We start from the raw sequence: 57,137 nt of genomic DNA, 5'->3' as shown, positions 1-57,137 counted from the left end.
CCGAACCTCCCTGGGCAATGTCCAGCCATCGTCAGGTGCCACGTCTGCAGCGGACTGGCGTGGCTCAGAAGCGATCGGCGCCGGCGCGCTGCGCTTGGCCAGGTCCGGCTTGGGGGCGCTCGGGACTGAGGGCGTGATGACCTGCGCCGCCGGCATTGCAACAGGCCATTCAAGCGCTCGGCCAAGCCATGAGGCACCGAGACAAAGCACAACCAATAGCACGAACACGCCCATCAGACGCCGCCGGGTCTTGCGTCGTCCATGACGCAGCAAAGCCCGCGACAGCGCGGTCAGTAGCTCATGGGTTTCCTCACTGTCATGGGTTTCAAGAGAGAATTCAAAACCCTGAACATCGCGGCAGACCACACCGTCATTGCTCAGATAAAACGAGTGCTGATGGCGAAGGTCCAGGGTGCAAATCGTGCGCGTCACGATACCTTCTGCCTGATCTGCCTGATCTGCCTGATAGACAACAAGCTGATCGCCTTGGATGTCCACCGAAAACAGGGCGCGCAAAGATGCCGAGGCCATGGGGTTTCCTCTTTTAAAGTAAAGAATTAATAGTGTTTTCTGGAATCAAATTTGATGTAGAGTTACATCAAAATTGAAGCAAGGAGTCATCATGAGAACGACCGTCACCATCGACGATGCGTTGTACCAACGTGCTCTGGAAGTCGCCGATCCGGCGATGGACAAGGCCGACCTGTTCCGTGAAGCCGTTCAGACGTTTGTGCGCATTCAAGCGGCTAAACGATTGATGGCCTTAGGGGCCACCCTGCCAACGATGGAAGACATCGCCCGCCGACACGAGAAGGCACTGTGAAAGGCGTCCTGGTAGACACCTCAGTTTGGGTTGAGCACTTTCGCAACAACAGTCCAGAACTGGTGAACTTGCTCAGCCAGGACCGGGTACTCATACACCCCATGGTGATCGGAGAACTGGCGTGTGGTACGCCGCCTGATCGTTCGAACACCTTGACCGACCTTGGCGACCTACGAGGTGCACAACAACCCACGGTGAGTGAAGTCATCGCCTTTCTGAACACCCACAAGCTCTATGGCCTGGGCTGTGGGCTGGTGGATATGACGCTCCTGGCCTCCGCGTTATTGAGCGGCACAGCGCTTTGGACGTTAGACAAGCGCCTGGATCGTTTGGCTAGCCGCATGGCCGTGTCATACCAGCCTCCTACTCACTAGGCTCATCAACCACAGGTGGCTGCGCGGCATACACCGCCGTCATGACAGGAAGGTCAGAGGCCTCCCGGCGTTTAGGCGTGATGACATGTCGCGCAAATACCAGACCGATGCTTTCCAACTCGGCCTGCAAGCCATCGATGGCCTGGGTCACCATCAACCCAGGTCGTGGCAGCCCCAGCTTGCTGGCATGGACTTCTGCCCGCGCCTGAGCCTGAACACCAGCGCCTTCCACAAACACCTTGGCCGTGTCGGCACTGTGCAGGGCATACCACAAAGTACGGTTAACCCCCTTGAGCCAGCGAAAGCGTGCCGGCGCCAAGCGCAGATCGCGGCCATACAGTGCCACCAGCGCGGTGCGCATCGATCTATGGCTTTGTAGCCACTCACTGACGCCCGGTGCTTTTGCAACGCGATCAAACCCCGCGTCGGCCAAGCCGTACAGCGGCGTCAACGAGAAGGTCTTGCGCCGCAACAACCCCTTGACCATGCAGGAACGGTTCAGGTCATCGAGCAACCGGGTCGCTGCCTTGCGGTCATTGAGGAAAACCTGCAGACCGAATACAGCCAGCAAGGCCCGTTCATAGGGCGTCAAGTCTAGAAGTCCATCATGGACATCTCCGACTTGCTCCTCGAACACCGCACGAGCAGCCTCCCGATCCAGCACTTTGCGCTGCACCAGGTTGTAACGTTCGGCAAACTCCTCGGGCTTGAGCGCCCAGGCATTGCTGGGAGAGGTATCGTTCATCAGGCCATCGGGACCAGACGCAGCCAACACCGGGATGACCGAGGGTGCGAAACGACTCACCAGGCCAGGAAGCGTGTGAATGTTCACCAGGCGTTTGCTGCGAAACGGCAGTACCGGATGCTGCGCCAGCCCCCAACTGCTCACAATCACCAGCGGTAACAGGAACAACAGCAGAATCCCACTGGTAGCGTTCATCACCTCAAGCCACTCATCCAGCGTCACGGCCTTGGCGTGGTTGGCCACGTCGGCCAGCAGGTTGATCTTGCCACCGGCCCAGGCATGGATGAAGGGAAAATCCACCATTTTCCATAACCAATAAAGCGTCCAGGTGGTCCAGTACACGAAGATATCGAAGAACATCCAGCACAACAGGACGGCTGCACAAAGCGCCAATAACATCTGCGCTTGCTCGCCCTCCCATGCACCTTGGGATTGTCGATTTTGCATTGCGATGCCCCACAAATAGTCGCACCGCCCGGAGTGGGCGGTGTGAGAGAAAGGTAAAGCGCGTCGGGAACAGCTGCGGAGGGGTTATGGCTTCACGCCAGGCGTGGGATCTGCACGTTCAGATCACGTTCAAGCGCTTCGAGGTGGTCATGCACATAGCGGTTGAACGGTTGCGGGGTGCTGTACTGCTTCTGCTTGTGCTCCATAGCCCCCAGGGTGTCATACCAAAGCTGCGCCAAGGGTGTTCCGATTTCGATCCGTGGAAGATCCGGGTGTTTGGTATAGAGGCGTAATATGCCCTTGCCTTCGACCTCGCGGTTGGTCCAATCGTCCATAGTCAGAGCCACCACATCTACCTGCTCCTTACGAATGCGGTGCACATACAGAATGGTACCGTTCTTCGTGTCGATGCCCAGGTACTTGCCGTCACCCTCGTGATAAATCTCATTGGTAGGGTCTGGATTGAAGAACTGCGGCGATTTTATGACCCGTGTGACTCGCTTGAGCAAACGACGGCGACTCAGTACGCCATAGATGAATATTCCCACGGGAATCAATATCGCGGCCCAGATAAGCATTGAAAACTCAATTGTTTCTACTTTTTCGGCACCTGTATAGCTAAGTGCCATAAAAAAAGTGACCACACCTATGAACAATAGGAATGGAAAAGCCAAAAGCATGTAGGCAAGCTTGATCAGCCAGATCAATGTTTCTCTACCAGTTCTAAGACGTTGAGCCATGAGTTCACACTCCAAGAAGCACATTCGTAATGTTGGACGCAAAGAGCCTTACTGAATTCCATCCCCACCGTTACCGTCAGGTTTCTTCGGTTGCATTTTGACCCCAGGAACACGCTGAGCGCCGCCACCAGCCGCACCAAACATGCCTTTCATATTATCGACCATGCCGCCCATCAGGTTGGCGCCTTCTCGACCGCCCAGGAACGAGATCACGTAGTCGGCCAGGGACGCCTGCAGGCCAAAGAGTCGAGTCACACCAAAGGTCGCAATGCGAGCATAGATCATCAGCCATCCAATCATCTTGAACAATCCCACGATCGAGTCCGCGTTGGCATTGGCCAGCGCCGAGGCGAATAACAGATTCAGGATCGTTCCACCACCGATTACGGCCACCGACGCAAAAAAGAACCCCAGTACCATCAACGAAGGCCGCAGCATCATGTCGATCAGAAAGATATAACCGTAGGTACTGCGACTCCCCTTGTCCTCTTCGGCCCCCAGGTGCGTGGCAGCCCACATTGAGCCCGCCGCACAGCCCACCAGCACACTGACGACCCAGTTGAATATGCCCACCATCCAGAACAGAAAGGGCACAGCAGGCAGAAATACGGCTAGCGAAAAACCGATGGCCAGCAGGGCGAACATGACGAAATAGAACATCGGGGCCAGCGCACCCAGCACATCTTTCACCACCGCCCCTACATCCACCGCAAATATTTTGGCCCCCCAGCCCAACGGCGAGTTGCTAGCTGTAACGACCTGCAATCGAAATGGCCCGGACCTGCAATCATCGCGTTTTTCGACCGGGATTAATTGCGTCTATCCGGCACCGCGAACCAGCATTGACTGCAAACGAACCTGCATCCACCCACTTCGACCTGCAATCGAGAGCGGCCGACCAGGATTAAATGCGACTGAAAACCGATGATTTTAGCGGGGTTTACGCGGATGCACTCGGCTTAGTGCACTTTCTGTTTCATTGCTCCGCACCCTGTACTGCGATCACACGATTCAGTCCGGTAGCCCGGTAGCGCTGCTGTTGGAAGCTCCAACCTCTTACCTCCGTAAGGTGCCATCGTCAAGTTTGTCTCTTTAGACTCTAGAATTTGTGAACGTACTGTATCAAAAATTAAAAACCGCCCTATTGAGACGCAAAAAGCGTCTCGGCCATACGTCTCACAAGGGTGTACTTAAATGAGACAGCAACGGCGAGTGGTCACTCGTAAATAATTCCGGTTCATGACGATCGATTGCAGGTCTAACCAGATGAGTGCAGGTTCATTCGCAAATAATCCCGGTTTGCTGGCTCGGATAGACGCAATCAATCCTGGTCGAAAAACGCGATGATTGCAGGTCGGCGCCATTTCGATTGCAGGCCGCTACAGATATAGATCTTCAGCAGGACTTCAGGGTGGTAAGCAGGCCGGCCTGTGTCAGCAGGAATAGCACCGTCGAAACCCAAATTGATCAGGTCAAGTTCGTCGACGAAGACGTCGACTATGCGCACTGGATTGGTATCGCTGACGTAGTCATCGAGGCTTTCAGGGAGCAGCGTGCGTTGGCCGCGATGTTCGCGTTGGATGAAGCGCTTCATCAAAAGTCCTTTGTTTGCCGTGCGGAAGGACATCAATGTGTAGATTCAGGGAGCCTGTAACAGGCACTGCTGTCTCGCATCACATCCGTCTTCGCATCAATACATTGGGCAGCTCGACTCCGCGAGATACTGAATGCCGACGCGCCACTATTTCAAAGCCATTACGTATAAAGAAGGATTCCGCCGTTTTGCTTACGTGTGATGTTAGCTCAATGTATTTAAGGTCCGTGGCTTCCTGAACAACTCGATCCATTAGGGAGGCGCTGATTTATTCGATTTTTCGTCCCTGCAACGCTCTGGAGGCCTTGATTTATCTGGGGGCAACAGCTGGGTTTTAGAATAAATCAGCGTCTCCTTAGCCGTTGACCGATGCCTTGGCGTGCATGGAAACCAGAAACAAAAAAATGATCGATGTACCCGGAAGCTTGGACGTCAGCGTAACCAACGATGTGATCATCTAATACCGCTACAAACGGATTTATGGAAGGTCTGAAAAAGCCTTTTCTTCAAAAGTCGAAGCCAGTAAATACAGGCGCTCCAGCCCGGTTCCTCTCCAAAAAAATGGGCTTTTTCAGAGGATACTTATGTCTCGAATGCGGATATTCCATGCCGTCCAATCGGGATCCTTTGGTGCCCAAGCCTCTATTTGCACGGGGGTGTAGTCACGAGATGCAACCTCACGGATAGCTGAAGAGAAAACTTGAAACAGAGCTGCTTCGTCGCCTTCACAAAAATGTCGAATAAGCATCCGGCTGCTCTCCTGATGGATGAACACCCCATCTTAGCGAAAGCGCTAGCCTTCTCGCGAACGGTTCAGCGTTTTTACACACTCTGGGTTAGAAGCGGACATTCATGTCGAGCGCTAAGCTGCCGTTGCTCTGCCCGGAAAGGACGTCACCCGTTGCGCCAGACTAATGCGGTTGATTGCGAGTTCGCCGCTTACCTCAGGGCCGCGATAGACCATGGAAGTTTCATGGTGCACGTAATCACCATAGCGCTGCGCACTCAGCCAATTGAACGAGCCGATACACAGCAATTCCTCATCGGCCATAACGATCTTGCTGTGCACCTTGTTGACCACGTACACCTGAACATCCCGCGTCTTAAGCGCTGCAATCGCGTCTTTGAATTCGGCGATTCTTTCGGGATCGCCCTCAGGCTTGGCGCACTTGATACCAGTGTTGAATCGCAGGTCGGTATACACCACTACCTTTACGCCGCGCTGCACCGTATTGGCCATGATGTCCATCGCGCCGCTTTCCTGCATCCATCGCAATCTTACCCAGGGCGTTACGATCTGAACCTGCTGGCGAGCCGTTTCCAGCGTCTGCATCAGAAACCGATCATGCTCTTCTACTTCATGCAGGTGGCTCAATCCAGTACGCGCCGTTTGTAAATCCTCCCTGGGTTGGTACTGGAAAATCAGCTCGTTCGTCGGATCCGCCAATAGAAACTGAGTCAAACGCCCACGAGGCTTGCTTACTGGCGCCTGGCTGAACAGGTCCATGTCGCCAAACACCAGGAAACTGTCCTTGGCCCGAGAAACGGCAACGTTCAGCATGCTGTCCTTGCGGTCGATAAATTCGCCATCGGCATGTTTGGAATAGACCGCGGAGAAAATCACCACCGGCCGCTCGGCGCCCTGGAAGGAATGAACCGTGCCGACAGTTATCTCGCCATCGCCTTTACCGGTCTTGATGCCGAGTGCTGCGCAGGCATGAGCGATCGCCTGCGTCTGTACGCCGAACGGCGTGATCACGCCGAGGATTTCCCACAAGTCCTTCTTGTAGCGTTTTACCAGCCCGGCTCCATTCGCTTGAATCCACGCAGCGATCGTCTGCGCTTCCAGGAGGTTATGACGGCTACCGCCATTGCTCTGCTGGCACATTCCATCAATATGCAGGTAGCCCAGCCCCGGCAAGCCACCTTCCGGTTTTCGTCCTCGTCGCGGCTGCAGCTTGCCCTTGTAGCAAAGGGCATTGCAGTAATCGATTATCGAGTCATAGCAGCGACGGTGCTCATACAGATACATGCCTCGGGCGAGCTCCTCATCGTAGTGATACCGACTGGTCGCCTGGGCGATGGCCATGACGCTGCCGTTGGCCGCGCTACGGCCGCTATCGCAGAAGGCGACATAGTCGTCATCGACCTTGTCGCGCGATAGCAAACCAGCGCTCATCAGGTTGCCGATATCGACCGCAGCCGGAATTGACCAGATGGGTTCGATCTGCTGAGTGTCGCCGATGACCAACGCGTGCTTGGCGAGTGCGAACGACGGCGCGGCGACTTCGGGAAGGACTTGGCCGGCTTCGTCGACGATTAAAAGATCGACGAAGTTCAGCGCGTAATCGTCGACGAAACCGCTACCGTCGTGCCGCTTGCATTCCAGCTCTTTGGGCAGCCTGTAGAAGGTGGCAACCACGCAGGGCGTAAGCTTCATCCACCGCCGCCAGTTCTTTTCCAGCGTTTTGCGACCGTTTTTGCCGCGGCTTTTGAGAATCTCTGGCAGGCTTTCGGCGACTTCCATCAGCCAACGACCCTCCCAGTAATGGGTAGTCAGCAGGAAGATTTCGAAACGCAGGGAAGTGTCCGCCCAGCTGTCGCAGTCGTTGAGAGTAATCTGGGCAGCAGCCCTGTCAGTAGGGGTCGGCAGAACGGCAATGACGGCCTGCCAATTCAATACATGACGTTGCTCGGTTTGCAGCAATTGCCGGACCTGCTGCAATTGGGCCTCGATTAAGTCCTTGGCCTTGCTGGCTTGACCCACGGAGGCCGTCAACTGGGTTTCGATTTCGCCAACACTGGCGGCGTTTTGCAATTCGGTGCTGGCCTCATCGAGGTGTAATTTCGCCAAGCGCAGACGTTTGCCAGCGACCGGGCCAAACCAGCTGAACAGCGTGTAGATCAGCGGTTCATGAGCTAGGTAGTGTTTGAAAACCTTCAGACGTGCTTGCGCGTTCGCAAGCTGTTTGGCCTGGTTGAGATGCTGTGCGTCAAGATGCGCGATGCGCGCCTGTGGATCATCGCCCAACAGTGCCTGAATGGCTTCGCGGGCGTCGACCAGTTTGGCCCAGGCCTGCTCGATATCGATGAGTTGCTGCTGCCGCGAGCGGATCGCGGCCTGGAGCTGCTTGACCGCGCCTTGGACGCTCAGGCTCAGGTCATCGGGGAAGGCGATGGTGGCTCGGGCCAGGTAGGCCTGTTGCGCCTTGTCCAGATAGGCCTGTGACTCAAGCTCGGTGAAAAAGCTTTTAGTCTGGTAGGCGCGGGCCATTTCCGCTTCGGCCGAAGACTTGGGAAAGTAAGCGGCGAAGCTTTTGATATCGGGCAGCCAGCGCCCGGCAAAGTGACCGCTCCCCTCTGAAAAGTCCTTGCCGAAAGCTTCGATGATGTTGGTCACAGCTTGGTTGTTAGCGGAACTGGCCACGATTACCGGCGGGTCGCCACCGGCTACCGCGGCCTTGGCCCAGAGCGAGGCTACGACCGAAAGCAACAAGGTGGTTTTACCAGTACCCGGCGGCCCGTTGACGGCCAGCACATCTCCCAGATCAGCAACGAGGAGATGAGCCAAGCTATCACGTTGGGCGGGCGCCAAGGCATATTCGTCCCCAGCATGACCAAGTCGCGCGGCAAACTGGCTGTTGGCGGGCAAGCAAACTTCGTCAGGGCTAGAATCGCGCTGAGCGAAGCGGTCGAACAACGGCGCGTCGGGCTTGTTGTCGCGCAAGTGGTCGTAGAGGCAGACGATATTGCGGCTGAAGCCGTCAGCTTTGTCTTCCTTGAACAAATAGCAAAAGTTGACTAGGTCGAAGCCATCCTCTGCCCCCTCCCAGCCGCTGGTAACCTTGCGGAACATTTTCATGCAGAACTGCAGATAGGTATTCCACTTGTCGCGGTGCTGGTCTGCGGTCAGATCTTCACCTCCGGCGGATCGATCGAACTGTGACACATCTTCGGCGGACAAAAACGAGTCCAAATCGACTTGGGCACCGATGGCGAAATTGTCGCGGTCCAGCGGTTCGAGAATGTCGCGGGGCATTAGGGTTTGCGATGTCGGATAAAGGCGACCATCGCGGGCGACTAACACTCGACATACAACCGGGGTGATGAACGCCGGCAGACCGTTACGGGCTTTGCGGTGCTCCAGGCGTGACTTGTAAACCAAGGGCCGTAGGGTGATTTCTACGCAGGTTAATTCGGCGGGTTCTTCGGAAAATAACAGGCCCACTTGCTCTGCCGGCGCACACCCTGCGAATAAGGCCTCAAGGGGTAAAGCGGTGAGCTTTTGGGCTTGGCTGGTGGACAAGGCACCGTTGCCATTTTCAGCATCGGCCAGGGAATTGCGCCAGTAATTTGCGAGTTTGGAAGAGTAGTCGTTCATCGTCCTGATTCAATGCGGACCGTGACTCACTGTGACGGTTGATAGATGGGTGATTGTGCAAGAGGGTAGCGTGTTGGGTGTGGGATGGCCAATGAGACATGCTGCGGAACGAGATACTTCAACGCTTTAACTTCGGTGTCATGGGACGTACTGATAAAAATCTCCCGGAGAATCGGAAATCTACTGCGTAGCCCTTTGTTTTCATAGACCTCTTAGAAGGCCACTTTGGGTCGGTCGCGGCCTTTCCAATCGCGACCGCCCGGACCTCGTATGGCTTTCCATGGCTGGCAAAGCATTGTTCTAGGAAAATGCTACAGCGCCTGCGGCTTGGTGGCTGCTGCCGTCCAGCGCGACAAGTCACCCTGTCCACCACCAGCTCCAGGGAAGACTGATCACATGGCCACGGCCAGCCGATCTGCCGGGTACTGGTTCATGAACGCTGCACTATGCTCCGGCCGCGCAGTCAACCAGTCCGCATACAAGCCCTTGGGCAAAATCACTACCATGCGCTTTTCGTCCTGGGGCTTGTGATACGCCTTCATGAAGTCGTGATCATCCGCATTCACGGTCAGCATGGTGTAGCTGTGCAGGATCTGGTCGGTGGACGGATCGCGCCACTGCTCCCATAGGCCCGCAATGCCGAGCAGCTCGCCGTCTGCACGGGCTATACGCGTGGCAATTGCCTTGCCTGATCGCCAGTCCGGCTCGTAGATGGCCACCGCTGGGATAATGCAGTGTTGCGCCTGGCGCCATGCATGTCGGTACGACGGTTTCTCGGCCACCGTCTCTGATCGAGCATTGTACGTGCGCTTGGCAAATTTGCTGTCCTTGCTCCAGGACGGAATCAACCCAAAGGAGCCAGTCAGCACCTCCATGGATGCGGGAGATTCATTGTCCTCGACGCGTCCGTCAGCGCTACGTAGGAATGGGCCGAGGTGGCCAGGCCACAAATCAAGTCTGCCCTGGTCGAACGGTGCTACGCCGAACGCTTCGGCTATCTGGTGCGGTGACGGTGCTTCGTAATGGCTGCACATAGAGACTCGCAGGCAGGTGTGGGTGTCATCATTTGAGATGCCCACCTGCCCCGCCGTTCCATGTGGTTTGATTGGCTGTGTACTGCAAGCTTCGCCTGGGCTTTCGGTTTTTTATGCGTAGGCTTTTTGGATGGTGCTTTGTACAGAGCCATATACACATAATCGCATAATCGCATAATCGTTTTTACGGCTTACCGTATTTCTGTAAAAGCAGCTCTCTTACTTCATCAGCAATCCTGGTGCCACGCTCGGCACACTGCATCTTAATTGCCCGGTGCAAGCTCTCTGGTATGTCAATGGTCAAGCGCTTGTTGGCTTCTTTATCGAGGGCCTGGACTTCGCGACTCTGTACCCATTCCTCTGCCCCAGCGGCTGACTTTGCGGTGGGCTTAGCTCCAATCGTGACTTTCTTCGTGCTCATTTTCCGAACTCCAACAACTCGGCTACCAGGGTTTGAATCTCAGCCGTAGCTGGACCTTCTGCTGCAATCTCAAAAATGGCTTTTCCCTGGGCTGCTGCCTCGGCATAGATAACCCGTTGTGTGATGGTAGATGACAGCACAGGCACCGGGTAAGCAGCCAAGGCGTCACCCACGTCACGACCAATCGCCGTATTTGCGATTTTACGATTTACCACAAAAGCGTATTTGAGTTTTTCTTTATAGACGGTTGCCTCCTGGACGAGCTTCACAACCTCATCGGCAGCCCAAATGTCGTAGGGTGAGGGTTGCACTGGGATCAGCACCACGTCGCTGGCCATGATCGCGCTGCGTGCAAGGTCAGTAACGCGCGGGGGGCCGTCGATAATGATGTGATCGTAGCCTTTGCCTACCTGGGAAATTTCCTTGTGGATCGATGGCCTTGGTAGACCCACCACAGAAAAAAGCGGTTCGCCTTCGCGAGCTGCTGACCAGTCCAACGAACTTCCCTGCGGATCAGCATCGATCAACAGGACTCGCGCACCTCCTTGAGCAAGGGCCGCAGCAATGTTTACTGACAGGGTGGTTTTACCAACACCGCCTTTCTGATTCAAAACCCCAATAATCATAAATCTCTCCTGTAATTGGTGCTTTTGTGCTTTTGTGCTTTTTCTTATTTAAGATTTTACGATTGGTAACATTTACGATTATACAGAAATACTCTCCCCGCACAACTGATGATGTGCTGTTCTCCCAAGGGTACAAAATCCAGCCTATTCCGGCACCAGGAGGCCCCCAAAGGGTCAAAGGGATTGCCGGGGGAGGGCAGCAGCGGCCAGAACCGGACGATTAATCGGATTTCATCAAACGGATAGGTCTGCTACGCCGAACGGTTGTGTAGCATGGAGCGCTGCAACAGGAGATCCAAGGCATGGGCGTATGAACAACCGCAATGAGAAATCTTCGGACTTCCTTCATTACTTCAAGTCTCGCAAGGAATATGCTGCTGCCCGAATGGCCAATTTACCGGCCAAAACCGGACACTCAATCATCGCGTTTCAGATGTTTGGCTATGCCCGCTGCTCGACCGACAAACAAGACCTCGCTGTTTAGCCGGAAACGCCCCCTTAAGTCGGTTCGCTGTTCCATTGCTCCCCGGCCCCCAAGAAGCTGCTCAAGCCCAACTGAAACAGGCTCTGAGAATGTATTTCTACAGCCTATGGCGAATGGAGACCCACACCATGGCGATGAAATTTGGCCGCGCCCACTGCGAAGAACTCAAAAAATTGTTGTCGCCCTACCAAGCACGCGATCTTTATACCAACGAAGACGGCGAGCACTATGCACAAGAGTTGACCTTTCTCTGCGAGGATCAGCGCTGCCGCGCACTACTCACCCCCGTCGGTATATACATGGCGCGCAAATCAAAACGGGCGCTGCACTTTCGCACTAAAGATACACATGCATCAGATTGTGATTTTCTACAGCCTGGCGCATCCAGTGCCCCGAGCCGCTCGCCAGCGGGGCAAGAGGACGACTTCAAACCCAGCGACTTCCCAACTGAGCTAGATTTATCTCCTTGTCCCCGTAAAGGCTCTGCGGGGGGAGGCGAAACCACGACCAGCGGGACTGATGACGAGACAGGCAGCAGCGTGGCCACCTCGACAAGCGGTGGCAGCAGGCGAAAGACGAGTACCCGCACGCGCTATTTGGATTTGGTGGTGGATTGCTACCTGTCCGAAGATAACGCCAGCAAGAACCAACTCTTGACCATTGCAGACAAGACCAAAACCTTTACCCGCTTTTTCAAGAATATCCAGTATTTCCAAGACGAAACCGGACTGATCTATCACGGCCTGATCGATGATCTACGACTATACGCAGGCAAAGGCGTGGGCCTGCGCTTTACCGAATTGGTGTGGGTGAACAAGAAGCGATACCGTATCTGGGCGTATGTTCCACAGAAGCGTATCGACCAGTCCCGACGCCGAAAGGCTTTTCTGACAGAAATTGATGAGTTGGAGAAAGCGATCAAGGCCGGAGAACAGGTACATGCGTTCTTTGTCGGCACCTACCCGCTCAGAAGCACCGTGGAGAATAGAGACGGCAGCCAATTTGAGGTATACCGAGCTGAGCTATTAAGTATCGATCATCTATCTCTGGTATTTGCCGAACCCAACCGACGCTAGCTAGACCCCCACCCCGCTTAAACCACAGAATACGATGGTTATAAAAAACTGTCCCTTTAGGGAAGGTCTGAAAAAGCCTTTTCTTCAAAAGTCGAAGCCAGTAAATACAGGCGCTCCAGCCCGGTTCCTCTCCAAAAAAATGGGCTTTTTCAGAGGATACTTAGGGGGCTCCTCAGAAAACGGATTTTACAGTACGTTAAGCTGATTTCAGTCGTCGTAATGGCCGGAATCTTCCACCACGGGGTTTGAGGAGCAACGGAACAGAAAAACAACCTAAACCCCGCCACTGGCGCTCGGTATGGTTCAAAAGGGTGGTTCTTTCCAAGATGGCTCTATAGGCTTGCTGTTATACCCATAGAGCCATAGCAGATAAGCCATGACCTATCTGGGTATACCAAAATGGGCCATGTGATGACGACTCTCAATGTTGCGCGGGTGTACCTGCGTGTCAGTACCGAAGACCAGGACTTGCAGCGCCAAGAAGCGATCATTGGCAATGCGCGAGCATCGGGCTACTACGTGGCTGCGGTCTATCGCGAAAAAGCCTCGGGCGCTCGATCCGACCGTCCCGAGCTGTTGCGCATGATTGAGGACCTGCAACCAGGTGAAGTCGTCATCGCTGAGAAGATCGACCGAATCAGCCGTCTTCCCTTGGTCGAAGCAGAAAGGCTTGTGGACGCGATCAAGGCTAAGGGCGCACGCTTGGCGGTGCCCGGCATCGTCGATTTATCGGAATTGGCCGAGGCATCCAGTGGCGTCGCCAAGGTGGTGTTGCAAGGCGTACAAGACATGCTGTTGCGTGTGGCACTGCAAATAGCGCGTGACGACTTCGAGGACCGTCGAGAGCGACAGCGGCAAGGCATCGACTTGGCCAAGAGCGCTGGTCTATATAGAGGACGCAAGCCGAATGCTAAAGTGCATGAACAGATCATTGCCTTTAAAAGCGGCGGGTGTAGCATTGCAGAGACTGCGCGGCTGGCGGGCGTCAGTGTCAGCCAGGTAAAACGTGTTTGGTCGCAGTACCTGGCGGCTAAGGCAGATGTCTGAGGCGCTGCCTTGGTCCAGTACCCGTCTGTGACCTTGCTGAAGTATTTTCAGTCACTTGATTTGCAGTGCAACGATGGATGGCTCAGATTTGGCGTACATATGATGCGAAAATGACGTACACATGGCGTACACATAATGTAAACGCTATGTAACAGTGATGTAAAACCCTCCCAACTGGAGAAAGCCACATGGCCAACCTCTCACCCATCGTTTCAGAATTCGAAACCGATGAACAGGCCGCAAGCTACGACCGCTGGTTTCGCGCCAAGGTCGCCGCCAGTCTGGCCGATCCGCGTCCGGCCATCCCTCACGATGAGGTCATGGCGGAAATAGAAGCGCTGATCGATCAGGTTGAAACCCAACGTGAGAAACGCTGATGCTGCCGGTGGTCTGGCTCAGTCCCGCACTGGATGATCTGCGCGAAATCGCAACCTACATCGCATGGGAAAACCCGAGCGCAGCGCGCCGGTTGAAAAGCCTCCTGCAGGAGGCTATCGAGCCGGTAGCCGAACATCCCTATTTATATCGTTCTGGGCGAGCGCCAGGCACTCGCGAGCTGGTGGCTCACCCAAACTACGTCCTGGTCTATCGTGTCACCCTCAAGCGCATCGAGGTCGTGAACGTGATCCACGCCAGACAGGAATACCCCTCTCCCTGATTGGGGGCGTATTTGCGGGTATTAAGCGGCTGCTTGCTGAGCGTCCGTAGGACGATACTCTTTCGGACAGCGTATTGAGCGGATTACCGTGAGCGCAGGAGAGTCCTGCGGCTCCTTAAGTCGGTTGGCTGTTCCATTGCGCCCCGGACCCCAAAGTAGAAGCTTGGGTCAGCTAAATTCCGGCAGCAGGGTCAATTCTGCATCAGCGGCAACACATTAGACCACTACAGAAGCCATTTCGCTGGCACAAAAAAGCTGACGAGATACTGGGTTCCGTAGCTCGTGCAGCAAAAGCATTGGGTAAATAATTTTATGCGTTACTTGTGAAACACCACACTAGGCTGCACGCGGGTTCACAGACACCTGTAAACCCCGCCGCTTGTAGGTGGCAGTTACGCATGCTTCGATTGGGCCTTCGCTATTGTTTACCCCCGACGGTGGAGTTGGCGGCAATGACGTTGGCGACAGGTCTCACACCCTCTTTAGAATCGCCACCTCGGGCGATTTGCATCAAGCCTTGCTCGTTCCGAATGCCTAGAAACACCGAGCCGCCTCCATCCAGATTGAGGGTGGAGACTTGGGCGTTTTTGGTAGCGCCTGTACGCGTGCCCGATGGATCAGCACCGACACAGGTAATGGTCTGCCAGTCCTCCATCTTCACACCCTTTGATCGCTGGCCATTCGCCGTCAAGGTGTGAAATACCGCATCGGTCGGAGCGTTCGACTCGTGGTGGAGCACGCTTAAGGCGGCTCGCTCGTTGGCGTCGCTGGCATGGGTAAGTGCGCCGGCAAGCTTGTTTAAGGGATTGTCTTTCCCCTCGAGTCGGTACTGGAACCGATCGGCATTGCCGAGCTTTGTCTGCTGTCCGCTCAACGCGAGCATTGGACCACTCGTGACGGCGACCTGGCCATTTGCAAATCGGAGTTGGCCATTGTCGTGCTCCCAGGCTGGCGCGACCGGTACATGGTCAGTTCGCGTCGCGGTGGGGCCCACGGGTCTACCTAAATCGCTCTTCCCCGCACTCACGCCATCGGGATTCCCGTCGATCCTCAGTTTTTCTTTATGCACGAAGTAGCCACCGTTGATGACAGCCGATGACGGGGGAGCATGTTGGAAAAGCTCTTTCGGCAACTGAGCATCTTCGCCGTTCTCCGTCCCGATCAACATGCCGGACTTTGCGCCGCCGAGGACAGCTAGCCTGGTGTAGGTTGCACCGTCCTGCAATTTTTTCAAAATATCGGCGAGCGCTGTGCCCTCGGGAGGCGTGCCCTTAAACCCACCGTGGATCTTCGTCTGAATCATTCCGGGGACGGGCTGCTTCACGCTCACCGTGTTCGCTCGTACTTGGTAGCCTCTGAAGGCACTTTGTATGATGGTGGCGGCGTCATCTCTAGGATCCTCAGTGGCGGGCTTTTGCGAAGCACTGCGCGACTTAGGTCCGGAGATCGCGGGATTATCTGATGCAGTTGTCGACAATGATGTGTTGATAACCGGCGCTTTGAAGTCGACGTGTTCAGAACAAGTAATGTACAGAGTTGACGGTCCAATGATCTTGGTCATTTGAAAGTACCTATCGAATTGACTGGTGGGTAACTATTGATGCATAGAGATTTTGATTTTCCGTAACTTCTCACTGATTTTCCTACAATTCAGTAGCGTGGCGGCGGGCTGAATGACTGCTGAAAACCGCCGACCTCCGGCAACTGGCTAGGAACATTGAAATGCTCGACGGCTATTTTGCGGCACTGATCTGTGGTCCGGAGATGGTGCCTCCCAGCGAGTACCTGCCACAAATCTTGGGCGAGAATTTCAGTTTTGAAAGCAACGCCCAGGCTACCGACATGATGGGGCTCATCATGCGCCACTGGAATACGATTGCATCGGTATTGCTTCACACGCTGGAGGAGCCTGACGTGTATTTGCCAGTGCTGTTGGAGGATGACGATGGCATTACTTACGGCAACGATTGGGCTCTGGGCTTTATGCGCGGAGTTCAGGCCCGACCTGGAAGTTGGCGTGACCTGATCGACAGCGACGAACATAGCGGGCCGATGCTCCCCATCATGCTCTTGGCCTATGAGAATGACCCCGATCCAGCGCTGCGATCACCGTCGGTTACTAACGAAAAGCGTGAAGAAGTGATTGAGATGATGATCGCCAGTCTGACGATAATCTATCGCTTCTTCGAGCCTCATCGATGGTCGCTGGCACTGACACCACCCGATGTACCACTACGCAGAGAAGGACCGAAAATTGGACGCAACGCCCCCTGCCCATGCAGCAGTGGACGCAAATTCAAGCATTGCTGCGGATCCAACTCCCCAACGATGCACTGACCATCAAGAAATTGCGCTTAATTGACTTCCCTGTTCCATTGCTCCCTGCTAAGAGCGCACGCCGGACCGGTCGAGAGTGGATCATCGCTCCCCGCCGAACTGGATGACGGACCGCGCCAACAAGATGGAACTTTCTCTTGCCCAGTTGCCACACACTTTTTATTTTGCAGGGTAAGTTATCCTGCAAGCCAGTAAGCGGAGAGAATCAGCATATGGTGGGTATCAACAGAGCGGGGGCATATGGCACTTATTATGGTGGGCAAACCGAGTCTGAGCCAGCGCGCGCTCGCGACTCCAGCAGCGCGAGCCCCTCGAACAGTCCGCAGGTACCGCATCCTTCGACGGTGCCAGCCGGACGTGAGAGGCTTTTACAACGGTCCACGGCGTTGTCGAGCCGAACTAGGGAGCCGCTGATTTATTCGATTTTTCGTCCCTGCAACGCTCTGGAGGCCTTGATTTATCAGGGGGGCAACAGCTGTGCTTTAGAATAAATCAGCGTCTCCCTAGAGAGCGGCTCGAGCAGAGCTTCCCGACAGCGGAGGAAGCCAGAGCACGCAACAGGCAGCAGGCTAATAGCATCGTTCAGACGTTGGTCGAGTCGGGCGCTGATCTTAATAATTTTAGAAATATGCTCAGAAATGCAATGAATGGAGATGCGATGATTTTGTCTCGAGTCGAACATGGTATCTTGATTCAACATTTTCCTGACATGTATACGACTGGAATCAGCAGTGACTCGGTGCTCGCTAACGAACTCCGCGAGGCGCTTCGTCAAGCGGTTCGTGCAAGTCGTTAAAGTTAGGTGTAGCGGCTTGCAATCGAAAACAGCCGTGCTCGCAATCAGCGTAATTTGCGGCTCAGATTAACTGCAACTGACGGAGCCGTCGGGCTCAGATTAATTCCGAGCGAGGTTGCATTCAGCCGCATCGACTTGCATTCCATCGTTTCCGGCTCACATTAGCTGCAACTGTACCTGGCAACACTTGGTGTTCACATTGCCTGACACCCTGTGGCCGCTGTTCTTTCATAACCGTCACTGGCTCGATGCCTTGTGTCGCCTGGCCGTCGACAACCTGCTCTATGCGGGCCGACGCCGGGGCGTGGAGGTGGGTGTTTTCTGCGCCATCCACACCTACGGCCGGCGACTTAACTGGCACCCACACATCCATGTCTCGGTCACCTTGGGTGGGATCGATGACGCAGGTGTCTGGAAAGATCTGTCGTTTCATCCATCAGCCCTGCGTCGGCGCTGGATGTGGAATGTACGCCAGTACCTGCTCAGTCAGTGGGAGCACACCACCGTCCCCCCCGAAAACGCTCATCTGCAGAGCGAAAATGACTGGCGTCACCTTGTGCTCAACGCCGGTGGTCAGCACTGGCACATCCACTTGTCGAAGAAGACGAAAAAGGGGCGAATAGAGAAAACGGAAAAAAACGTACGCTAGCGTGAGTTTTGTCAGGTTGAGGTCAAGAAGTTGACGGCGATCCGTCAGGAAATACTGAAAACCGCCCTAGTCTGACGGGGTGCCGGTGAGCGGCCTGACGCCGGGTTGAGGTGTACTTCATTCGGACACAGCCCAAGCGGGACGAGGGCCTGCCTACTGCCGACATTGCTTACCGTACGATTTTTCCCGAATTCTGAGGGCTCCCCAGATAGGCTGATGGCTGCTTTGGACTTGATCAATGGCAAGTGGGGACGCGGAACGCTGCGTACAGGATCAGTGCCGGTCGTTCCAGATTGGGGCATGCGCCGTGAGCAGATGAGTCAGAGCTACACGACGCGGCTTGATCAGCTGTGGGTTGTAAAGGCTAAGTAAACACATGGTCAATCTTGAGGTGTACTCCAACCGGAAAAAGTATAGGCGGACATGAGGGGCTGACTCCGGTCAGCAGTGTTTGTCGTACGATTTTTCCGAAATCTATGGCCTCCCCAAGTAATATAGACTCTACGCCGCGCAAACAAGGGAGACATCGCTCATATGGCACAGGCAAAACTTATACGGCAGATAGGCCTTACGGCGACGGAGTCTCCGAGTCAGATGCTGGCCTCTGCACGCATTATGGCCCGTGCATTAGCCAGTACGTTTCCGATTGAGCATCAGTTAGCTTTGGCACGGGCTTTCGGTGTTCTTCTAATAGAGAGTTGGTGGGATGAACTGACCAGCATTGACATCGTTTCTCCAGACCTTAGAGCGCCGCTACAGCCTTTCACTGTGGAGGTGCTCCCTCAAGCGGCTGCTGCACTGGCGGAGACTATTGGTCGTATTGCCGCGAGCTTTGATGCTGAGACCGCCGCCTATCAAATAGGGCTTACCTATACAGGGATGCTTCCTTTAGAACACCGCGGGACCTATGGTGTTTTTTACACCCCCCCTGTTCTGACTGCACGATTGATCGACCAAGTGACAACAGCGGGCATGGACTGGGCAACGTGCCGAGTGCTCGATCCGGCCTGCGGGGGGGGCGCTTTTCTCGTGCCCATCGCCCAGCGAATTATCAATGAGGCGAAGACCTGTAGTCCAAAGCTGCTGATGCAAAGCATAGGTAACCGTCTACGCGGTTACGAGATTGATCCTTTCGGTGCGTGGCTTACGCAGGTTACGTTGGACGCGGTGGTACTCCCCGTGAGCCGCATCGCAGGCAGACGGCTTCCGGTGATGGTCACCGTCTGTGATTCGTTGCGTCGAAGCCCTGTGAGAGATCGTTTTGACCTGGTAATAGGGAATCCTCCCTATGGCCGAGCAAAACTTGATACAGAAACACGCGATCGTTATAAACGTTCGCTCTATGGCCACGCCAACCTTTACGGACTGTTTACGGATTTAGCGTTGCGTCATACCAAACTGGGTGGGGTTATCGCCTACGTTACGCCGACCTCCTTTCTTGCTGGTGTCTATTTTAAAAACCTACGGGCTTTGCTTGGGCGATCGGCACCACCGTTATCCATCGATTTTGTCACCGTGCGCAAAGGCATGTTCGATGATGTGCTGCAGGAAACGGCATTGGCCACTTACCGGCGCGGTGCTGCTGGTGCACCGGTGGTGGTGGCAGAAATTTCACCGGCAACAAACGGCCTGGCGATCCACCAGGCCGGTGTGATTGAGTTTCCTGCTGATCCTTCGTTGCCATGGATTTTGCCCCGTACTGCCCAACAAGGCGCATTGGTAAAGCGTTTGACGCAAATGCCGCACCGCCTGGCCGATTGGGGCTATACGGTGAGCACCGGTCCGCTTGTATGGAATCGATACAAGAGCCAGCTGGCACACCGCCCAAGCAGCAAGCGGTTACCGCTTATTTGGGCCGAAGCCATTACTGCGGATGGCCATTTCATATTTCGTGCGGAAAAGCGAAACCACGCGCCTTATTTTGAACTGCAAGCCAGTGATGGGTGGATGGTTACGACCAAACCATGCGTGCTCTTGCAGCGGACCACCGCCAAAGAGCAGAGTCGGCGACTAATCGCAGCAGCGTTACCCGCCGAGTTCTTGAAGACGCACGGAGGTGTCGTTATTGAAAACCATATCAATATGATCCGCCCGATCAGCGAGGTGCCGGAGGTCAGTGCGGAGGTATTGGCGGTCTTTATCAACAGTGGGGCTGCAGATCGCGCATTTCGCTGCGTCAGCGGCTCGGTTGCCGTTTCGGCCTACGAGCTGGAATCGCTACCGTTGCCTGCACCAGACGACCTGGGAGAACTGACTCGGTTGGTAAATGCAGGGGCTGATCGTTACGCAATCGAAGCCGCTTGCACTAAATTGTTCGAAGGGGATAGGTAGTGCTGCCACCGTATGTAGCAAGGGACTTAGTCGCCGAACGTCTACCGCTAATTTTCCCAGAAGGAACGCCCAATAGAACGTATTGCACGCGCGAACTGGCAGCCAGTACTGTGTTCACGATGCTCTACATCGGAGCAGTGGAGGGAACTGGCGTTCTATTGGGGCCGGTGCACGTTTATCGTATGACTGATCAGCAGGCAGCGGACGGCAGTGACGACGCGCGTCACAACTACAGGTCGAATTTGCGAAAGCGCAATTTTACCATTCCTGGCAAGCGATGGTACGCCGACAACACACGCGAACCCATTCGGGATGAGACCTTGCGCGAGGGGCTGATCGCCGTTGGTGCAGTTATCGAGGACAAAACCGTTTCCACGACTGCGGGCGCTCCGCGTTATGCGCTCAGAAATGGGCTCGCTGCGCTGTTTTCCCCATTATTGAAGGGGGACGAATTGGCATCCGCCATCTTGCGTTGGCAGGAGGAGCACCTGAACTGGGCAGCCTGCGGCTGCAAATTGTGGGATTTTGAAATCGGTTATCATAGCCGAAATCGAGTCGATCCCTCCTCAGCACAGGCTTACACATGGCGTCAGAGACCAAAAAACGTAAACGGGCGAGCCGGGCAAAAGCCAAGGCAAAGCAGACCCGTCTCCAACGCGCCGGGCATACCACCTTCGTTCCCGATACCGACTTTTTCTTCGATATCGATCCTTTGGGTGATGTCGATCTTTGTAGTTGCTGCCAGACAACGTATCTGAACGACATGTTTCCCGACGCTTCTTGCGTAAGCGTTTCGATGAGAGAAGGGCCAGGCGGATTCGTCATCACCGCCGTCATTCACCACGATGAGGAGCCGCCCTGCTGACGTGGCCTCTGCACCGCCTGCTTACAAACCTCGACCGCTCAAAAACCTCTTCACGGCCAACGGCTGCTGGGCAGATTTGCTGGAGGCCGGCGGTCTGCGCCAAATCGAAGTGGAGTCGATCAGCAAAATGCTCGCCTGCGGCACCTCGATACTGGGCGTCAAACACTACACCTGCGGCAACGACAGCTGCCCGCACGTCAAATACCTGTGCAACACCTGCCATTGCCGGGCCTGTCCTTCCTGCGGCAAAAAGGCCACCGACCAGTGGATCGCCGTGCAAAACAACCGTCTGCCCGACTGCCCCTGGCAGCATCTGGTGTTCACGCTGCCCGACACGCTGTGGTCCCTGTTCTTCTACAACCGCTGGCTGCTTGATGCGCTGTTTCGTCTGGCGGCCGATAACCTGATCTACACCGCCAAGCGGCGCGGTTTGCGCGTCGGGATTTTCGGGGCGCTGCACACCTATGGACGGCGGCTCAACTGGCATCCCCACGTCCACCTGTCGGTGACCGCGGGCGGCCTGGATGAGCAGGGCGTCTGGAAAAATCTGTCGTTCCACAAAGAGGCCCTGCGGCGGCGCTGGATGTGGCTGGTGCGCGATTACCTGCTGGGACAGCCGCTTTCGCAACTGACGATGCCGCCGCCGCTGGCCCACATCCACTGTGAAAGCGACTGGCACCGTCTGATACTGACCGCTGGCGGCCAGCACTGGCACATCCACTTGTCGAAGAAGACGGAAAACGGCCGAAAGACCGTCAATTACCTGGGCCGCTACCTGAAAAAACCGCCGATCTCGGGCAGTCGTCTGGCGCATTACACCAACGGGGCCACGTTGAGCTTCACCTACCTGGATCACCGCACACAGACCTATCAGCAGGAAACGCTGAGCCAGGCCGACATGCTGCGCCGGGTGGTGCAGCACATCCCGGAAAAGCATTTCCGGATGATCCGGTATTTTGGTTTTCTGGCCAATCGGGTGTGTGGGAAATACCTGCCGAAGGTGTATGAAGCATTGAAGATGGCGACGCCAGGACCGACACCGAAGCTGTATTTTGTGCAGATGGCCAAAGCCTTTCTAAACGTCGATCCGTTCCGTTGCGTGCTGTGTGGCGCGCGGATGGTATACACGGCGGCAATCAGCGGGCTGACGGTACAGGGACTGGTCCTCAACGCTCAGGCGATCGCGCAGATGAGGTACGTGAAGCCCTGACAGGGGGAAGGTGCGTCCGCACCTAGGCTTCGCGGTGAAATAACCTGCATTAACGCTGATTTATAGGGATTTTCACTGCATAAGTAACGCATCAGCGTCTTCCTACACATCGCTATGAAGGCATGACGCCTCCTTCCAAGCGTCAGCTTGATGCATAGGCATTTTGAAATTCCTATGCATGAACAGGGCAGCCTGCGGCTGCAAATCGCCCGTTCTTGCGATCGCGTAGCAGCAGAAACATGGATTTGAGCTTTGTCATGAGGCCCATTATTGATCATCATGAAGCCTGCTTACCCACCGTTGCTGCTTCAGATGAGTCCAGCCTACACACCTCGACCACTCAAAAACCTCTTCACCGCCAATCAATGCTGGGCACACCTCCTCGAGGAGGGCGGCTTGCGCGACATCGAAGTCGAGTCCGTCACCAAAATGCTGGCCTGCGGCACCTCGATCCTGGGCGTCAAACACTACACCTGCGGCAACGACAGCTGCCCGCACGCCAAATACCTGTGCAACACCTGCAGCTGCCGCGCCTGTCCATCCTGCGGCAAAAAAGCTACCGATCAGTGGATCGCCAATCAACAGCACCGCTTACCCGAGTGTACCTGGCAACACCTGGTGTTCACATTGCCTGACACCCTGTGGCCACTGTTCTTTCATAACCGTCACTGGCTCGATGCCTTGTGTCGCCTGGCCGTCGACAACCTGCTCTATGCGGGCCGACGCCGGGGCGTGGAGGTGGGTGTTTTCTGCGCCATCCACACCTACGGCCGGCGACTTAACTGGCACCCCCACATCCATGTCTCGGTCACCTTGGGTGGGATCGATGACGCAGGTGTCTGGAAAGATCTGTCGTTTCATCCATCAGCCTTGCGTCGGCGCTGGATGTGGAATGTACGCCAGTACCTGCTCAGTCAGTGGGAGCACACCACCGTCCCACCTGAAAACGCTCATCTGCAGAGCGAAAATGACTGGCGTCACCTTGTGCTCAACGCCGGTGGTCAGCACTGGCACATCCACTTGTCGAAGAAGACGAAAAACGGCCGAAAGACCGTCAATTACCTGGGCCGCTACCTGAAAAAACCGCCCATCTCGGGCAGTCGTCTGGCGCACTACACCTCCGGTGCCACGTTGAGCTTCACCTACCTGGATCACCGCACCAAGACCTATCAGCAGGAAACGCTGAGCCAGACCGACATGCTGCGCCGGGTGGTGCAGCACATCCCCGAAAAGCACTTTCGGATGATCCGGTATTTTGGATTTCTGGCCAACCGCGTCTGTGGCCGACAGCTACCCCGGGTGTATGAGGCGCTACGCATGGAAAGGCGTGGCAAAGCGCCAAAACTGTATTTTGCGCAGATGAGCAAAGCGTTCTTGCAGCGGGATCCGTTCAGCTGCGTGCTGTGCGGAGCGCGGATGGTGTACACCGCAGCCATCGCCGGCCTGACGGTGCAGGGCTTGATCAACAACGCTCAAAGCATCGCGCAATTGAGGTACGTGCCGGCCTGATACGGGAGAGGTGCGTCCAAAATCTGGAAAAGGTACAGAAAAGTCGCTTTCAATCCATTTTTCGGCGTGGGTGATGGGTTAAAAAAGCTTTTTGCCGACATCGACGCCACGTTGGCATCACGCAGAGGGTGCCTTTTTAGGAGGATTACCCTGTATAGGAATTATTGAAATTCCTATACATGAACGACAGATTTTTCCAGACGCCCTGCTCATCCAGGCCGCCCGCGGTCACCGACAGGTGCACGTGGGGATGCCAGTTGAGCCGCCGGCCATAGGTGTGCAGCGCCCCGAAAATCCCGACGCGCAAACCGCGCCGCTTGGCGGCGTAGATCAGGTTATCGGCCGCCAGCCGAAACAGCGCATCGAGCAGCCAGCGGTTGTAGAAGAACAGGGGCCATAGCGTGTCGGGCAGCGTGAACACCAGATGCTGCCAGGGGCAGTCGGGCAGACGGTTGTTTTGCACGGCGATCCACTGGTCGGTGGCCTTTTTGCCGCAGGAAGGACAGGCCCGGCAATGGCAGGTGTTGCACAGGTATTTGACGTGCGGGCATTGCTCATTGGCGCAGGTGTAGTGTTTGACGCCCAGTATCGAGGTGCCGCAGGCGAGCATTTTGCTGATCGACTCCACTTCGATTTGGCGCAGACCGCCGGCTTCCAGCAAATCTGCCCAGCAGCCGTTGGCCGTGAAGAGGTTTTTGAGCGGTCGAGGTGTGTAAGCAGGTGGTGCAGAGGCCACGTCAGCAGGGCGGCTCCTCATCGTGGTGAATGACGGCGGTGATGGCCAATCTGCCTGGCCCTTCTCTCATCGAAACGCTTACGCAAGAAGCGTCGGGAAACATGTCGTTCTAAGGAAGGTCTGAAAAAGCCTTTTCTTCAAAAGTCGAAGCCAGTAAATACAGGCGCTCCAGCCCGGTTCCTCTCCAAAAAAATGGGCTTTTTCAGAGGATACCTAAGGAGGCGCTGATTTATTCGATTTTTCGTCCCTGCAACGCTCTGGAGGCCTTGATTTATCTGGGGGCAACAGCTGGGTTTTAGAATAAATCAGCGTCTCCCTAACATCTGTGTTGACTACCATTAGGGAGAAAGGTAAGTTTGGTTTTGACTGCTTATGCAGTCTTAAAAATTTTTAAGATTAAGGATAAATCATTATGAAGTCTGTTGATCCGAAAAAAAGCAATAAACCAGCTCAAACCCTTTCAGTAGCCGCAATGCAATATATTGCAGCCCGCAAAGCTGGGAAAAATGACGGTGGCGGCCATTGCCAAGGTGGCGGTGGCTGGTAAGCAGTCTTGTGTCGATCGCCTAAGGGCGATCGACCTCTATTTATTAGGTGTGGTCATGAATGAGCAATACGATGCTATTGCAGCTACGCTCCCGCATTCTATGGAAATACCAAACTTAGAAAATGAGCCAAGCTTGGAATATGCAGTACAATACATAGAAAATATAGATTTCTCCTTAATTTTTAATAAACTTTGCAGTGGTGATCCTTTACTATGTAGGCGCTGGTCTCCAATAGAGGCGGAGATCGGCATCCAGTATTATAAAAATTTCTTGTATATAAATAAAAAATACTTGCATAAACATCCTGTTTTGCCCCCTCTTTTAGAGGTAGATGAGATATGGCATCATCATATACTTGACACTAGGTCCTATATGAAAGACTGCCAAAATATATTTGGATACTATTTCCATCATTATCCATATTTCGGGGCACGTGGTAATGATGACAAGAAGAACTTAGGTAAAGCATTTGAGCTCGTACAGGAGCTATACAAGGAAGAGTTTGGATATTATATGACACAATTATGGGAGGCGTAATGTTGCCGTATACAAGAAACCTAAAAAAAAATTTGTGGAACTTCACCATCAGCAGGTTATTCCCTTTTTTTGGTATATCTATTGCTGCAGCATTATTGGCTCATAAAAATATTGATGACCTTCCAGTTTTCGCCTATGTCCTAGCGATTTTTTCTGTAGTATCAACCGTCTTTTCTATGCCCTTAGCCGCTATAGGCAATATATTTCACAATAAAAAAAAATCTCTTAGCGCTCAGGAGATATTTGAAGATGGGTTTAAAATAGCTTTAGTTTTTTCTATATCCTCTTTGGTTATAGCTGCAATTATTATTTTTTTCTTATCCAATACTTATTCTAACGGCGTTAGCGGACACAAACTAAATCTAATGTCTGTTTGTTACGTACTAGCCGTACCCTTACTAGTGATAAACACTTTTCTTCATATCTTTCATGAGTCATCGGACGGATCATCATCTTGCGCTAAGATAAAAAGGAAATGCACTTTATTGGGATGTCTAATATTGCTAATCTCTTATTTTTTCATTCCAAAAGAATTTTTTCTATATTTTGCGATAGGATACTTTCCTATTGTAGAAACATTTATATTGATTTCGTTGGTTCTTCTTTCTAAAGAGCTAGGTTATATATTCTTTATAAAAAAAGGATCAAAGATATTTCATGATATATTAGTTCTTGGATTCCCTATAGCTGCTGGATTGGCAGGTCAAAAAGTTTACTATTACCTTCTTAACGAGAAGTTGTTATCTATAAAAGCATCTCTTGCAGGTGATTTATCTATATGTATGTCAGTGATAGGTTGTTTGCTCATACCAATAACCGCTTTTTCTCAGATGCACAGTGTGTACGCTAGTAAAAACAAATCTGTTGAGGAGAAAATTTACACTCAAGGAATTGTTACATGTACTATATTGGTGGCAGTTATTTCTGTAGCGCTATTCATTTTTGGAAAGCCACTTTTTTATATATTCGGCGACGGTTCTTTAGAGTTTAGTAAGAACACATTCTTTGTAGTGACTCTCTCTATTGCTAGCTCCGCATACTTCATGCTGACGACAAGTCATTTAAGATCTATGAATGATACATTAACTCCACAAATCATAATAAACGTTGTAATGCTCGCCGTTCTAATACCACTTATTTACTTCGGGGTCTCGAATGATGCATCTGTATATGTTTTCATCACTATGCAAGCCACTACCGTTTTGATAGTCACAGCGTTATTGCAATTTAGAGTTTTTACTTTGAATAAAAGATTCAAAAGCAGTCTTTCCGTCCATGCATAGGAATTTCAAAATGCCTATGCATCAGGCTGACGCTATGACGGAGGCGTCATGCCTTCATAGCGATGCGTAGTAAGACGCTGAGGCGTTACATATGCAGTGAAAATCCCTATCAAATTGCCAGGCATGCCGGAGAGGTCTGCGAACGCCTCATCGATGCTGTAAACCTCAACGGCAGGGACCATGGATTCTATGATGGCCATCACGTGCTGGCTTAAGTCGCCATTTATGTGGAATGGAAAATTATTCTCCCAGTCTTCCGTTCCTTGACGAGATTACTACGTCCACACTACCGGAACGCGTCTTGAAGCAGGCACCCTCCGCCGATACCTGAGCCGCTCCGTGCACAGCCTGATAGGTGTCGTGACAAATGCGGTGGGTGTGACTCAGATTGATCAATCGCTACATGATAAGAGAACCTACCTTTTTACGCTGATCGCAGCTTTGCCATTGAGGCGCTGTCGACTATTTAAATATTTGGAAAGCATAATGGAACTCGATGGACACTGATGACCACTCATGCGCGGCACATGTAAAAGTAAAAGCGAATAGATAAGTCGGTGGTGGTGATCTGTCGGTTAAAAGCATGGCAAGCAACTCGCTCACCCACTGTAAAAATAAAATCAACTTAGATCCACGATGGAGAAAGTAAAATGAAAGCTCGCTCAAAGAAATCAGTAGGCATTGTTGCTTTGGCACTTTTAATGGGCAAGGTGTATGCCGCTCCTACTCCTGCCGCGTGCCCGGATGTCAGCGTCATCAAACAACATCAGGAAGGGCAAGGTTTTGTGTATACGGCACCAGCCCCAAACAACCAACAATGGAGAGGCGAAAACCCGCGAGGCGATGCAAAGGACATAAATAGTATTGCTTTCAAAACTGCAAATATACGTAACCGAAGCGCGATCACAGGTAATGCATTTGTGGCGTGCGACTATGAGGGTAATAGCAGCGCAGGAATCAGGATGAGTCTTGAAACGCTCAAGGTAGCAACACCTGTGGGGAAAGCTTGGAACGGACTCAGTTGCAGTGAAAGCAACCCATCCCTCTGCACGTTTGAGTATTGATGTTTTTATAATATACATTTTACAAATAGCTATTCAGCTTAATGCAGGTAGCTTTTAGTAAAACTACAAAAACAGATCACAGCGCCCACGACTATCGGCTTTTTCCCCTCGATTTGACTGGGCGTTCTGCAGGGCCTGAACGTAAGACGTCCCCAGCCCCACTGGTCAACGTCGTCAGAATCAGCGTAGCCCAGAAGCATTCCACCTAACTTACTAAAGCCCAAAATTACTACTAAACGATTGGATACCGTGACGGCGCAACACGTCTTTGATCTGAAAGTAAGGCGCACCCATTTTCACATACGGTTTAGCATCGTAGCTGCGGGCAATAACACAGCCATCGTTGTTGCTAAGAACAGGGCAGCCTGCGGCTGCAAATCGCCCGTTCTTGCGATCGCGTAGCAGCAGAAACATGGATTTGAGCTTTGTCATGAGGCCCATTATTGATCATCATGAAGCCTGCTTACCCACCGTTGCTGCTTCAGATGAGTCCAGCCTACACACCTCGACCACTCAAAAACCTCTTCACCGCCAATCAATGCTGGGCACACCTCCTCGAGGAGGGCGGCTTGCGCGACATCGAAGTCGAGTCCGTCACCAAAATGCTGGCCTGCGGCACCTCGATCCTGGGCGTCAAACACTACACCTGCGGCAACGACAGCTGCCCGCACGCCAAATACCTGTGCAACACCTGCAGCTGCCGCGCCTGTCCATCCTGCGGCAAAAAAGCTACCGATCAGTGGATCGCCAATCAACAGCACCGCTTACCCGAGTGTACCTGGCAACACCTGGTGTTCACATTGCCTGACACCCTGTGGCCGCTGTTCTTTCATAACCGTCACTGGCTCGATGCCTTGTGTCGCCTGGCCGTCGACAACCTGCTCTATGCGGGCCGACGCCGGGGCGTGGAGGTGGGTGTTTTCTGCGCCATCCACACCTACGGCCGGCGACTTAACTGGCACCCCCACATCCATGTCTCGGTCACCTTGGGTGGGATCGATGACGCAGGTGTCTGGAAAGATCTGTCGTTTCATCCATCAGCCTTGCGTCGGCGCTGGATGTGGAATGTACGCCAGTACCTGCTCAGTCAGTGGGAGCACACCACCGTCCCACCTGAAAACGCTCATCTGCAGAGCGAAAATGACTGGCGTCACCTTGTGCTCAACGCCGGTGGTCAGCACTGGCACATCCACTTGTCGAAGAAGACGAAAAACGGCCGAAAGACCGTCAATTACCTGGGCCGCTACCTGAAAAAACCGCCCATCTCGGGCAGTCGTCTGGCGCACTACACCTCCGGTGCCACGTTGAGCTTCACCTACCTGGATCACCGCACCAAGACCTATCAGCAGGAAACGCTGAGCCAGACCGACATGCTGCGCCGGGTGGTGCAGCACATCCCCGAAAAGCACTTTCGGATGATCCGGTATTTTGGATTTCTGGCCAACCGCGTCTGTGGCCGACAGCTACCCCGGGTGTATGAGGCGCTACGCATGGAAAGGCGTGGCAAAGCGCCAAAACTGTATTTTGCGCAGATGAGCAAAGCGTTCTTGCAGCGGGATCCGTTCAGCTGCGTGCTGTGCGGAGCACGGATGGTTTATACCGCAGCCATCGCCGGCCTGACCGTGCAGGGCTTGATCAACAACGCTCAAAGCATCGCGCAATTGAGGTACGTGCCGGCCTGATACGGGAGAGGTGCGTCCAAAATCTGGAAAAGGTACAGAAAAGTCGCTTTCAATCCATTTTTCGGCGTGGGTGATGGGTGAAAAAAGCTTTTTGCCGACATCGACGCCACGTTGGCATCACGCCGAGGGGACCTTTTTCGGCGGATTACCTTGTATAGGAATTATTGAAATTCCTATACATCAAGCCGACCAACTGCGCAAAACGCATGCCTTCATTGAAGGCAAAGAGCGATTGACCATGCACATAATTATTTGAACAGCCTGCGCGCACACGCGCCCGGTTGAGGACTGGGGCGGCTTGCCGTTCCAGGCCGATTTATCCGGGTCTTAGCGCCCGTAGGGTGGCCGCAGGCCAGGGCAGGGCAGCTTCATCGCCCTGGGCCGCTTAGACAGGCTGTTTCACTGACGTATAGGCGCAGACATACGCGCCGTGCCGAAGGCACGACTTGCGCGTGCATTACTGCTTTATGAGGTGGGTTCCCACCGCGTAAATCCCTGTTTTTCCTGAAAGGGATAACTGAAGGGGGGATAAAATTTCATTTATTTCAAACACTCCAGTGCGCCACCTCCGGCGTGGCCAAAAAGAGCCGTTGGCACAGCTAAAAAACGGCACAACCAGCACCGGCGTGCGGTCCTTGTGATGCCTGCCCATAGGGTCACCAACCGCCCTTAAAACGCAGGCGTGACAATGCCTCCGCGTGAGCGGATGCGGTTTTCGGACAAAGTGGGGCCTGTTAGGCTTTTTTGCTCCTCGACGCTAGGAGCCTATCCAGCGCACTGGACACGGTGTTGCTCACTGGCGGCGATGTGCTGGGGCTCGCTGCACCTTGTGTTCCGGCTACGCCCGCCTCCCGATTTTCCTTGGCCTGCCAGCGCTGACGCGACGTTTCACGGCGCTGGAGTTCCAGAGAGTGCTTTTCCATGTCCGCCAAGCGCTGTTGCCCTATGTCGCGCAGCTGAGCATCGCGGCGCTTCCTGGCCGACTTCTGCACACGTTCATGAACATAGGCCAGGCCAAGGTCTTTCCAGAAAAGCTTGGTGAAGCGGATCAGGACGCGGGTACGCACCAGGTGCAGACCGTTATCGTCCTTCTCGTCCAGGCGAACGCGCTCGATACGGCGGTACACATACCCCGCATCATCCAGGGTTTTCATCAAGCGACACAGCGCCGGTGCAGAGATACCCGCATCCTCGGCAATGCCACACTGAGTGTTCAGCACATAACGGCCATTGGCAGGGTCGATGTAGCCCAGCACGCTGGTGGCCAGGTCCAGACGCACCAGCAGCTGCTCGGCCACGCGCTCGATGGCCAGAAACTTCTCCCGCCGGGTACGCCGGTCGCCATGAACGCCATCCAGGCGGCGCAGGTATTGGCCCCGATAGCGGTCCATGTTGCTCAGACGCTCATAGGCCGAGCGGATCAGGGGATTTTTAAGCTGTTGTTCAGAGAGATGACGGGGAGCCGCGTAACGGGCAGGCATTACCCGACCGGGGCGACGTAAAGCGGAGTGAGGGTCAGAAGGGGGGAGCCTGACAGCCTTGAGGTGCCTCATGCTTCACCGCCTTGGCCATGAAGGCCGTGCGCTACGGTAAAACGTGTCAGGTCTTGGTGATGCTGGGGGTACAGGTCTGCCTTTAGAAGGGGCACAGCCTGCTGAAGAATCTTTTCCATAAGTCCACCGTTCAGCGGTGAACTGAAGGCTTCACTTTTGACGGCTTGCACAAAGCCGCAGTGAACGCCATAATCAGCTCACGTTATGTGTGTTGAACAGGTATTCCGCCATTCAAACGGCCTGTTCAAGATTTTCCAAAAAGCCCCGCCGGCAAGCGGGGCTTTTTGGTTTCTGCGATTCGTGAATCTACATCGTCGCTTTCCTGCAAATAAAACTGTGCCGGATAGTAGCATGGGGGCCTCGCGTTTCGCCTTACAAAATCCGTTGCTTTCAAAGAGCTAGGCCACTCGTCAGCACGGAGTGGGGCGCAGCTGGCCCAGGACGCGCAGGATTTCGTTTTCAAAGGCCACTTTTGATTCGAGGTCGGCCAGCCTCTTATGGCCCTCTGCAACGCACCTCAGCAAGCCGGGTAGGTGACCGTACTGGGGCGGCTCATTGCCGTTCGTGACCAGGTAGCCTTTGTGGTACTGCGCGGCGATGTAACCCTGGGTCTCCAACGAGCGCAGCGCTTCACGCACAGGCATACGGCTGACCTGGAAGGCATTGGCGATGGCTTGCTGCGCAAGCCGTTCACCTGGTTCAAGTCGTCCGTCCATAATGGCTCCGCGAAGCGCTTCTTCTATGGTCTCGCGAGGCAGCGCTATAGGCTGTGCAATACCGATGGCAATGGTTTCGAGCACGTGCTGCGCGTGCAGTTTCTGCGTTCTGCGGTTACTCATTTACGTCTCCTTTTTGCGCATGCGAACAGAACCCTGCGCCAGTGCGCCGGACTCGGCGCTGCACAGGGTTGAGGTGTGATTTCTTAGGTGCCACCTCCTGGCCAAGAGGTGGCTTATCAAGCGGCTCAGTCCATGCTCATGCCGTCTTCTTCATCTGGAGATGACAGCTCCGGTGTGCCTGCTGCGGCGGCCTGCCCCTTGGGCGTGGTCTCGGCCACCTCCCGTTCAGGCGCGGTCGGCTGCGCTGACCATTCGCGGCGGTTGACCGTTTTGTCCGTCACAGTGCCGTCCTCTTCGATGACCTGCACCACGACAGGCTGAGTGCCCAGGTCTTGCAACCGTACCTGGTCGCCTTGCTTCAGATTCGAATCCTTCATGGCATCTTCCAGCCCTACGCCCCACACCGTGCGGGGTCTACCCCCTCGGGCTTGAGCGTCACAAAGTAGCTCATCTGGTTGTCGTCCTTGTGCTGATAGGGTGCTTCCCCGTGCTCGATCAGCGTGCCCTCGATGACTTTGCCCCTGACCGGGGCTGTCTGGCCTGTTGCTGGTTGAGGTGCAGGGAACAAACGGTCTTCCACCTCATTGACTATTTGCGCAGCCATCGCCGTGAGGTGGTCCAGGTCATCGACCAACTTAGGCGAGTTTTCGACTTGCTTGTAAGCGGCGACGATGCTGGCTTTGAACGCTTCGCGGTAGCTGTCGTTTTCCATGTACGCCGTCAGCAGGGCAGCCGCTTCCGGGGTCTTGTCATTCGTCGCAATGATCCAGACGGCATGGTCTTCACCTCGTAAGCCCATGACCGTATCCGAGGCCCTGACATCTGCTTCGGACATCGGGAAATCCCGACGCCATTGCGCTTCAAGCCTGACCAGCTCGCTGGGGCTCTGCAGGGCCGGGTCGTTGGCCTGAGCAGGCTTCGCGGCTTCTGGGCTCACCGGTTCAGGCGCAGCGTCTGAAGGCGTTGCTGCGGAATCCGCCGCCGGTTGCGCACGCTGCGCCTGCCATTGCGCAAACGCTTGGTCGCCTTTGGGCTCGCCACGTTCTGGAATGCCCAGGGTGATCGCCACCAGTTCGACGAACGCAATGCGTTCCGGTTCCGGCACGGTGTCCAACTGGGTGGCCAGCGCCTGGCTAACCTGCTCGGCGGTTTTTCCTTCTCCATACAGCGCTTCGATGGGCACCGTAACGCCCATCCGATCCGCCTGGTCCCGCACGTCCCGTGTGGCGTCATCAACGTGCCGAGGCAAGTCGGTGGCTGGACCAATGCTCTGCCCACCGCGTTCGATGTCCAGCTCTGCACGGCGATCCGCCAAGCTTCGGTTCATGGCCTTGTCGGTGAAATGAACGTCCAGGCCGTTCTTGGCCACGGCCTCGATCACCAGTTTTTTGAATTCGGCAGTGCCGGTGATCGTCAGTGTGCTGCCGAACCGCTCCCGGGCCAGCTGGAGGGCCACCGACACACCGGATTCGGTAATCCCCGTGCGACGCATAGAGATTGTTTTGCCCGTGTCCACAAACAGGGTCTTGTCGGTCTGCTTGTCCAGGTAATGCACGTTCTGACTGAACTTGGCTTTGCGCGTGTAAAGGTCCTTGGCACTTAGATCGCGCGCGCGCTGACTGGCGGCGGCGGGATCAACCTGTTTGGCAAAGCGATCCATGACCCGCTTCACACGGTCACGCACGCCTTCAGGGCCAGGCCCTCTGGCACCGCTGATGCTGAAGCCTGGGTCTTCTTTTTCATCGTCTAAAAGATTGCGTATGGCTGCACTGCCCATGAGATTCACCTCGATGTTGGGTTTCGGGTTGCGGAACTGTTCACGTGCTTTGAGCCGTTCGAAGGTCAGCACGGAAACCAGCTGCGCCTTGTCCTGGCGGGTTAATCGTTGATCGGAGAACACAGCGCGCCTGAGCGCGAAATACTGCTGATCGATGCGGCGTATGGCCTGGCGATGAGCCGGGGCAATTCGGTTGTGCTGGGCTTCACGCGTGAAGTACGCAGCCACCGTCGAGGCCTGCCTATTAACGGTCAGGGCCTTGATCGAGGCGTGCTTGAACACCAGCGCCTTGTCTGCGGGCCGTTTGAGCGGATCGAACAGCATCCGGGCGCGCTGCTCGATGTCAGCCACCGTGGCGACCCGGTGGGGGTTCTTGGCGTAGGGCGGGACGACAGAGCCAGGCCGCCATTGGCGGGGAGGGCGAGGCTTGCCTGGAGTCCTGGGCCTACGCCCGGCAGTGGATCGTCCAGGCGTTGCTGTCGCAGTCGCTGCCTTGGGCATCGACGTGACGGAAGGTGCTCTGTAGAACACCAGCGCGTTGTCAGAAGGCTTCTTGAGCGGATCAAAAAGGCGTCGGCCTCGCTCCTCGATGTCAGCGATGGTGGCGACACGGTGAGGGTTCTTGGCATACGGCGGGATTATTCGTCCAGCTCGTACTCGGGCGTTTCGGGGCTTTCCAGCTCCGGCCCGGCGTCGGCCTGTAGCGCCTGCTGGCGTTGCTGTTCCCGTTGCCTCCTGAGAAACGGCGGCAGGCCCGCTTCCTCCTCTTCCTCGCTCAGCTGTGGACCCGTTCCGTCTTCCTCGTCCTCCTCCTGGTAGAGGTGGTCGCAATCCAGAATCTCCTCCTGGTTGCGACTGTCCCAGGTGAACGTGTGCATCACTGGGCAGTAACAGCGCACCGTCACGGCTTCGGGCCGATCCGGCTTGCCGGTGATCTGCCACATCGCTGACGGACAGGTCTTGCAAGCCATCGGCAGGCTCGGCAGTGCGTCGCCCCGTAGTTTCAGCAGGACTTCGCTGGTGATCTCTCTGTCGTTGCCCGGTGTGTACGTTGTCATTGTGTTCTCCATGGACTTGGTAGAATTTCTGCTCGCGCTCAGCAAGCAACTGCTGACGCTCTTCTGGGCTGGCAGCCACATAACGCTTGCGAAACGCCGGTGTCGCCTTCTCCACATACTTGATTTCCATCGCCCGTTGCGGCCATTCAGTTAACCGCTGGGCAATGATCGCTTTATCAAGCGGCTCCTTTTTCAAGTCGCGCCTGACGATAAAGTCATCGTGAAAGATGGTTTCTTTCAGGTTGGTAAACTTCGCATCACCCGGCAACTTGACGGCCACGTACTCATTGTCTTTGCCCTGGTTGCGGATGCGCGTTTCACCGTAGGTGGCCGCCAACTCGTAGAACGCCTCACGGCTGGTCACGTTCTTTTCAATCACCTGCTTAACCAGCGTTTGCTTGAACTCCCGATTCTTACCGTAGAAGTCATCGCCCTTGTACCTGGACAGCACGCTTGCGGCATCAGCAATGTCTACACGGACATGCTCTCTGGGTGACGCAAGGTTGTACTTCTGGTTTAAGTATTCCTGGAACGCCTCAAAATACTTCTCATGATTCTTATAGAAGCCCACGGGGTTGGCTTCATTACCACTGAGCAAGTTAATGCGCGGCACGATCACATGAATATGCGGTTTGCGCTCAATAGGCTTGCCCGTCTTCTTATCATCGACCCATTTAATCTTGGGCAAATGCGCCTCAGCGTAAAAATTGAATTCTTCCGCTTTATACGCATACATGAGAAACTGTTTGAATTCGGCTGTAACGGCTTTAAGTAAGGATTCAGAAACAACGTCTTCACGGAAACTAAGTGTGAACGTCAGGTAACGGTCCTGGCCTCGATCAGGAATACTCTCATAAATAGATCGGGTTAAATCAAGGTCGCCGGATATCACCAGGCGATGATCCAGTTCATCGCGAGTGAACTCACGCCCTGACTTATTGCCTTCTTCGAGATATTCCTGTGCGCCAGTGTTGTAGCCACCGGGCCTAATCAGCATCGGAGACCCCTGCTAACAGCAGGGCCTCAATAGCTGTCAACTTATTCAGCCAGAGGGTGTACTTCTTTTCAGAAATGATGCCACGGCGGTGTGCAGCATTCACCTGGTGGGCCAACTGGTTAATGTTGTTGCTGGTTTTGTTATAGAAAAACAGCAGCCGGTGATAGTCCTGTGGCTTGGCCGCTTTAACATTGAAGGTGAGTTTCGCATTGATAAAAACGTCACGCAGGAACTCGGAAGTCGTCATGCCTGCGTCCTTGGTCTTCCTGAGTATCTCGGCGTGATCATCCTCACCCACACGCAGGGTCAGGACACGGGTCTTTGGGGGCTGCTCAGCCATGGGGCCTCCGACGATGAATGACGTGACTGATTTACTGACTGATGACTAACAACAAGCGAAGCGCTAACGCTCTGCGGGGTTTCAAAGGGGTTTCCCCTTTGGCACGGCGATGTATTCGGGGGGGCGCTTCATCCCCCCGTATACATCGGTAACGTGCCTGTTTAGCGAATTCGGATTTCGAGTGCGGTTCCAGAAGACAAGTGCACACTGCATTTGCACTGCACTCGCACTGCAAAATAACTGCACCTACACTGCATTACACTGCACTTTCACTGCTTTATAACTGCACGCACACTGCACCTCACTGCATTTGCACTGCATCTTCACTGCACCTACACTGCACTTTCACTGCATCCCCACAGCAAACCCTGATGAAAAGGAACATTTATGGCCAAATCAACCATTGCTGACACCCTAAACAGAATGGCCAACGCACAGAACGGTCGCAGTGTGGCCAGCCGCCTGCGTGACATTTTCCCTGACATCGAAAGAGCGCTTGAGGCAGGGGTGAGCCGCACAGCCATTCTGAAAGCGCTAGAAGATGATGGATTGGCAATCACCATGAAAACATTCGAAAGCGCTCTGTACAGAATCCGCCGTAGCACTAAGATAAGTGAGGCAAATACAGGCATCGCTGGAAGTTCAGAATCACGTAGTGCGAGTCAGAAACTAACAACATCTCAACAGCCTGAAGGTAAGCCTCACCCTTTCGCAGGGCTCGGCGGTAACGGCAGAGACAGCAATGCAGTGCACCACTCTGTACCTGACAAAGACCGAATATACGGACGAAAATAGTCAGAAAAGGGGTGAACTCACCCCTTTTTACTCATCAGCTCTAACACCTGCTTTTTAACATTACTGGGCAACCTATCAATAGCCTGACTCTGTTTTTTTGATTCTCCATACCAATAGTTGGCGTTTTCCTGACTGTCCTGCGCAAAATTATACAACATCACCCCCCCAACAGAGGCCGTCATCACAGTTAAAGCAAGGGCAACAGAAAGACAAACATTCGTTATTAACAGCTTGGTATCTCGCAAACTCGCTGACAGTTCGTTTATTTTGCCTTCCGCCTTTGCAGCCACTGATTGCAGCGCCTTAGTAGACCCCGTTAATACAGCAGAGGTATCAGCAACCACAATTTCCTTGATACGTTGATGCGCATTTTCAATTTCAAGTTTGGTTAAGGCACTCAACATGCCTTTGGTCTCGTCTCGTAAAGACCCTACAGTCCTTTCCGAATCTTCAACAGCGAGCACAATTTTCTCAATGACCGTATTCATCGCGCGTGGAACATCACGAACCACCTCTTCCAGTGAATCACTCACACTGTCGAGCATCATCTTATTGGCAAGCACTACGGAAAAGATGGGATCTTGTTCGGACAGGCGAATCCCATGTTCGGAGAATACTTCATTACGAATTTTCTGATTCAGCTCTTTATCATTCATTCGAGTTTCCATCCTCACGGGAAAAAACCACATCCAATTGACGATATACATCATTAAACACATTGAATATTCTTGACTTAGGGAGGCGCTGATTTATTCGATTTTTCGTCCCTGCAACGCTCTGGAGGCCTTGATTTATCTGGGGGCAACAGCTGGGTTTTAGAATAAATCAGCGTCTCCTTAGGCATCAAGCCAAAGTCAGTGGAGACTTTAACTTCACGGTAAGTCATGTGCCGCTCAGTCATCAGTCGAATATCAGTAATAAAGTCATCACCATTTCTTTGAACGATTGTGACAACCCCTTGAATGATCGGCAAGGCCTCTTGAAACCATTCATTCTGCTCCAGGGTTTTGCCATCAAAAGTAGGCTTACCCCAAAACTCGTTTACCCAAACAACAATTTTTGCATTGGATTGGGTGCTTCGCACCAGGTCAATCAAGGAAATTAGTCCGGCTGCCGTGTCGTCTTTCGATTGGCCACCGGTGACGACACAGTGTATGAATACCTGTTTACCGTATTCCTGCATTGTTTCAAGAACACAATTGGATTTTATGAACTGCGCGAACGGTAAAAACGTCGAGGCTCCGTTATCGACAACCGACACCCTGTCGCTCAGCAGAATGGACTCAAAGAGCGGATCAAAAAGGCGCTGCATCACGATCCCGTCTTCAGCAATTTTGATCAGTTGAACGTTTAACGCAGCAATTTGGTAAAAGGTGCTGTTTACCGGGTCAGTATCCCCGCACGCTGGCTCATGGCCGCGTTCAATCATGTACTGCGCGAGAATGGATGACGCGAAGGACTTACCCACGCCGCCTTTCCCTTGAAGAATCCAGTGGGTTGTATTTTCCATCGGCATAAGGTTGTTCATAGTGTTTCCTATGGTCGAGTTGAGGCGATCAATCGCCTGAATAGAATGGTTTGTGGCGTAGAGTTTCAACACCAAGGGCGCGGCCCTTGTCATCCCGCAACGGCCGCGTTGACCTCGGGAGCGCGGGGTGGTGAAGCTACCCCACACTCCCAAGGTGAGCCTTTTCTGGGCGGGGTAGCGTCAAGTGTGCGCTGCGCCCGTGCTTCCGTTCGCCGCGACGATAGAGCGCGTCACGACGAGCCGGGAGCGCGGCACCTGACGTCTTCAAGTCCGAGGATGGGTATGGAACTGGATGCTGCTGAGAAAGGCGATCAGCCCTGATGACTGTTCGCGTCGATGTCATCGGTGTTGAGCCGGGCCATCTCCCGTAGCGCAAGTGGAAGTGTGTGCAACTCCCAGTCCGCTTCAAGCGGTGGTACCAGATGACGCTGTTCTGCGATACACAGGCATTGCAGCAGTGTGGCCAAGGACACGCCCAGGCTTGCCCCTGCAAGACTGTCATGGAACTCGAACACTGCCGCCAGATCTGGCGGCAATAGGTGTGTCATTCGGGTATTGGACATTGAATCCCCCTCTTTGTAGCGATATCGCGAGCCAGTGCCAACAGCGTTTCATTACGCCAGGCTCGCTCAGGTGGTACATGGATCAGCGCTTCGAACCGATCAGGGTCAAAAACGATCTGTGTTTCATACACTTTCGGGGCCTTGGCTGGCTCGTTGAAGCGGGTGAAGTCTTGAACCCTCAGTTTCAGGGTTTCGATCAAGCTGCCATCGTCAGGATCGACCGCTACTCGGTGATGCAGGCACTGCAGTTCGAGCTTGAAGAACTGCTTTTTTTTGTCACTGGTTAATTGACCCTCTTCTGTCAGCATGGCCGCCGGGACCTTTGTACGAATCCCTTGCGTTAACTCTGCGTTGTTACCCACGTACTGACCGTACAGGCTTTGCGCGGGCCCAAAATACGCAATCATCCAGGGCAGGTTTCGCAAGTGCGCCCCGGTGTAGAGGTAGCCTTCCGAGTCCAACCACTGATCAAGCATCCGACCCGCGAACTTGTCCGAGAATGAAAAACCGAAGTCTGTGCGCAGGATCAGCACAATCCGATCAAACTCAGTGATGGCCAGGTCGATGAGTTCCTGCGAAACCGGCCCTGGCGCACGGCGACTGCTTTTGCTGCGGGCAGATGCCTTGATCTTGTAGGGGCAGAATTCAAGGTCGAGCCGGTTGAAGGCAAATCCCTTGATCTGCTCTCCAAGGTGACTACCGTACCGCCGGGCACCCTCAACGTTTTTTTTGTAAACACCCTTTAGCTGAATGGCGTTATCGCAGTAGGGGCAGACGGCATAGTGCCGATCTTCGCTCCGGTGTTGCCCCGGTCTGAACCACGGCGCGCGCCGTCCCAGCAGCTCTTCTACGTTGTCCCTGTTGACCTTATGGGCCGGAACACGTCCTGGCGTAACCTTAAAATGTGCAACCATCGTATCTCTCCACGCGTGCCCACCAATGCTCTGACAACGGTGCCATGACAGCTTGTTGTTGAGCAAACCGAAGCGCCTCCATCACTGAACCGTAGGTTAGATTCAGTTTCTGGCCGGTGGTACTTTCCAGCTCGAACACCAGCGAACATGCACTGGCTTCGCCCTGCACCTCGGTAACACCCACCAAACGGGCAATGGGTAGATAGTCTTGCTGATTGAAGCTTTCTGTCTGGTCCATTTGAATACCTTGCAAGTAGGCCTGGCACGAAGGCGTGCCGAGCGTTAGTCATGGTCAGGGAGATTGCTAGACCAGCATCCAGCTGAACCGGTAGGGGTCCATGAACGGCACGTCGTCATCAAAGCTGTCGAAATCCACAGCGGGCTGCGGTGCTCGCTGTTGCGGCGCAGGGCGCGAGTCGCGTTGCTGCGGCTGGTTGTGGTTTTGCTGAGGTGCGGATTGCTGCGGCGCCAATTGCTGGGGGCGCGACTGCTGCGGACGAGGGGCAGACTGGTTGTAGTTGCCGCCACCCTGGCCCTGTTGAGCGTCGCCCTGTGGACGGCCACCGAGCAGCTGCATGGTGCCCTGCATGTCCACGACGATTTCCGTTGTGTAACGCTTGACCCCGTCCTTTTCCCATTCACGGGTTTGCAGCTTGCCCTCGATGTAGACCTGCGCACCCTTGCGCAGGTATTCGCCGGCGATTTCAGCGACCTTGCCAAACAGCGACACGCGGTGCCATTCGGTCTTTTCGACCTTCTGACCGGTCTGCTTGTCAGTCCACTGCTCGCTGGTGGCCAAGCTCAGGTTGGTTACCGCAGTGCCGTTGGGCAGGTAACGACAGTCAGGGTCTTGTCCGCAGGTGCCTACCAGGATCACTTTATTGATGCCACGCGCCATGATGCGCTCCTTCTTCAATGAGTTCGTTAAAGGGTGTGAAGGGATGTTGAGAGACCTACGGACTTACCAAAAGGCGTCCATAGCGACACGTTCGAAGCCAGCCAGTTGCGCTTCATGCTCCTCATGGAAACGCTCGTAGCGCTCCATGTGCTCTGCGCAGAATCGCTCCAAGGCCTCAGGCTGAAGGCGCGGCGAATAGATCAGCGCCGGTTCGGCGTCATCGTCCACAAACTGCTCGGTACCATCGGGAAACATCAGTCGCCCCACACCGCCTAGCAAGATTTCGACGGCCGTGGTGTAAGGGGCGTTTTTGCATCCGTCGGGGTCAAAAACCAGAGTCTTGTTCAGAAGCCCGCAGCTCCGGAGCATGGACTGCGAAGCCGGGGCCAACATCAATGCCGTTGAACCGTCTGCCGACAACTCGAACTCGGCAAAACAGGTGTCGCAATCCACCGGTCGCCAGGTCATATCCCACGCCCTGACGTTGACGATATCGACGGTTGCGGGGGTTTCGCAGTTGGGGCACTGCGCAGTCATCGTTTCCTCAGGTGGCCACTGAGCAACGCGCTCGGCAAAGGTCTGTGCAAGCCAATCAGCGTCCGCCGTCAGCACGGTCACGTCGAATGGGTCTTTCATTAACGCCTTGATGATCTTGGCCACCCAACTCGGATGTTTCGCCATTTGTGCCTGAGCGTCTGCAAGTGCCTTGCGGCTCAATGCCACGGCTTCAGGATCGTTGCCTGGAATCGCTGCTGTTACTGCTACAGCCTGGGCCTGAAGCGCTTCAAGGGCGGCATAGGCTCCCTTGGGAAGTTTTGCGTCTGGCATAGCTAATGCCTCCATTGAAGAGGGGGTCATGCGCGCTTTGGTTTGCGGCTGAACACGAATTCCAGCTTGGCTTCGTTGTTGAGCTTCAGGGCTGCTTCAAAGGACTTGCCGGTTTTCTTGCTATGAAACCCCTTCAGCACGCCGGTCTTGCCATTCGTCAGCAGCGCCTCGATCTGGCCAGGCGACAGCATCTTGCCGCTGACTTCGGGATGGAACTTGAAGGCGCAGGCGCGACACCCGATCACTCGCGGGGTGACGGCCAGTTCACCGCCGCACATGGGGCACTGAGCGTTCAGGCTGTCCAATATCGGCTTACCATCGCCTTGCACGTTGCCCAGGTCGATGTTCTGCACCTGGTCTGCGATGAAACCTTCCAGTTCGTCCAGGAACTCCTCCACGGTCAGTTCACCGGCCTCGATCATCTGTTGCTGTTCATGCCAGAGCGCGGTCATGTCCGGCGTCGTCGCAATCGCTGGCAATGCGGCGATGAACTCCAGCCCCAACGGGGTGGGGATCAGTTTTTTCTTCTCTACCGCGTAAAAACCACGCTCCTGAAGCTTGGCCAGCATAGCGGCGCGGGTCGCCGGGGTGCCGATGCCGCCGTTCTCGCCTTTCTTGCCCTGGTCGCGGTCGATCAGCAGCTGCTTGATGCGCGGGTCTTGCACGTACTTGGCGACCCTCTGCAGGTCTTTGAGCAACGTGGCTTCGGTGTAGAGCGGCAAGGGTTTGGTCTTTTCCTTGGCGACCGTAATGCCGTCGCATACCCCGGCGTCACCGACTTTCAGACCCGCCAGCGCATCGAAGGGGCTCGCAACCTCGGCGGCGTCCGATGCGTCTTCGTCTTGCTCGTTTTCTTCAGTGACCTGCGCCGACCAGCCGGGCTGCGTCACTTTGGTGGAGCGCGCAACGAAGGTGTGGCCGCTCACGCCAAAACGCACTTCGGCACTGAGGTAACGTTTTTCGGGCAAGAACTGCGCGACGTAACGTTTGACGATGGCCATGTACACGGCGCGTTCATCGTCACTCAGCTGGGCAATGTCGATCTTCACTGCCGTTGGGATGATCGCGGTGTGCGCCGAGACCTTGCTGTCGTCGAAAGCCCGGCTTTTGCGTTCCGAATTTACTTCGGTGAACATCCCGGCTAGATCCGGCAGTGCCTGGCTAAGCAGGTTCAAGGTCTCCGGAGCCTCGGCAAATTGTTCGTCGGACAGGTAACTGCAATCGGAACGGTTGTAGGTGATGGCCTTGTACTTCTCGCGCAGTGCCTGGGTCAGGGCCAGGGTTTTCTCGGCATCAATGCTGTGGGTCTTGCTCATGTACACCTGAAGGTCCAGCAATGCGAACGGCAAAGGTGCCGCCGTTTGCTTCTCTTCCACACGCGCCTCGATCACGTCTGCGGGCTTCATTCGGCACGCATCGGCCACCTGGGTGGCATACGCCTCATCGATGATGCGGTTCTTGTCATCAAGCGGGGCATCAGCGGCGACCACGAGGCGGGCCTGGGGACGACTGCCACCAACGGCCAGGCTTGCCGCCACCGTGTAGTAAAACGCACTGGCGTGACTCTTGTTGGCCAGGTAGCGATTCACGATCAGCCCCAGGATCGGGGTCTGCACGCGGCCCACTGACAACACGCCTTTCACACCTTTGGCCCTACCAGCCAGGGTGCAGGCGCGGGTCATGTTGAAGCCGTACAGCTGGTCACCGATGCTGCGGGCCAAGGCTTTCTGGAACAGGCCATAAAACTCGCGGTTGTCGCGCAGGCCGTCCAACGCTTTGCGGGCGGCGTTGGCGTTCATGTCGTTGATCAGGATGCGTTTGACCGGCGCGGTGTTGCCGAAATGCACCAGGACCTCATCGACCAGCAGTTGGCCTTCGTCGTCCGGATCACCGGCGTGGACGATTTCCGAGGCGCGACTGATCAGCTGCTGGACGATGCTCAGCTGATCCTTGGTGCGTGCGATGGGCTGGTACTTGGCCGGGCGCAGCTTCAGGGGCAAATCGGCCTGGACCCAGTTTTTATAATCGGGGTTGTGCACCTCGGGCGGGGCCAGTTCGAGCAGGTGGCCCACGCACCAGGTGACGAGATTGTTGCTGCCGCACTCGAAATAGCCGTCCTTGCGTATGACGGTGCCCAGCGCCTCGGCAATGACCTGGCCCAGGGCGGGTTTTTCTGCAATAAAAAGTCTCATCGATCATGATCTCTATGATGACAATGGTGTATGAATGTGTGCATTTAGTAAGGGAAGTGCTCCAACAGAGGAGCCAATTACAAATAACGCGCCCCACTTATGCCGAGGCTATTGATGAGAAAAGCTCGATTCGCAAACCCCCACGGCGACCTGGTTGACCCTGTCGAATTTGTTTCACGTGTTCCTGCGAACTACAGAGCGCTTCAGTAACCCCACTTACGACTCTCCCTTTAGTGTGTCTAAAAACGCACTGACCTTGATGGCAGGTAATCCTTCATGGGTGAAGTTGCAAGGCTTACTTCCTTGAGTTGGGGATGGCCGGTAAGACGCCATTGGGATCGCGCAAATTGGAGACGCCGTAGATGTCAATGATGCGTAAGTCCGATGGGCAACTGGCGTATTCACTCCCCTCGTAACCGCTTCTCATATCATGATCGAATCGACTGATCATGGTTTCCAGGGCACCCACCGCTTCGTCAAAGCTCGCACACTCTGCATAGGCATCATCCTCAGATTGCACCGTGCACGGGTGGTACTCCAGTGCCACCCGCGTCCAATGATCAAAACGCTTAAACAGCAAAGGCACTGTTTGGGCATTCACAAACCGGTTGGTCCATGTCAAAAGAGCCACAAACACGCCGGATTTCATTGGGTGCTGAACCACATGGCCGTACCAGAAGCTATTGGCGAACACACCATCTGCGTAGATGAGCGTCAAGACTTCGGGAGCACCTGATGCACCAAGAGGGATACCAAACACCCGAGTGGCGGCCATAAGGCCACCCGTGCACTTTTCGTTCTGGCTCAGGGCGTTTTCAATACGTGAAATAAACGGTTCGATTTTCAATTGCTTTATCCTCAATAGGGTGTTAACCACCCTAATGAAATTCAGTTATTAGCGTCATTTATCAATCAAGCGCTGGCATCATAATCATTACACTTTGATACTATCTTCTTGGACAAAGTCCGTTTCCTGAACGACATCAGAAAGCGGGTGCGTTTGAGAAAATTTGTTCACAACGCTCTGAACTGACAAAACATCACGAAGGGGATGGCTTAGGATTTCTTTTATTTCCAACAGGGTGGCAGGGTTCTTTTCTAGGGAGGCGCTGATTTATTCGATTTTTCGTCCCTGCAACGCTCTGGAGGCCTTGATTTATCTGGGGGCAACAGCTGGGTTTTAGAATAAATCAGCGTCTCCCTAGGTCTTCCCTGATGGCAGAGTCCATCCCCTCGAAATACGCTAATACCTTGCCCTCATAAAGAGCCCGGTAAGCAAGTACGTTGACCGTTTCACAAAATCCTTCTTCCGTGGTCGGCCACTGAATACCGGAACACCACTCCAGCATTTCCATTGCCTCGTTGTATTTCAATACACCTTGAAGAATCAGATTCTTTCTAACATCTTCACTTAGGGAGACGCTGATTTATTCTAAAACCCAGCTGTTGCCCCCAGATAAATCAAGGCCTCCAGAGCGTTGCGGGGACGAAAAATCGAATAAATCAGCGCCTCCCTAAGTAGCTTTTCTTACAGGCCGAATTTTTAATCTCGCTAACTCCGGAGCGTAAATTTTTACCGAGAAGCTTCCAAAAGCCTGGATACATGCTGTATTCCAAAACATCGCGAGCATTGAACGCATGTTTTTTGTAACCCTCGCGAGAAAAACCAAGCACAGCATTGGGTCCAACCGTAACCCCTCCGTCAATCATACGAGTTAGGGAGGCGCTGATTTATTCGATTTTTCGTCCCTGCAACGCTCTGGAGGCCTTGATTTATCTGGGGGCAACAGCTGGGTTTTAGAATAAATCAGCGTCTCCTTAGATGAATGCCGAGAAATGGAAGCCCAGCTTCTGGCACTGGGTAGATCAGGTGATTTATACTGTTGTTTTTTTCTGACGGTAAGCGAAAATATTCACCACGAAAAGGTATAATCTGAAAATCGACATCCAGTCCGGCCATTCCAGCTAAGTAGCCGCTGATTTATTCTAAAATCCAGCTGTTGCCCCCAGATAAATCAAGGCCTCCAGAGCGTTGCCGGGACGAAAAATCGAATAAATCAGCGGCTCCCTAAGGAGACGCTGAACAATTAACCCGTTCGCACCGTCCCCATTTCCAAGCCGGTTTTTTTCAACCTGCCGGCCTTATTTTACGTTTCTCGAGCAGATTTCTGCCCTCATTTTGCTGAAAGGCGGGCCAGTCCCGCCTTTCAGACGGATTTATCCTGCCGTCTGTTGTAAATACCGCTTGGCCAGCATCAGATTGGCCAACCCAAACAAACTGAACAACTGCGCTGTATTCTTTTCCAGCCCACGGTAGCGAACCTTGCGATGATTGAAGCGCACCTTGATTACCTGGAAGGGGTGCTCGACCTTGGCACGCAGTTGCGCCTTGGCATATTCAATTTTGCGCTTGACCCGATACAGCACGCTGCCTTCGCCGTGCTGCTTGTAACTGCTTGGCCGTTCTGCAATCGACCAGATAACGTCCCGTTCAGCATGCTCCGGTCGCTTGGCCGCACCGGTGTATCCAGCGTCACCCGAAACATAGGTTTCGTCACCGTGAAGCAACTGGCCAACCTGGGTGACATCCGCCACGTTAGCGGCCGTCCCTACTACGCTGTGCACCAGCCCCGACGTGGCGTCTACACCAATGTGGGCCTTCATCCCAAAGTGCCATTGATTGCCTTTCCTGGCCTGATGCATCTCAGGATCACGCTTGCCTTCTCGGTTCTTGACCGAGGGCGGCGCGGCGATCAGAGTAGCGTCGACGATAGTGCCTTCCTTGAGCAGCAGCCCCCGGCTGGCCAGATGCTGGTTAATCGTTTCAAACAGCAGCCGGGTTAGCTGATGGACTTCCAGCAAGCGGCGAAAACGCAGCAAGGTGGTGGCATCCGGTGCAGACTCGCGACCCAGGTCGATACCCATAAAACCGCGGATGGCCTGGCTGTCGTAGACGGCATCTTCGCAACCTTCATCGGAGAAACCGAAACACTGCTGCACGACGTACATGCGCAACATGCGCGACACCCCTATCGCAGGGCGTCCGCGCTTGCCTGCGGTGTTGCTATAAAACGGCGCCACTTGCGCCTCCAGCAGGGCCCAGGGCACCAACTGTTCAAGGTCAGCCAGGAAGCGATCTCGGCGAGTCTGCTTTTTCTTGCCGGTATATTCGAGTTCGGAGAAGGTCTTCTGCACGCGCGTAACGCTCACGGAGAGGGAGGCTGTTGAAGGAACATAGTGTGCCAAGGGTGGGGACAGTTGGCTATTTTTGCAGCGCCTCCCTAAGGAGACGCTGATTTATTCTAAAACCCAGCTGTTGCCCCCAGATAAATCAAGGCCTCCAGAGCGTTGCAGGGACGAAAAATCGAATAAATCAGCGCCTCCCTAAGTATCCTCTGAAAAAGCCCATTTTTTTGGAGAGGAACCGGGCTGGAGCGCCTGTATTTACTGGCTTCGACTTTTGAAGAAAAGGCTTTTTCAGACCTTCCCTAAACGATCAGACTGTAAACCTGCGCAAACCACTAATTTATTAGCCTTCCAGGATAGCGCTTCTGATGACACCGATACATGGCTCTCATGCTCCTGAATTGCGACTATAGTTTGACCTAAGGAGGCGCTGATTTATTCGATTTTTCGTCCCGGCAACGCTCTGGAGGCCTTGATTTATCTGGGGGCAACAGCTGGGTTTTAGAATAAATCAGCGTCTCCTTAGCTTCAAGTCGTTCAACGTTGAGCCCATTCTGTCTGGCTCGCGCTTCAAGGTTGCTGAGCGAGGCAAGCTGTCGAGGATTAGATGCCACAAGCATTTTCCCGCAAATCTCAAACGGGATCTTGTGTTCTGTACAGAAGGCTTTTGTCAGCTCTGCCCCACGCTTGCACAGTACGGCCTTCAAACTGCCAGGATCGTAGTAGACCCCAGCATGGATGACCCCGCTGTTATGGCCAGTTTGGTGCTTAGGGAGGCGCTGATTTATTCGATTTTTCGTCCCTGCAACGCTCTGGAGGCCTTGATTTATCTGGGGGCAACAGCTGGGTTTTAGAATAAATCAGCGTCTCCTTAGCTATCGCTGCCTCTTTTTCCACGAGTACCAACGAAGCGCCTGGATGCGCCCTAAGCAGTTGCATTGCTGTGGCCAGCCCTACTATCCCACCCCCAATCACACAGAAATCGTAGATCATAGAAATCCTTTTAAATGTCAGGTTGTCTGACAACGTGATGAGCGATATTTATACTCTTGGATGCCCACTAATCCGCCAGATCGATATTGAGCCGTAGCGCGGCAGCCTTGAGATGCATGCGGGCACAGTGAGCGGCTTCAGAGGGATTTCGTTTTGCTATTGCGTCGTAGATTTCACGGTGTTCACGGATGGCACCACTTGGACCTATTTCAAGTTTTGAGGAGTTTTCCCAAGCCATGAAACGAGCCTGGATTAACTGGCTGCCTAAAAAGTCATGGAAGGCAGACAGATATTCGTTTTTGCACGCAGCTACGATGGCGCAATGAAATTCACAATCTGCCTTTGAGGAGATTTCGAAATTTCCCGCGTTACTCTCCATCAACAACATGGCGTCAGACAGCCGCTTCAAATCGGCATCTGTGTGCCGCTGCGCAGCAACAGACGCCACTTGTATTTCAATCCATGAGCGCAATTCAAACAATTTAGCTAAGCCAGCCGAATGGTCCTCGTTGCCTGGCAGCCGGAAAACCGTGCCACCAGGAGTCTGAGAAACAAAGGAACCACTGCCACGACGAATAACTAGAACACCGTCAGCTTTCAGCTGCGAAATGGCTTCCCTTACCACAGACCGGCTGACACTGAACTGATCAGCCAACTCATGCTCTGTAGGCATCTTCGAATCCGCGGGGAGCCGTCCGCTCATAATTTCTCTACGAATTGCAGAGACGACACCTTCAACGAGGGAGTGAGGTCGTGGAAAGCTTTGCATAACATATTAGTCCTATTGTCTGACAATCAGACTAATAAAAAAGGGATCCAATTACGATTTTTGCCGACGAATGGTTGTTCGGCCTCTTATCTTGACGCGCCCGGCTGTTCAGAGATAAATGCGCTCTACCTCATCCAGGCTGATTTCGTCCCGACGCCGGTCATACAGCTGGGTAGTCCGCGTCGAGGCATGGTTAGCCATCGCTGCCGCATTTTCCAGGGTACCGCCGTTTTTTAAATAGGCCGTAATTCCGGTTGCCCGAAACGTGTGGTTGCCGATCTGCGTCTTGATCCCTGCTGCCAGGGCCCTGCGGCGCACCATGGCATGCGCATTGGCCTGCGGCAGCGCCGTGGTGCTCAACTGACTGGTGCCGCGCCCAACTGTACGAAACAATGGGCCCTTCAGATCAGTATCTATCCCTGTTTCTGACAGGTACGCGTGTAGGTACGCTTCCAATGAGTGATGGCAAGGCATGGCATGCTGCTTGCCGCCTTTCTCTTTCAGGAGTACCCACAGCCGTCGATTTTGTGTGTATACATCCTCTACCCTCATCGCCAGTGCCGCGCCGATCCGAGCAAACGAAAACACCATCAAGGCGATCAGCGCTCGATCACGAAGACCTGCAGGTGTGCTGACATCAATGCTGTCTAGAAGCTGCCGTGCTTCGGATGGATCAAGCACCGGCGTCTTGCCGGTGCGGGCCGTATGACTGGGCCCTCGCACCGAGGCAGCCGGATTATGTGGAACAACCTGGCCCACCACCAACCAGTCGAACAAGTGTCTGATGGCTGCCAGGCGCTGCTTCACCGAAGGCGCAGCCAAGCGCTGCATCTGCAACTCGATCCAAGTAGAGACATGCAGCGGGGCCACCGTCGCCAGATCGGGCACCCCGACATCGGCGCACCAGGTCAAGAACTCGTTTGTTGCGCGCGCATAAGCGCGTCGTGTATTCGGGTTACGAATGTTGGCCGTGAAAAACTCCAAAAAACGCATACCCGCTCGCTCGCCGGCCTGACTGACCAACGCTGGAATGGTGGTGCCTAACACAAGAGTGGCAGGGATCATGGCGACATGTCCTATTTGGATAGCTGCGCTTTGAACCGCTTAACTGAGTTGGCTGTTCCATTGCTCCCCGGACCCCAAAATCGATGCCTACTTCAGACCCTCCCTATACATTTACTTTCTATCCGGAATAACTTTTTTCCAGTGCATCAGCAGGTCCTCCCGTAGCATGCCAAGTGCCAGTCTCTGGGTCTTCAGGTCAGGTGAAAAAAACGCTGTATCGAACACAATTCCCATCCGCTTTTGACTTTTTTCCGCTTGCGCCTGTATTTTTTTCGCGTGACCAGGGCTTATATCTGAATAGCTAAATACAGGTAGCAGATAATTCGTAAAACTGTCAGGCAGTTTCTGACCGTTTTTGAGCAAAGCACCTACGTAACACTCGGCCAGCTGTTGTCCTCCACGCATGCTGCCCGCTTGATACAACTCCCTCTCGGTAATATGTGAGGCAATCTTGGGGTAGATCTGAGCAGCGGCTTTAGCTACTTCACTAATAGCCTGGTCATCGCCGCCAAAGAACGCTTTCAACAACACATTTTCGCCAACTTCGTCTTCGATTCGCCTGGCCGCATCCGGCCAGGAGTCCCCGGTGGACAGCTTGAAACCATGATAGGGATCCTTTGCCAAGGGAATGGGCAAGAGACGCTTAGGGTCTGGCAGTTTCTCTGTCAAACGAGTCGTCAACCCTTCATTCAGGGCTTTCCAGTGCGGATGTTTTATATGGCGTTCGACAAACTCAGGATGCGTGTAACAGTGTATGAACTCATGTCCGGCGACCTGTGCCGGATGGCTCTCGAAATGAATGTTAGGGTTCAGTTTTACCCGTTGGGTTTTGTGGTTCCACTGCCCTGCCACGCCTGAGGGAACATCGTGTGTGACGTCAGCGCGAGCTTTGAAACACGCACTGTCTTTTGGAATATGTGCACCGAAACGCTCAAGAACCGTCTGATTGCCTTGTTCGAGATGTGTGACGCTCGAGCGATGCTGCAGATTGATTGCTGCCCATACACTGCCTCCCGGATCCTTCGCGAAATCACTTGGGTATCTTGCAAAACGGACTCCTGTCGACAGCGCCAGAGTTCCTACCATCAGTTTAACGAAGAGTCTCACAGGATCTACACCCATTTCTGGACGAACATCAGCAGGTGGAGGCTGATTCACGTCAGCAGGTGCAGTCGTTCCTGCTTCTTCACTGGGCATGCCACCCGCTATCGCTCGCAAACGTAATGATGACGGTGCATCCATAGGGGCTTTGGGCTTCTGGCCTCGCGCAGCATCAAGCCGCATAGGCTCCGGCCCTGCAGGCGCTTCGACATGCGGGGCATTATCTACACGAGCACTGTTCCCCACTTTATCCAACATACTCTTTCCTCAGTTAAAACGAAAATGTGTCGCTGTGTCTCGAAGCTCCTGCGCCGTTTCAGCAAAGTTGGCCAGCAGGCTCTCAAAACGGGCTTTGTCCAGAAGGTGAAAATCGTGTTCATAAGAGAAAACCAGGGCACTTTCATCAGGGTTGATGGTAAGCGCGCCACGGCGCAGACGCAGGCCCGGAAACGTATGGGTAAGCAGCTTGCGCAATAAAATGTCGTCTTTAGGGTCTGTACGCAGTTCTATGATGTTAGCTAGTAAGGTAAGGCTGTCGCCGCTGACATGCAGCGTTATATCCATGCCTTCCTGCCACTGGATAGCCTCTGTGACAGGTTTGGCAATTTTTGTCGGGCCCAATATATTAGTTAGCTTTTGCAGCGTCGGCGATAAGCTCATGATTACATCCGTAGATAGCAATATCTGTACTAAGTGGCCGTAACAGCGGACACGTTCCCTGGGTACATAGGAATTTCAAATGCCTATGCATCAAGCTGACGCTATGAAAGGAGCTTCATGCCTTCATAGCGATGCGTAGGAAGACGCTGAGGCGTTACTTATGCAGTGAAAACTGAACCGCCCCGGGTTTCTCGGAGACTGGGGTTGTAAGCCGGAATCCCAGAAATTTCCGTCATGGGCGGGAAGCCACTACTGGTGCGGATTGACGCCAAACAGTTGTATTCCGGCAGCGACGCCGCCAAGCCGAAAACGGCTTGATTGAGCGGCCAAGTATGTACGGAAAACCGTGTCGGATAGCAAAAGCAGCCGGGAACCACTCAGGTGACGTTTTTCGACGGAATTTTCGGCGGTTCCTACTTAGCCCCCTTCACCCCAATTCCTTTTTCTGCTAGATATGATGATAGCAAAATGATACTTTTTTGGGTATTCATAAGTGTGCGTAGTACTACGCCAAGGAGAAGGCTGGTGACGATTATTCAGGAAATCCACGCGTGGTCTAAGAGACTTTCTGCCTGGCAGCAAGATGCGGTAGCTCGACTCTACCAAACCGTACACTGAGTATTTCTGATCTGGACGACCTTTATGCTTTGGCTAAGGCTGAGGCGGGGATTCCAGATACTGATGGTAGGAAACCTAAGGAGACGCTGATTTATTCTAAAACCCAGCTGTTGCCCCCAGATAAATCAAGGCCTCCAGAGCGTTGCAGGGACGAAAAATCGAATAAATCAGCGCCTCCCTAAGAAGCTAGGGAGACGCTGAACAATTAACCCGTTCGCACCGTCCCCATTTCCAAGCCGGTTTTTTTCAACCTGCCGGCCTTATTTTACGTTTCTCGAGCAGATTTCTGCCCTCATTTTGCTGAAAGGCGGGCCAGTCCCGCCTTTCAGACGGATTTATCCTGCCGTCTGTTGTAAATACCGCTGGCCAGCATCAGATTGGCCAACCCAAACAAACTGAACAACTGCGCTGTATTCTTTTCCAGCCACGGTAGCGAACCTTGCGATGATTGAAGCGCACCTTGATTACCTGGAAGGGTGCTCGACCTGCACGCAGTTGCGCCTTGCATATTCAATTTTGCGCTTGACCCGATACAGCACGCTGCCTTCGCCGTGCTGCTTGTAACTGCTTGCCGTCTGCAATCGACAATACGTCCCGTTCAGCATGCTCCGGTCGCTTGGCCGCACCGTGTATCCCAGCGTCACCCGAACATAGGTTTCGTCACCGTGAAGCAACTGGCCAACCTGGGTGACATCCGCCACGTTAGCGGCCGTCCCTACTACGCTGTGCACCAGCCCCGACGTGGCGTCTACACCAATGTGGGCCTTCATCCAAAGTGCCATTGATTGCCTTTCCTGGCCTGATGCATCTCAGGATCACGCTTGCCTTCTCGGTTCTTGACCGAGGGCGGCGCGGCGATCAGAGTAGCGTCGACGATAGTGCCTTCCTTGAGCAGCAGCCCCCGGCTGGCCAGATGCTGGTTAATCGTTTCAAACAGCAGCCGGGTTAGCTGATGGACTTCCAGCAAGCGGCGAAAACGCAGCAAGGTGGTGGCATCCGGTGCAGACTCGCGACCCAGGTCGATACCCATAAAACCGCGGATGGCCTGGCTGTCGTAGACGGCATCTTCGCAACCTTCATCGGAGAAACCGAAACACTGCTGCACGACGTACATGCGCAACATGCGCGACACCCCTATCGCAGGGCGTCCGCGCTTGCCTGCGTGTTGCTATAAAACGGCGCCACTTGCGCCTCCAGCAGGGCCCAGGGCACCAACTGTTCAAGGTCAGCCAGGAAGCGATCTCGGCGAGTCTGCTTTTTCTTGCCGGTATATTCGAGTTCGGAGAAGGTCTTCTGCACGCGCGTAACGCTCACGGAGAGGGAGGCTGTTGAAGGAACTTAGTGTGCCAAGGTGGGGACAGTTGGCTATTTTTGCAGCGCCTCCCTAAGGAGACGCTGAACAATTAACCCGTTCGCACCGTCCCCATTTCCAAGCCGGTTTTTTTCAACCTGCCGGCCTTATTTTACGTTTCTCGAGCAGATTTCTGCCCTCATTTTGCTGAAAGGCGGGCCAGTCCCGCCTTTCAGACGGATTTATCCTGCCGTCTGTTGTAAATACCGCTTGGCCAGCATCAGATTGGCCAACCCAAACAAACTGAACAACTGCGCTGTATTCTTTTCCAGCCCACGGTAGCGAACCTTGCGATGATTGAAGCGCACCTTGATTACCTGGAAGGGGTGCTCGACCTTGGCACGCAGTTGCGCCTTGGCATATTCAATTTTGCGCTTGACCCGATACAGCACGCTGCCTTCGCCGTGCTGCTTGTAACTGCTTGGCCGTTCTGCAATCGACCAGATAACGTCCCGTTCAGCATGCTCCGGTCGCTTGGCCGCACCGGTGTATCCAGCGTCACCCGAAACATAGGTTTCGTCACCGTGAAGCAACTGGCCAACCTGGGTGACATCCGCCACGTTAGCGGCCGTCCCTACTACGCTGTGCACCAGCCCCGACGTGGCGTCTACACCAATGTGGGCCTTCATCCCAAAGTGCCATTGATTGCCTTTCCTGGCCTGATGCATCTCAGGATCACGCTTGCCTTCTCGGTTCTTGACCGAGGGCGGCGCGGCGATCAGAGTAGCGTCGACGATAGTGCCTTCCTTGAGCAGCAGCCCCCGGCTGGCCAGATGCTGGTTAATCGTTTCAAACAGCAGCCGGGTTAGCTGATGGACTTCCAGCAAGCGGCGAAAACGCAGCAAGGTGTGGCATCCGGTGCAGACTCGCGACCCAGGTCGATACCCATATAAAACCGCGGATGGCCTGGCTGTCGTAGACGGCATCTTCGCAACCTTCATCGGAGAAACCGAAACACTGCTGCACGACGTACATGCGCAACATGCGCGACACCCCTATCGCAGGGCGTCCGCGCTTGCCTGCGTGTTGCTATAAAACGGCGCCACTTGCGCCTCCAGCAGGGCCCAGGGCACCAACTGTTCAAGGTCAGCCAGGAAGCGATCTCGGCGAGTCTGCTTTTTCTTGCCGGTATATTCGAGTTCGGAGAAGGTCTTCTGCACGCGCGTAACGCTCACGGAGAGGGAGGCTGTTGAAGGAACTTAGTGCCAAGGGTGGGGACAGTTGGCTATTTTTGCAGCGCCTCCCTAAGGAGGCGCTGATTTATTCGATTTTTCGTCCCTGCAACGCTCTGGAGGCCTTGATTTATCTGGGGCAACAGCTGGGTTTTAGAATAAATCAGCGTCTCCCTAAAAGTCTCTGTGTCATGGTCCACAAGCGTCATTATTATTTTTGCATGTTCGCGTGCAGCTTCTTTAAAATCTGTTTTTTGTTGATTGCATCGGTAAGAAACTTTAATTCGTGTTCACCAAGTTTTCCGTCAAGGTTGATGATTTTCAATTCTGCGTCGTCACCCAGCGTGTAACTGAAATTAATGCCCGCCAAATCGGGACGTAACTCCATGAGTTCATTTCTGAATTTGCTAAGGTGATCTGACTCAATTCTTGACATAAGGCCGGACCAAGCATAGGCATCCTCAATGTATTCTTGCTTGGTCATCGAGCGTATTTCGGTTTTTACTTCTGGTTGGGTGTGATCAGTATATCGATAAGGTCTGTTTAGCCATGGCTGATCCTCACGTGTATAAAATGCTTTTGCAGCCGCTTCTTTTGTGCTTAGTGTAGATTTGGTTTCAGGCAAAGTATCCAATGGTGTCGTTCGCGCGGAAGCCGGGACGGGTATCAGAGAATTCAACCGCGTGATACTTGCTGGGGGGATGTTCATATCGAGCTCCTTGCTGAATAGTGAGTACTTTGGTTAACGGCAAATTCAGGAAAAACTTGGCTGATAACTATGTGGGAAAAATCCGAGGGAATGGCGTTATGTGATCCGCGTCACGGCTGAATCCTGCCGGAGTCGCTCAAGCATGAATATCGACCAAGGGCTTTCGCTCTTCCTCGTCCTCATGCTTTGGCGCATTGCGCTCAATCTGATAGATAATGGTGTCCATATAGTTGCCAATATGATTACGGCTGAATATTTGCCCGTAGTCGATGACTTTGCTGTAGTTTTCCAGATTGAGTTTGTACTGGCTGTCAAATTTTTCCGAATAGTGATCAAGCAGGCCCATCACGATTTTTGCATGGGCCTTCAAATCATCCTTCAGCTGCTCCCGCGAGTTCAGCGCCTCTGTCAGGTACGTAAATTCAGCAGGGTAAGCACCTCGTCGGGATCGGTCACCTGAATCTGCTCATTAAACCCCAAGGGAGACGCTGATTTATTCTAAAACCCAGCTGTTGCCCCCAGATAAATCAAGGCCTCCAGAGCGTTGCAGGGACGAAAAATCGAATAAATCAGCGCCTCCCAAGGTAAAGCCGAAATGCTTTTTTGACAGCTCAGGGTTCAAGTAGCGAAGTTGCTCTTTGAATTCATGATAATCATCAAACATGCGGTATATTGTTTTATCAAATTGTTTGACTTCGGCTTTTAAGTATCCTCTGAAAAAGCCCATTTTTTTGGAGAGGAACCGGGCTGGAGCGCCTGTATTTACTGGCTTCGACTTTTGAAGAAAAGGCTTTTTCAGACCTTCCTTAAATACTCGTTTTTAATAGCTGTCGCTGTTTCTTCAAGCATGTTTTCTAGCGCGGCGCGGCCGTCTTCCGATTTCTTGTATCCGGCAAACCAAGTGTTTCCTCCTTGCGGTAAAACTCAGCGTTCGGGTCACGCTGTTTTGCTGGTTCTGGTTCGATGGAGAGCTTGGTCATAGGAACCAAGACAGCAGGGTCTTTTTTCTCAAACAGGCTTTGCCATTCCTGTGCGGTGATGTAGTTCGGAGTTATATTCATTGTGCACCTGTTTTTCATGTCAACCGTTATTAACGGCATGCTTGAAAAAAACTTTTGCTGATAAAGCTGTAGGAATATTCCCAAAATAGAGAATTTAATTATTTGTAGGAGGTTTCTTTATTTTTCGATTTTTGGTTGACCGCTTGGTATTATTTCTATTACGTCCTGATTAG

At 53.9% G+C, this 57,137-nt stretch carries 52 protein-coding genes and 14 pseudogenes (1 of these 66 running past the window's edge); 22 read left to right on the top strand and 44 right to left on the bottom strand.

What is annotated here, in order from left to right:
- A protein-coding gene (locus BLT55_RS28635) for a thioredoxin fold domain-containing protein (RefSeq protein ID WP_054999971.1) crosses the window boundary here: on the bottom strand, positions 1-531 show its beginning. The gene continues 564 nt to the left of window position 1, outside the view; only the first 531 of its 1,095 coding nucleotides appear in the window; it begins with the start codon at positions 529-531; its stop codon lies beyond the left edge, outside the window.
- Between the two features lie 91 nt (positions 532-622).
- Here BLT55_RS28635 and BLT55_RS28630 point away from each other — a divergent pair, with 91 nt between their 5' ends.
- The gene (locus tag BLT55_RS28630; protein ID WP_004644067.1) at positions 623-823 is read left to right on the top strand and encodes a type II toxin-antitoxin system VapB family antitoxin; all 201 of its coding nucleotides are present in this window, start codon (positions 623-625) and stop codon (positions 821-823) included.
- Positions 820-1,197 carry a type II toxin-antitoxin system VapC family toxin gene (locus tag BLT55_RS28625; RefSeq protein ID WP_054999972.1) on the top strand — a complete coding sequence of 126 codons (378 nt, stop codon included), beginning with the start codon at positions 820-822 and terminating at the stop codon, positions 1,195-1,197. The genes BLT55_RS28630 and BLT55_RS28625 overlap by 4 nt, the downstream gene beginning before the upstream one ends.
- On the opposite strand, the gene BLT55_RS28620 is transcribed toward BLT55_RS28625, so the two are convergent.
- The 9 genes and pseudogenes from BLT55_RS28620 to parA all read right to left on the bottom strand — a co-directional run bounded on the left by BLT55_RS28620 (position 1,187) and on the right by parA (position 11,185).
- Entirely contained in the window at positions 1,187-2,389 is a 1,203-nt protein-coding gene (locus tag BLT55_RS28620; RefSeq protein WP_054999973.1) for a secretion/conjugation apparatus DotM-related subunit, read from the bottom strand. The two genes, BLT55_RS28625 and BLT55_RS28620, sit on opposite strands and share 11 nt — an antisense overlap.
- A gap of 92 nt (positions 2,390-2,481) precedes the next feature.
- On the bottom strand, positions 2,482-3,129 hold the full coding sequence (gene excA / locus BLT55_RS28615; protein WP_007247237.1) for a plasmid IncI1-type surface exclusion protein ExcA: 648 nt from the start codon (positions 3,127-3,129) through the stop codon (positions 2,482-2,484).
- A 48-nt stretch (positions 3,130-3,177) separates the two neighbouring features.
- Complete coding sequence (locus tag BLT55_RS28610) at positions 3,178-3,864, bottom strand: DotA/TraY family protein (protein ID WP_223862810.1); 687 nt, start codon at positions 3,862-3,864, stop codon at positions 3,178-3,180.
- 649 nt (positions 3,865-4,513) lie between these two features.
- Positions 4,514-4,723, bottom strand: a pseudogene (locus tag BLT55_RS28600) (transposase); the annotation flags it as partial.
- A gap of 344 nt (positions 4,724-5,067) precedes the next feature.
- The gene (locus BLT55_RS35045) at positions 5,068-5,172 is read right to left on the bottom strand and encodes a GNAT family N-acetyltransferase (protein WP_259641328.1); all 105 of its coding nucleotides are present in this window, start codon (positions 5,170-5,172) and stop codon (positions 5,068-5,070) included.
- Between the two features lie 413 nt (positions 5,173-5,585).
- Positions 5,586-9,104 (bottom strand): AAA domain-containing protein, encoded by a 3,519-nt coding sequence (locus BLT55_RS28590; RefSeq protein WP_074801755.1) that lies wholly within the window; start codon positions 9,102-9,104, stop codon positions 5,586-5,588.
- A gap of 392 nt (positions 9,105-9,496) precedes the next feature.
- On the bottom strand, positions 9,497-10,138 hold the full coding sequence (locus BLT55_RS28585; RefSeq protein WP_055001145.1) for an SOS response-associated peptidase: 642 nt from the start codon (positions 10,136-10,138) through the stop codon (positions 9,497-9,499).
- A gap of 184 nt (positions 10,139-10,322) precedes the next feature.
- On the bottom strand, positions 10,323-10,559 hold the full coding sequence (locus BLT55_RS28580; RefSeq protein ID WP_004661916.1) for a hypothetical protein: 237 nt from the start codon (positions 10,557-10,559) through the stop codon (positions 10,323-10,325).
- A complete protein-coding gene (gene parA / locus BLT55_RS28575; protein ID WP_004661920.1) occupies positions 10,556-11,185 on the bottom strand; it encodes a ParA family partition ATPase in 630 nt (209 codons plus the stop codon). The genes BLT55_RS28580 and parA overlap by 4 nt, the downstream gene beginning before the upstream one ends.
- A 310-nt stretch (positions 11,186-11,495) precedes the next feature.
- On the opposite strand from parA, the gene BLT55_RS33635 reads away from it, so the two are divergent.
- The 5 genes from BLT55_RS33635 to BLT55_RS28555 all read left to right on the top strand — a co-directional run bounded on the left by BLT55_RS33635 (position 11,496) and on the right by BLT55_RS28555 (position 14,450).
- Positions 11,496-11,669: a hypothetical protein gene (locus BLT55_RS33635; protein WP_156357549.1), complete on the top strand. Its 174-nt coding sequence runs from the start codon at positions 11,496-11,498 to the stop codon at positions 11,667-11,669.
- A 128-nt stretch (positions 11,670-11,797) separates the two neighbouring features.
- Positions 11,798-12,745 carry a hypothetical protein gene (locus tag BLT55_RS28570; protein WP_055001146.1) on the top strand — a complete coding sequence of 316 codons (948 nt, stop codon included), beginning with the start codon at positions 11,798-11,800 and terminating at the stop codon, positions 12,743-12,745.
- Positions 12,746-13,156: 411 nt separating this feature from the next.
- Complete coding sequence (locus BLT55_RS28565) at positions 13,157-13,792, top strand: recombinase family protein (RefSeq protein WP_054068142.1); 636 nt, start codon at positions 13,157-13,159, stop codon at positions 13,790-13,792.
- 188 nt (positions 13,793-13,980) lie between these two features.
- The gene (gene relB, locus BLT55_RS28560) at positions 13,981-14,169 is read left to right on the top strand and encodes a type II toxin-antitoxin system RelB family antitoxin (RefSeq protein ID WP_002556028.1); all 189 of its coding nucleotides are present in this window, start codon (positions 13,981-13,983) and stop codon (positions 14,167-14,169) included.
- Positions 14,169-14,450, top strand: coding sequence for a type II toxin-antitoxin system RelE/ParE family toxin (locus tag BLT55_RS28555; protein ID WP_002556029.1), 282 nt, complete (start codon positions 14,169-14,171; stop codon positions 14,448-14,450). Before relB ends, BLT55_RS28555 begins: the two co-directional genes overlap by 1 nt.
- A gap of 418 nt (positions 14,451-14,868) precedes the next feature.
- Here the strand turns inward: BLT55_RS28555 and BLT55_RS28550 are convergent, their stop codons facing one another.
- The gene (locus tag BLT55_RS28550; protein ID WP_122377658.1) at positions 14,869-16,011 is read right to left on the bottom strand and encodes an IQ calmodulin-binding motif-containing protein; all 1,143 of its coding nucleotides are present in this window, start codon (positions 16,009-16,011) and stop codon (positions 14,869-14,871) included.
- 116 nt (positions 16,012-16,127) lie between these two features.
- Here BLT55_RS28550 and BLT55_RS28545 point away from each other — a divergent pair, with 116 nt between their 5' ends.
- The 7 genes and pseudogenes from BLT55_RS28545 to BLT55_RS28505 all read left to right on the top strand — a co-directional run bounded on the left by BLT55_RS28545 (position 16,128) and on the right by BLT55_RS28505 (position 24,147).
- Positions 16,128-16,787, top strand: coding sequence for a YecA/YgfB family protein (locus tag BLT55_RS28545; RefSeq protein WP_054999659.1), 660 nt, complete (start codon positions 16,128-16,130; stop codon positions 16,785-16,787).
- A 968-nt stretch (positions 16,788-17,755) separates the two neighbouring features.
- Positions 17,756-18,202, top strand: a pseudogene (locus tag BLT55_RS28535) (transposase); the annotation flags it as partial.
- Positions 18,203-18,439: 237 nt separating this feature from the next.
- Positions 18,440-18,604 (top strand): annotated as a pseudogene (locus tag BLT55_RS28530) (DUF4113 domain-containing protein); the annotation flags it as partial.
- Between the two features lie 222 nt (positions 18,605-18,826).
- Positions 18,827-20,563, top strand: coding sequence for an HsdM family class I SAM-dependent methyltransferase (locus tag BLT55_RS28525; protein ID WP_223862845.1), 1,737 nt, complete (start codon positions 18,827-18,829; stop codon positions 20,561-20,563).
- Positions 20,563-21,321: a hypothetical protein gene (locus tag BLT55_RS28520; RefSeq protein WP_244159029.1), complete on the top strand. Its 759-nt coding sequence runs from the start codon at positions 20,563-20,565 to the stop codon at positions 21,319-21,321. The genes BLT55_RS28525 and BLT55_RS28520 overlap by 1 nt, the downstream gene beginning before the upstream one ends.
- 87 nt (positions 21,322-21,408) lie before the next feature.
- Entirely contained in the window at positions 21,409-22,638 is a 1,230-nt protein-coding gene (locus BLT55_RS28510; protein WP_074801624.1) for an IS91 family transposase, read from the top strand.
- Between the two features lie 279 nt (positions 22,639-22,917).
- Positions 22,918-24,147 (top strand): IS91 family transposase, encoded by a 1,230-nt coding sequence (locus BLT55_RS28505; protein ID WP_074801837.1) that lies wholly within the window; start codon positions 22,918-22,920, stop codon positions 24,145-24,147.
- Between the two features lie 184 nt (positions 24,148-24,331).
- Here the strand turns inward: BLT55_RS28505 and BLT55_RS28500 are convergent.
- A pseudogene (locus tag BLT55_RS28500) lies at positions 24,332-24,904 on the bottom strand (IS91 family transposase); the annotation flags it as partial.
- Between the two features lie 391 nt (positions 24,905-25,295).
- Here BLT55_RS28500 and BLT55_RS34455 point away from each other — a divergent pair.
- From BLT55_RS34455 to BLT55_RS28490, 3 genes are read left to right on the top strand one after another with little or no spacing between them, the layout of a single operon-like run.
- Positions 25,296-25,430, top strand: a complete 135-nt coding sequence (locus BLT55_RS34455; protein WP_255873616.1) for a hypothetical protein — start codon at positions 25,296-25,298, stop codon at positions 25,428-25,430.
- Positions 25,390-25,968 (top strand): glycine-rich domain-containing protein, encoded by a 579-nt coding sequence (locus tag BLT55_RS28495; protein WP_004661948.1) that lies wholly within the window; start codon positions 25,390-25,392, stop codon positions 25,966-25,968. Before BLT55_RS34455 ends, BLT55_RS28495 begins: the two co-directional genes overlap by 41 nt.
- Positions 25,968-27,251, top strand: a complete 1,284-nt coding sequence (locus BLT55_RS28490) for a hypothetical protein (RefSeq protein ID WP_054068129.1) — start codon at positions 25,968-25,970, stop codon at positions 27,249-27,251. The genes BLT55_RS28495 and BLT55_RS28490 overlap by 1 nt, the downstream gene beginning before the upstream one ends.
- Before the next feature lie 110 nt (positions 27,252-27,361).
- On the opposite strand, the pseudogene BLT55_RS32985 reads toward BLT55_RS28490, so the two are convergent.
- Positions 27,362-27,472 (bottom strand): annotated as a pseudogene (locus tag BLT55_RS32985) (Y-family DNA polymerase); the annotation flags it as partial.
- A 429-nt stretch (positions 27,473-27,901) separates the two neighbouring features.
- Here BLT55_RS32985 and BLT55_RS28485 point away from each other — a divergent pair.
- A complete protein-coding gene (locus BLT55_RS28485) occupies positions 27,902-28,315 on the top strand; it encodes a DUF3757 domain-containing protein (RefSeq protein ID WP_003348573.1) in 414 nt (137 codons plus the stop codon).
- Between the two features lie 216 nt (positions 28,316-28,531).
- On the opposite strand, the pseudogene BLT55_RS35145 reads toward BLT55_RS28485, so the two are convergent.
- Positions 28,532-28,672, bottom strand: a pseudogene (locus BLT55_RS35145) (DNA polymerase V subunit UmuC); the annotation flags it as partial.
- A 95-nt stretch (positions 28,673-28,767) separates the two neighbouring features.
- Here BLT55_RS35145 and BLT55_RS28475 point away from each other — a divergent pair.
- Both BLT55_RS28475 and BLT55_RS32980 read left to right on the top strand, forming a co-directional pair.
- Entirely contained in the window at positions 28,768-29,997 is a 1,230-nt protein-coding gene (locus BLT55_RS28475) for an IS91 family transposase (protein ID WP_074801837.1), read from the top strand.
- Between the two features lie 10 nt (positions 29,998-30,007).
- The gene (locus BLT55_RS32980; RefSeq protein WP_139206486.1) at positions 30,008-30,253 is read left to right on the top strand and encodes a hypothetical protein; all 246 of its coding nucleotides are present in this window, start codon (positions 30,008-30,010) and stop codon (positions 30,251-30,253) included.
- A 478-nt stretch (positions 30,254-30,731) separates the two neighbouring features.
- Here the strand turns inward: BLT55_RS32980 and BLT55_RS28470 are convergent, their stop codons facing one another.
- From BLT55_RS28470 to BLT55_RS34230, 5 genes are all read right to left on the bottom strand, one after another.
- Positions 30,732-31,478, bottom strand: a complete 747-nt coding sequence (locus BLT55_RS28470; RefSeq protein WP_054999858.1) for a hypothetical protein — start codon at positions 31,476-31,478, stop codon at positions 30,732-30,734.
- Between the two features lie 482 nt (positions 31,479-31,960).
- Positions 31,961-32,389: a GntR family transcriptional regulator gene (locus tag BLT55_RS28465; protein WP_010208712.1), complete on the bottom strand. Its 429-nt coding sequence runs from the start codon at positions 32,387-32,389 to the stop codon at positions 31,961-31,963.
- 125 nt (positions 32,390-32,514) lie between these two features.
- Positions 32,515-32,766: a hypothetical protein gene (locus BLT55_RS34600; protein ID WP_234710903.1), complete on the bottom strand. Its 252-nt coding sequence runs from the start codon at positions 32,764-32,766 to the stop codon at positions 32,515-32,517.
- A 14-nt stretch (positions 32,767-32,780) separates the two neighbouring features.
- On the bottom strand, positions 32,781-34,049 hold the full coding sequence (locus BLT55_RS34595; protein ID WP_341845502.1) for an LPD7 domain-containing protein: 1,269 nt from the start codon (positions 34,047-34,049) through the stop codon (positions 32,781-32,783).
- 755 nt (positions 34,050-34,804) lie between these two features.
- Complete coding sequence (locus BLT55_RS34230; protein ID WP_074801745.1) at positions 34,805-35,224, bottom strand: hypothetical protein; 420 nt, start codon at positions 35,222-35,224, stop codon at positions 34,805-34,807.
- A gap of 220 nt (positions 35,225-35,444) precedes the next feature.
- Here BLT55_RS34230 and BLT55_RS34225 point away from each other — a divergent pair, with 220 nt between their 5' ends.
- Entirely contained in the window at positions 35,445-35,720 is a 276-nt protein-coding gene (locus tag BLT55_RS34225; protein ID WP_074801742.1) for a hypothetical protein, read from the top strand.
- A gap of 490 nt (positions 35,721-36,210) precedes the next feature.
- Here BLT55_RS34225 and BLT55_RS28440 read toward each other — a convergent pair whose 3' ends face one another.
- The gene (locus BLT55_RS28440; RefSeq protein WP_055001321.1) at positions 36,211-36,561 is read right to left on the bottom strand and encodes a plasmid mobilization protein; all 351 of its coding nucleotides are present in this window, start codon (positions 36,559-36,561) and stop codon (positions 36,211-36,213) included.
- 387 nt (positions 36,562-36,948) lie between these two features.
- Between BLT55_RS28440 and BLT55_RS28435 the strand changes: the two genes are divergently transcribed.
- Positions 36,949-37,356, top strand: a complete 408-nt coding sequence (locus BLT55_RS28435) for a hypothetical protein (protein ID WP_004666948.1) — start codon at positions 36,949-36,951, stop codon at positions 37,354-37,356.
- Positions 37,357-37,373: 17 nt separating this feature from the next.
- Here BLT55_RS28435 and BLT55_RS28430 read toward each other — a convergent pair whose 3' ends face one another.
- From BLT55_RS28430 to BLT55_RS28330, 24 genes and pseudogenes are all read right to left on the bottom strand, one after another.
- Positions 37,374-38,012, bottom strand: a complete 639-nt coding sequence (locus BLT55_RS28430) for a hypothetical protein (protein WP_074801834.1) — start codon at positions 38,010-38,012, stop codon at positions 37,374-37,376.
- 77 nt (positions 38,013-38,089) lie between these two features.
- Positions 38,090-38,977: a nucleotide-binding protein gene (locus BLT55_RS28425; RefSeq protein WP_167359989.1), complete on the bottom strand. Its 888-nt coding sequence runs from the start codon at positions 38,975-38,977 to the stop codon at positions 38,090-38,092.
- Positions 38,978-39,195: 218 nt separating this feature from the next.
- Positions 39,196-39,447, bottom strand: coding sequence for a hypothetical protein (locus BLT55_RS28420; RefSeq protein ID WP_139206484.1), 252 nt, complete (start codon positions 39,445-39,447; stop codon positions 39,196-39,198).
- Entirely contained in the window at positions 39,429-40,427 is a 999-nt protein-coding gene (locus BLT55_RS28415) for a hypothetical protein (RefSeq protein WP_139206480.1), read from the bottom strand. Before BLT55_RS28415 ends, BLT55_RS28420 begins: the two co-directional genes overlap by 19 nt.
- Positions 40,345-40,599 (bottom strand): hypothetical protein, encoded by a 255-nt coding sequence (locus tag BLT55_RS28410; protein ID WP_055000861.1) that lies wholly within the window; start codon positions 40,597-40,599, stop codon positions 40,345-40,347. Before BLT55_RS28410 ends, BLT55_RS28415 begins: the two co-directional genes overlap by 83 nt.
- A 66-nt stretch (positions 40,600-40,665) precedes the next feature.
- Positions 40,666-41,259 (bottom strand): single-stranded DNA-binding protein, encoded by a 594-nt coding sequence (locus BLT55_RS28405; protein ID WP_055000862.1) that lies wholly within the window; start codon positions 41,257-41,259, stop codon positions 40,666-40,668.
- 63 nt (positions 41,260-41,322) lie between these two features.
- Complete coding sequence (locus BLT55_RS28400) at positions 41,323-42,087, bottom strand: hypothetical protein (RefSeq protein WP_055000863.1); 765 nt, start codon at positions 42,085-42,087, stop codon at positions 41,323-41,325.
- A 26-nt stretch (positions 42,088-42,113) separates the two neighbouring features.
- A complete protein-coding gene (locus BLT55_RS28395) occupies positions 42,114-44,279 on the bottom strand; it encodes a type IA DNA topoisomerase (RefSeq protein ID WP_074801729.1) in 2,166 nt (721 codons plus the stop codon).
- A gap of 295 nt (positions 44,280-44,574) precedes the next feature.
- The gene (locus tag BLT55_RS28390) at positions 44,575-45,126 is read right to left on the bottom strand and encodes a hypothetical protein (RefSeq protein ID WP_134941802.1); all 552 of its coding nucleotides are present in this window, start codon (positions 45,124-45,126) and stop codon (positions 44,575-44,577) included.
- Between the two features lie 668 nt (positions 45,127-45,794).
- Positions 45,795-45,998, bottom strand: a pseudogene (locus BLT55_RS34220) (L-2-hydroxyglutarate oxidase); the annotation flags it as partial.
- A gap of 103 nt (positions 45,999-46,101) precedes the next feature.
- Positions 46,102-46,257: pseudogene (locus BLT55_RS34215) on the bottom strand (L-2-hydroxyglutarate oxidase); the annotation flags it as partial.
- A 239-nt stretch (positions 46,258-46,496) separates the two neighbouring features.
- On the bottom strand, positions 46,497-47,474 hold the full coding sequence (locus BLT55_RS28385) for an IS5 family transposase (RefSeq protein ID WP_007247761.1): 978 nt from the start codon (positions 47,472-47,474) through the stop codon (positions 46,497-46,499).
- Positions 47,475-47,768: 294 nt separating this feature from the next.
- Positions 47,769-47,891 (bottom strand): annotated as a pseudogene (locus BLT55_RS35040) (L-2-hydroxyglutarate oxidase); the annotation flags it as partial.
- Positions 47,892-47,992: 101 nt separating this feature from the next.
- A pseudogene (locus BLT55_RS34450) lies at positions 47,993-48,235 on the bottom strand (FAD-dependent oxidoreductase); the annotation flags it as partial.
- Positions 48,236-48,347: 112 nt separating this feature from the next.
- Positions 48,348-48,458 (bottom strand): annotated as a pseudogene (locus tag BLT55_RS34445) (FAD-dependent oxidoreductase); the annotation flags it as partial.
- A 67-nt stretch (positions 48,459-48,525) separates the two neighbouring features.
- Entirely contained in the window at positions 48,526-49,227 is a 702-nt protein-coding gene (locus tag BLT55_RS28370) for a FadR/GntR family transcriptional regulator (RefSeq protein ID WP_055000872.1), read from the bottom strand.
- Positions 49,228-49,335: 108 nt separating this feature from the next.
- Entirely contained in the window at positions 49,336-50,292 is a 957-nt protein-coding gene (locus BLT55_RS28365) for a tyrosine-type recombinase/integrase (protein ID WP_055000871.1), read from the bottom strand.
- A 111-nt stretch (positions 50,293-50,403) separates the two neighbouring features.
- Positions 50,404-51,651: a type III effector gene (locus tag BLT55_RS28360; protein ID WP_223862723.1), complete on the bottom strand. Its 1,248-nt coding sequence runs from the start codon at positions 51,649-51,651 to the stop codon at positions 50,404-50,406.
- A gap of 9 nt (positions 51,652-51,660) precedes the next feature.
- Positions 51,661-52,053, bottom strand: coding sequence for a CesT family type III secretion system chaperone (locus BLT55_RS28355; RefSeq protein WP_074801724.1), 393 nt, complete (start codon positions 52,051-52,053; stop codon positions 51,661-51,663).
- Positions 52,054-52,996: 943 nt separating this feature from the next.
- Positions 52,997-53,970: pseudogene (locus BLT55_RS28350) on the bottom strand (IS5 family transposase).
- Positions 53,971-54,204: 234 nt separating this feature from the next.
- Positions 54,205-55,182 (bottom strand): annotated as a pseudogene (locus BLT55_RS28345) (IS5 family transposase).
- A gap of 223 nt (positions 55,183-55,405) precedes the next feature.
- Entirely contained in the window at positions 55,406-55,903 is a 498-nt protein-coding gene (locus tag BLT55_RS34205; RefSeq protein WP_244159028.1) for a hypothetical protein, read from the bottom strand.
- Positions 55,904-56,039: 136 nt separating this feature from the next.
- Positions 56,040-56,612 (bottom strand): annotated as a pseudogene (locus BLT55_RS35035) (hypothetical protein); the annotation flags it as partial.
- 145 nt (positions 56,613-56,757) lie between these two features.
- Complete coding sequence (locus BLT55_RS28330) at positions 56,758-56,964, bottom strand: hypothetical protein (RefSeq protein WP_244159027.1); 207 nt, start codon at positions 56,962-56,964, stop codon at positions 56,758-56,760.
- Positions 56,965-57,137 lie beyond the last annotated feature (173 nt).

The organism is Pseudomonas cannabina (assembly GCF_900100365.1).
Lineage (GTDB): Bacteria > Pseudomonadota > Gammaproteobacteria > Pseudomonadales > Pseudomonadaceae > Aquipseudomonas > Aquipseudomonas cannabina.
Note: the sequence above shows the minus strand (reverse complement) of the source record. Positions and strands in the feature narration are given on the sequence as shown.

Excerpts from the sequence above, each read along its gene's own strand:
- BLT55_RS28405 (WP_055000862.1), bottom strand. The coding sequence starts at position 41,259 with ATGGCGCGTGGCATCAATAAAGTGATCCTGGTAGGCACCTGCGGACAA.
- BLT55_RS28330 (WP_244159027.1), bottom strand. The coding sequence starts at position 56,964 with ATGAATATAACTCCGAACTACATCACCGCACAGGAATGGCAAAGCCTG.
- BLT55_RS28370 (WP_055000872.1), bottom strand. The coding sequence starts at position 49,227 with ATGCAAAGCTTTCCACGACCTCACTCCCTCGTTGAAGGTGTCGTCTCT.
- BLT55_RS28475 (WP_074801837.1), top strand. The coding sequence starts at position 28,768 with ATGAAGCCTGCTTACCCACCGTTGCTGCTTCAGATGAGTCCAGCCTAC.
- BLT55_RS28430 (WP_074801834.1), bottom strand. The coding sequence starts at position 38,012 with ATGAATGATAAAGAGCTGAATCAGAAAATTCGTAATGAAGTATTCTCC.
- parA (WP_004661920.1), bottom strand. The coding sequence starts at position 11,185 with ATGATTATTGGGGTTTTGAATCAGAAAGGCGGTGTTGGTAAAACCACC.
- BLT55_RS28495 (WP_004661948.1), top strand. The coding sequence starts at position 25,390 with ATGACGGTGGCGGCCATTGCCAAGGTGGCGGTGGCTGGTAAGCAGTCT.
- BLT55_RS28620 (WP_054999973.1), bottom strand. The coding sequence starts at position 2,389 with ATGCAAAATCGACAATCCCAAGGTGCATGGGAGGGCGAGCAAGCGCAG.
- BLT55_RS28525 (WP_223862845.1), top strand. The coding sequence starts at position 18,827 with ATGCTGGCCTCTGCACGCATTATGGCCCGTGCATTAGCCAGTACGTTT.
- BLT55_RS34205 (WP_244159028.1), bottom strand. The coding sequence starts at position 55,903 with ATGAACATCCCCCCAGCAAGTATCACGCGGTTGAATTCTCTGATACCC.
- BLT55_RS33635 (WP_156357549.1), top strand. The coding sequence starts at position 11,496 with ATGAACAACCGCAATGAGAAATCTTCGGACTTCCTTCATTACTTCAAG.
- BLT55_RS28510 (WP_074801624.1), top strand. The coding sequence starts at position 21,409 with ATGAGGAGCCGCCCTGCTGACGTGGCCTCTGCACCGCCTGCTTACAAA.
- BLT55_RS28555 (WP_002556029.1), top strand. The coding sequence starts at position 14,169 with ATGCTGCCGGTGGTCTGGCTCAGTCCCGCACTGGATGATCTGCGCGAA.
- BLT55_RS28425 (WP_167359989.1), bottom strand. The coding sequence starts at position 38,977 with ATGACAAGGGCCGCGCCCTTGGTGTTGAAACTCTACGCCACAAACCAT.
- BLT55_RS34595 (WP_341845502.1), bottom strand. The coding sequence starts at position 34,049 with ATGGATCGCTTTGCCAAACAGGTTGATCCCGCCGCCGCCAGTCAGCGC.
- BLT55_RS28360 (WP_223862723.1), bottom strand. The coding sequence starts at position 51,651 with ATGTTGGATAAAGTGGGGAACAGTGCTCGTGTAGATAATGCCCCGCAT.
- BLT55_RS28485 (WP_003348573.1), top strand. The coding sequence starts at position 27,902 with ATGAAAGCTCGCTCAAAGAAATCAGTAGGCATTGTTGCTTTGGCACTT.
- BLT55_RS28570 (WP_055001146.1), top strand. The coding sequence starts at position 11,798 with ATGGCGATGAAATTTGGCCGCGCCCACTGCGAAGAACTCAAAAAATTG.
- BLT55_RS28470 (WP_054999858.1), bottom strand. The coding sequence starts at position 31,478 with ATGCCTGCCCGTTACGCGGCTCCCCGTCATCTCTCTGAACAACAGCTT.
- BLT55_RS28465 (WP_010208712.1), bottom strand. The coding sequence starts at position 32,389 with ATGAGTAACCGCAGAACGCAGAAACTGCACGCGCAGCACGTGCTCGAA.
- BLT55_RS28355 (WP_074801724.1), bottom strand. The coding sequence starts at position 52,053 with ATGAGCTTATCGCCGACGCTGCAAAAGCTAACTAATATATTGGGCCCG.
- BLT55_RS28440 (WP_055001321.1), bottom strand. The coding sequence starts at position 36,561 with ATGGCTGAGCAGCCCCCAAAGACCCGTGTCCTGACCCTGCGTGTGGGT.
- BLT55_RS28590 (WP_074801755.1), bottom strand. The coding sequence starts at position 9,104 with ATGAACGACTACTCTTCCAAACTCGCAAATTACTGGCGCAATTCCCTG.
- excA (WP_007247237.1), bottom strand. The coding sequence starts at position 3,129 with ATGGCTCAACGTCTTAGAACTGGTAGAGAAACATTGATCTGGCTGATC.
- BLT55_RS28585 (WP_055001145.1), bottom strand. The coding sequence starts at position 10,138 with ATGTGCAGCCATTACGAAGCACCGTCACCGCACCAGATAGCCGAAGCG.
- BLT55_RS34455 (WP_255873616.1), top strand. The coding sequence starts at position 25,296 with ATGAAGTCTGTTGATCCGAAAAAAAGCAATAAACCAGCTCAAACCCTT.
- BLT55_RS28395 (WP_074801729.1), bottom strand. The coding sequence starts at position 44,279 with ATGAGACTTTTTATTGCAGAAAAACCCGCCCTGGGCCAGGTCATTGCC.
- BLT55_RS28580 (WP_004661916.1), bottom strand. The coding sequence starts at position 10,559 with ATGAGCACGAAGAAAGTCACGATTGGAGCTAAGCCCACCGCAAAGTCA.
- BLT55_RS28435 (WP_004666948.1), top strand. The coding sequence starts at position 36,949 with ATGGCCAAATCAACCATTGCTGACACCCTAAACAGAATGGCCAACGCA.
- relB (WP_002556028.1), top strand. The coding sequence starts at position 13,981 with ATGGCCAACCTCTCACCCATCGTTTCAGAATTCGAAACCGATGAACAG.
- BLT55_RS34600 (WP_234710903.1), bottom strand. The coding sequence starts at position 32,766 with ATGAAGGATTCGAATCTGAAGCAAGGCGACCAGGTACGGTTGCAAGAC.
- BLT55_RS28505 (WP_074801837.1), top strand. The coding sequence starts at position 22,918 with ATGAAGCCTGCTTACCCACCGTTGCTGCTTCAGATGAGTCCAGCCTAC.
- BLT55_RS28410 (WP_055000861.1), bottom strand. The coding sequence starts at position 40,599 with ATGGACCAGACAGAAAGCTTCAATCAGCAAGACTATCTACCCATTGCC.
- BLT55_RS28550 (WP_122377658.1), bottom strand. The coding sequence starts at position 16,011 with ATGACCAAGATCATTGGACCGTCAACTCTGTACATTACTTGTTCTGAA.
- BLT55_RS28490 (WP_054068129.1), top strand. The coding sequence starts at position 25,968 with ATGTTGCCGTATACAAGAAACCTAAAAAAAAATTTGTGGAACTTCACC.
- BLT55_RS34230 (WP_074801745.1), bottom strand. The coding sequence starts at position 35,224 with ATGACAACGTACACACCGGGCAACGACAGAGAGATCACCAGCGAAGTC.
- BLT55_RS28365 (WP_055000871.1), bottom strand. The coding sequence starts at position 50,292 with ATGATCCCTGCCACTCTTGTGTTAGGCACCACCATTCCAGCGTTGGTC.
- BLT55_RS28565 (WP_054068142.1), top strand. The coding sequence starts at position 13,157 with ATGACGACTCTCAATGTTGCGCGGGTGTACCTGCGTGTCAGTACCGAA.
- BLT55_RS28630 (WP_004644067.1), top strand. The coding sequence starts at position 623 with ATGAGAACGACCGTCACCATCGACGATGCGTTGTACCAACGTGCTCTG.
- BLT55_RS28420 (WP_139206484.1), bottom strand. The coding sequence starts at position 39,447 with ATGTCCAATACCCGAATGACACACCTATTGCCGCCAGATCTGGCGGCA.
- BLT55_RS28400 (WP_055000863.1), bottom strand. The coding sequence starts at position 42,087 with ATGCCAGACGCAAAACTTCCCAAGGGAGCCTATGCCGCCCTTGAAGCG.